The following is a 57234-nucleotide window of genomic DNA, read 5'->3' on the forward strand; positions in this document are numbered from 1 at the left end:
TTCAGGTTCTTCGCTCTCGCGTTTTCCCTTTCCGGCGGTTCCGACTCTATCAGATCCTTTCGGGCCTGATTTCCGGTCTCCCGGAGCCAAGTCGGCTTGTCTTCCCGGCTGTTGGGCCGTTCCGACGTCCCAGACTCTAGCGGATTTCCCGGGCGGCTCCTAATCGGGCCGGCAAGTCGATCCCACTCTCGTCGAATTGAAATTCGGCATGCCGAAATTCATCCCGGACGGGAGACCGTGCTGAGTTGGGTTGCCGCAAATCTGCGGCGGACGGCTGTCGCAGAAACCTTCCGGCCCCGCGACAACTCGAAGAACTCTACGGATCCGGGAGGGGGATGTCAACCCCCGTCAACCGGTTTACGGACGGGTCCCAGACCCCCAGCCCCCGGACCTCTCCAGGTCAGTCGGGGGTCAGTCCAGGTCCGTCAGACGCCCGCCCGCGTCCGGCTGGGCGTGCTCCACCCGGCGCAGCAGGCGGATCAGCATCTCGCCCAGGACGCCGCGCTCCTCGGAGGAGAGGTCCTGGAGCAGGTCGTCCTCGAAGTCGGTGGCCATCTCCATGGCCTCCAGCCACTTCGTACGCCCCTCGTCGGTCAGCTCGACGATGACCCGCACCCGGTTGTTCTCGTCGCGGTCGCGCGTGACCAGGCCCTCGCCCGCCATGCGGTCGATGCGGTGGGTCATGGCGGCGGGGGTGAGGCCGAGGCGCTTGGCCAGTTCGCCGGGGCCGAGCCGGTACGGCTTGCCCGCGAGCACGAGGGTCTTCAGGACCTCCCACTCGGCGTTGCTGATGCCGAGGGCCGCGACCTGGCGTCCGTACGCCACGTTCATACGGCGGTTCAGCCGGCCCAGGGCCGAGACGACCTTCTCCACCTGGGGGTCGAGGTCGCGGAACTCGCGCTGGTACGCCGCGATCTGCTCGTCGAGGGTCGGCTCCTCGGGGCCGGTGGGCCCGCCGGGCTCGGTGGTCTCAGCCATGCCGCGAGTATCGCACGGTACGCGTTGGCGTCTAAGTCCTTGAGTGTGTATTGTTGAGGTCCTAACTTTAGTATTGAAGTCTTCGGGCCTGAGAGCTTCAGGTTCAAGACCTCCGCTTCGAGGCTTCTGCTTCAGGGCCTCCGCTTCCAGACCTCAAGGTGGTGAGTGTGACCAAGGTGATGGGCGCCGCGATGCGCCGGATCCAGGCGGGGAACGCGCTGAGCGCGTTCGGGCTCGGGTTCACCGTTCCGTATCTGTACATCTATGTGGCGACGGTGCGAGGGCTCGGCTCCTTCTGGGCCGGGATCGTCCTCGGCGTCTTCGCTTTGGCCGCGCTCGTCGCACTGCTCTTCACCGGCCGGGTCATCGACCGGCGCGGGCCGCTGCCCGTCCTGGTCGGCGCCGCCGTGACGGCCGCCGTGGGCGCGCTCTTCCTCGGCATCGCCTCGAACCTGGTCGCGGTCCTCGCGTCCGCCGCGCTGCTCGGCGCGGGCACCGCGGTCATGCAGCCCGCGCTCGCCACCATGATCGTGTGGTGCTCGGGCCCGGAGTCCCGTACCCGTGCCTTCGCCATGCAGTTCTTCCTGGCGAACCTCGGGCTCGGCATCGGCGGGCTCGTCGGCGGGCAGATCGTCGACGAGAGCCGTCCGTCCTCCTTCACGCTGCTCTTCGCCATCGAGTCCGTGATGTTCCTGGTCCTGGCCGGGATCGCGCTGTCCGTGAAGCTGCCGCAGAACGCGTCCATCGGGGACGCCCGCCCCAAGGGCGAGCAGGGCGGCGGTTTCCGCGCGGTGCTCGGGCACGCTGCGATGGTGCGCCTGTGCGTCCTCGGCTTCGTGCTCTTCTTCGCCTGCTACGGGCAGTTCGAGTCGGGCCTGGCGGCGTACGGCACCGAGGCGGCCGGGATCGACCCGGCGACGCTGGGGATCGCGCTGGCCGCCAACACCGGAGCCATCGTCGTCGCCCAGTTCCTGGTGCTGAAGTTCGTCGAGCGCCGCCGCCGCAGCCGCGTCATCGCCGCCGTCGGCCTCATCTGGACCGTCGCCTGGGTCTTCGCCGGGTACGCGGGCCTCGGGCACGGCAGCCAGACGATGGCGACCGCCGCGTTCGTCTCCACGTACGCGCTCTTCGGGCTCGGTGAGGCGATGCTGTCGCCGACCGTGGCGCCGCTGGTCGCGGACCTGGCGCCGGAGTCGATGATCGGCCAGTACAACTCGGCGTTCGCGCTGGTCAAGCAGATGGCGCTGGCGCTCGGCCCGTTCGTGGGCGGGCCCATGGGCGCCACGCTGCACGGCCCGTACATCGTGACCTTCATCGTGTTCTCGCTCGGGATCACCGTCCTCGCGCTGCGGCTCGGCAAGCGGCTGACCCTCGCGCAGGACCACCCGATGCTCGCGGCGAAGTCGCGGGTGGTCGCGGTTCACAAGGCCGAGCCGGCCGAAGTCGCGGCCTGAGCCCAGAGCCGCAGCCGCCGTCTACGTAGTCGCTGTCAGCGTCTACGTAGGCAGCGCGAACTCGCACCACACCGCTTTGCCGCCGCCCGGTGTGCGGCGCGAACCCCAGGACGAGGCGATCGTCGCGACGATCGAGATGCCTCGTCCTGACTCGTCCCCGGGGTCGGCGCGGCGGCGGCGCGGCAGATGGTCGTCGCCGTCCGTCACCTCGATGATCAGGCGGCGGTCGGTGCGGCGCAGACGTAGCCGCATCGGCGGGGTGCCGTGCTGGAGCGAGTTCGCCACCAGCTCGCTCGCGGCCAGGACGCCCAGGTCGCGCAGCTCTACGGGGAAGCGCCAGGAGGCGAGGACCCCGGACGCGAAGGCACGCGCGCGTGGCGCGGCTTCGACGCCGCCGAGCAGGTCGAGCGCCGCGTTGTGGAAGAGCTCCGCGTTCGGGCCCGTACGGGCCGGGTGCTGGAGGACCAGGACCGCCACGTCGTCGTCGTGCTCGGCGGTCACCCCGAGCGAGCGGATCAGGCGGTCGCAGACGACCTGCGGGGTGCCGACCGCGCCGGAAAGGGCGCGCTCCAGGGCCGCGACGCCCTCGTCGATGTCCTCGCCCCTGCGCTCGACGAGACCGTCCGTATAGAGGACGGCGGTCGCACCGGGCGGCAGGGCGATGGTGCCGGAGGTGTGCAGCCAGCCGCCGGTGCCCAGCGGCGGGCCGTTCGGGTCCTCGGCCCGGTGCACGGTGCCGTCCTCGTGGCGTACGAGAACGGGCAGGTGGCCGGCGGACGCGTACACCAGACGGCCCTCGTTGGGGTCGTGCACCGCGTAGACGCAGGTGGCGATCTGGCTGGCGTCGATCTCGGCGGCCAGGCCGTCCAGGAGCTGGAGCACCTCGTGCGGCGGCAGGTCCAGACGCGCGTACGCCCGCACCGCCGTGCGCAGCTGGCCCATCACGGCGGCCGCCCGCACCCCACGGCCCATCACGTCCCCGATGACCAGCGCCGTGCGCCCGGCGCCGAGCGTGATCACGTCGTACCAGTCGCCGCCGACCGCCGCGTCCGTGCCGCCCGGCTGGTAGGTGGCGGCGACGCGCAGGTCGTCGGGCTGCTCCAGCTCCTGCGGGAGCAGGGAGCGCTGGAGCGTCACCGCGGTCTCGCGGTGGCGGCGCTCGCTGGCGCGCAGCCGCTCGGCGGCCTCGGCGTGGTCGGTGACGTCGGCCGCGTGGACGAGGACGCCTCCGCCGCCCTCCCCGCGCGCGGGGATGTCGACGGGCGTGCAGGTGACCGTGTACGAGCCGCCGCCCTGCGCCTTGCGGGACTTGACCGTACGGGGCTTGCCGCTGCGCAGCACCTGGTCCATCAGCGGCAGCAGGCCCAGCTCCTCCAGCTCGGGCAGCGCCTTGGCGGCGGGGGCACCGGCGGTGCGGGGGCCGAAGACCGTCGCGTACGCGTCGTTGACGTACGCCACGCGGTGCTCCGGGCCGTACACCAGCGCCACGAGGGCCGGGAGCTCGCCGAGGAGGCGGCGGACCGACAGCTCCTCCAGGGCGGGCGCGCCTGGGCCGTCCGTCCCGTCGTCGTCGGGCCAGGTGTCGGCCTCCGGGCCGTACTCACCGCGCGCGGCGGGCACGGAGCCCCGGTCGGTCCGTGCGGCGGCGCGGCGCTGCGTACCGGGGAGCCGGGCGCTCCAACGCGTGAAGTTCACGGATCTCTTGGCCTCGTGTGTCGCTGGCTGCTGGGTCACTCTGTGCAGGTGTGGGCCCGCCTATGGTCACACGTCCAGTGTGACGGACCGCACTGACAACCGTCAGTTCCCCGGGGGACCGGACGGCTTGGGACCGGATCCATGGCCGGGTCCGACGGGCCGCCCGCCCGCCGCGCTCTCGAATTCCGCGCGCGGGTGCTCCAGCGAGCCCAGCGAGACGATCTCCCGCTTGAACAGGCCCGCGAGCGTCCATTCGGCGAGCACGCGCGCCTTGCGGTTGAAGGTCGGCACCCGGCTCAGGTGGTAGGCGCGGTGCATGAACCAGGCCGGGTAGCCCTTGAGTTTGCGGCCGTAGACATGGGCGACGCCCTTGTGGAGGCCGAGGGAGGCGACCGAGCCGACGTACTTGTGCTCGTACTCCTTGAGCGGCCCGCCGTTGACGGAGGCGGCGATGTTCTCGGCGAGCGTCTTGGCCTGGCGCACCGCGTGCTGCGCGTTGGGCGCGCACTCCTTGCCCTTCTCGTCGGACGTGATGTCCGGAACGGCGGCCGCGTCCCCGGCCGCCCAGGCGTGCTCGACGCCCTCGATCCGCAGCTCGGCCGTGCACTTGAGGCGGCCGCGCTCGGTCAGCGGCAGATCGGTGGCGGCGAGGACGGGCGCCGGCTTGACCCCGGCCGTCCACACGACCGTACGGGTGGGGAAGCGGGAGCCGTCGCTGAGCACCGCGACCCGGTTCTCGCAGGAGTCGAGGCGGGTCTCCAGGCGTACGTCGATGTTGCGGCCGCGCAGCTCGCGGATGGCGTACTGGCCCATCTCCTCGCCGACCTCGGGCAGGATGCGGCCGCTGGCCTCCACGAGGATCCACTTCAGGTCATCGGGCTTGATGTTGTGGTAGTACCGCGCGGTGTAGCGGGCCATGTCCTCCAGCTCGCCGAGCGCCTCCACGCCCGCGTAGCCGCCGCCGACGAACACGAAGGTGAGGGCCGCGTCGCGGATCGCGGGGTCGCGGGTGGAGGAGGCGATGTCCATCTGCTCGATGACGTGGTTGCGCAGGCCGATGGCCTCCTCGACCGTCTTGAAGCCGATGGCGTAGTCGGCGAGGCCCGGGACCGGCAGCGTGCGCGAGATCGAGCCGGGCGCCAGGACGAGTTCGTCGTACGCGATCTCGACGGCTCCGGTGCCCTCCTCCTCGGTCGCGAGGGTGGTGACGGTCGCGGTCCGCCCGGCGTGGTCGATCTTCTGCACCTCACCGATGACCACATGGCACCGGTCCAGGACCCGGCGCAGCGGCACCACCACATGGCGCGGCGAGATGGATCCGGCCGCCGCCTCCGGCAGGAACGGCTGGTACGTCATATACGGCTCGGGAGTGATCACCGTGATCCGGACGGCACCCTCGCGCAGCCGGGCCTTCAGCTTCCGCTGGAGGCGCAGCGCCGTGTACATCCCGACGTAGCCGCCGCCGACCACGAGAATGTGCGTGCCGGGCGGTGGTTCGGGGCTCGTCCCCCGATTGATCGCAGCCTTCACCATCCCATGAGGCATCCCGCTCCGGGGTTTGTCCACAGGCCCGGCAAATTGTGTGACTGGCGGATGTGGCCGGAAGCGGTGCCGCGTTTTCCCGCAGGTTGGGATAAACATGCAGGTCAGAGCGGGGTAACGCGCTCAACGCACCGGTCCGAATCGGGAAGGTTCGCCTCGTTGCTCCGATCGGGGTGCACACCGTGCGGAACAACCCTCTTCTGAATTGACTCCGGCTCAACTATGTTCGTACCTCGTCGGGGTGTCGGGTCCGGCCACCCGACTGTCAGGGCGGGGAGTCTCCGGGGGGAGACGTCATTACCGGGGGAACGGTTATGCATATTCAGGACTCTCATTGGCAGGCTGCTGTCGTCGCGTCGGCGGACGGCATGGGACGTACGGGCGGTGGTGGGAGCGCTTCCCGCTCCGCACCGCTGCGCGTGGACGCCCAGCGGAATCTGGAGCATGTGCTCCGCGCCGCGCGCGAGGTCTTCGGTGAACTGGGGTACGGGGCGCCGATGGAGGACGTGGCGCGCCGCGCCCGCGTCGGCGTCGGCACGGTGTACCGCCGGTTCCCGAGCAAGGACGTGCTGGTCCGGCGGATAGCCGAGGAGGAGACCGCGCGCCTGACCGACCAGGCGCGCACCGCCCTCGGCCAGGAGGAGGAGCCGTGGTCGGCCCTCTCCCGCTTCCTGCGGACCTCCGTCGCCTCGGGCGCGGGCCGGCTGCTGCCGCCGCAGGTGCTGCGGGTCGGCGTGGACGTCGACGAGTCGACGGTGGTCGGCGGAGCACCGGCGCTGGAGCCGGTCGAGCCGCTGGAGGCGGTGACGTCGCTGCCCGCCGAGGCGCGGGTGCCGCAGCAGCGCCAGGCGGGTCTGCCGGGCACGCCCGACCTGCGGGTCGTCGAGCCGCGCACGACGTCCGCCGACGAGCTCGACGACGCGGGGGCGGCCGAGCTGCTCGCGGTCGTGGGCCAGCTGGTGGACCGCGCGCGCGAGGCGGGCGAGCTGCGACGTGACGTCACGGTGGCCGACGTACTGCTGGTGATAGCGACGGCGGCGCCCTCGCTGCCGGACGCGCACCAGCAGGCGGCGGCGTCCGCCCGGCTGCTCGACATCCTCCTTGAGGGGCTGCGGTCGCGGCCGGCGTCGTGAGGCGCTGATCGTCGGCCGACGGCTTCGGCGGTCCGCCGCCGGTCCGGGGCGGGCGGGCTCCGGCCTTCCGTGCTCGCGTCAGTCGATCCTTCCCCGTACGGGGAAGGAGTAGTGCCGCGGTGCGGGAAGTCTCCCCGGATGAGTGGTTGACGCTCCGGGGGCTCCGCCGGGCCGTGGACTCTGTGGCACGCTTGCCCGGTGGTCGGGTCTGAGCGCGCTTACGGGGGCTTCCGCGATGAACGTTGACGGGCGGGACGAGTCGCTCGGAGGCGGCAGCGGGACGGAGCCGGGCGGGCTGCCGGCCCGGCACGTGCCGAGCCAGGGCGGCCCCGGCGGACGTCCGGACGGCGACGGCGAGCCCGGCGGGACCGTACTGCCCGGCCCCTGGGGCTCCGCCCACCAGTCCGACGCCCCAACGTCCGGATCCGGCGCGTCCGGGTCCGGCGCGGAAGCCAGCGTTCCGCAGCAGCGCGAGCGCGGCACCGGTACCACCAAGCCGACCGCGCCCGAGCTCGCCACCGCCGACGCCGAGCTGATCCAGCGGATGCGGGCGGGCGACGACAGCGCGTACGAGGAGCTGTTCCGGCGGCACTCGGACGCGGTGCGCCGCTACGCGCGCACCTGCTGCCGGGACGCGCACACCGCCGACGACCTGACGGCCGAGGTGTTCGCCCGCACCCTCCAGGCGGTGCGCGGCGGGGCCGGGCCCGAGCAGGCCGTGCGGGCGTACCTCATGACGACCGTGCGCCGCGTCGCCGCGTCCTGGACCAAGACCGCCAAGCGCGAGCAACTGGTCGAGGACTTCGCGCTCTTCGCCGACCAGGCCGCCCGCACCTCGGACGGCCGGGACGGCGACACCGTCGACCTCGGCGCGGACGTACGGGCGATGCACGAGGCGGAGCAGTCGCTCGCCCTCCAGGCGTTCCGCTCGCTGCCCGAGCGGTGGCAGGCGGTGCTCTGGCACACCACGGTCGAGGAGGAGTCGCCCAGCGAGATCGCCCCGCTGTTCGGGCTGAGCGCCAACGCCACGGCTGTGCTCGCCTCCCGGGCCCGGGAGGGCCTGAAGCAGGCGTATCTCCAGGCGCATGTCTCCACCGCGCTCACCGAGGGCGGCGACTGCGCCCGTTACGCGGACCGGCTCGGGGCGTACGCGCGCGGGGGCCTGCGGATGCGGGCCGAGCGGGGCCTGAGCAAGCACCTGGAGGAGTGCGCCAAGTGCCGGCTCGCGGTCGTCGAGCTCAAAGACGTCAACGCCGGGATTCCCGCGCTGCTGCCGGTCGCGGTGGTCGGCTGGTTCGCCGCCGGGTACTCGCTCAAGGCCGCCGGGATCGTGGCGGGCGGCGCCGCCGGTGCGGCAGGCGCGGGTGCCGCCGCGGCCGCCGGGGGCGGAAGTTCGTCGGGGAGCACGGCCGGAGGTGCCGTCGCCTCGGAGGGGCTCGGCGCCCCGGCCAAGGCGGGCATCGCGGCGGCGGTCGCCGTCGCGGTGGCCGCAGGTGTGGTCTTCGCGCTCAGCGGCAACGACAGCAAGCCGCCCGCGAAGCCCGAGGCCAAGCCCCCGGCGGTGGTCCCGGTCGTCCCGCAGAAACAGCCGCCCTCCCCCACACCGGAGCCCCCGGCGCCGCCCGCGCCCGTGCCGCCGCCCCCGCCGCTGCCGCCGAAGAAGCCGTCCCCCCGGCCGACGCCCAAGCCCGTACCCCCGAAGCCCAAGCCGAAGCCGCCCGCCCCGGCGCCGAAGCCCACGCCGCCGAAGCCCAAGCCGACCCCTCCCCCGCCGCCCCCGGTGCAGACGGTCTACCAGGTCAACCGGCTCCAGTACGGCGTGTTCGGCGACCACACCAAGCCCGAGGTGCGGCTCGACGGGTCCAGCTGGCTCTGGCAGCGCTGGGGCCTGTCGATCGACGACCAGCCGTACAGCCATGGCGTGACCGTGCACGCGAGGTCGTCGGTGACCATCGACCTCAACCGCCAGTGCTCGTCCTACGACGCGTTCGCGGGGGTGGACGATCTGACGATGGGCCTGGGCGCGGTGCGGTTCTCGGTGTACGGGGACGGGACGCTGCTGTGGCGCTCGCCCGTGATGCACGGCGGCGACCCTGCGGTGGCGGTGCACGCCGATCTCTCGGGCCACCGGACGCTGCGTCTGGTGGTCGATCCGCACACGCCGTTCGGGTCGGTGGCGCTCGCGGACTGGGCGAAGTCGGTCATCAACTGCCGCTGAGGCGACGACGACCCGGCTACGAACCGCTGACCGCCGCTTCCAGCAGCGCCACGACCTCCGTGGTGGAGAGCGTGGACCCGGCCGCGCTCTCCTCCTCGTACACCTTCGGTCCCAGCTCCTCGCTCAGCCGGGCGCGCAGGGCGTCGAGAGCCGTGCGGTCCGGGACCCAGAGGGGGATTCCGGCGCGCCAGGTGGTGGCGGCGGCCAGGACGCGGGTGGCCGGGCGGAGTTCACCGAGGTCGGGCAGCATGCGGGCGGCGCCCTCGGCGCAGTGCGCGAGCAGGATCTCGGCGCAGTCGCTCGCCACGGCGGCGCGCAGGGCGGCCGCGAGCCCCCGTACTCCGGCGGCGGGCCCCGACTCGGCCCCCGCGACCCGGGCGCCCAGGCCGTCCAGGATCGCGGTGAAGTGCGGCGGCGGGATGGTGCGGGCGCACTCGGCGACGGCCCGGTCGTACTCGGCCCGGCCGACGGCCGCATCGCCCCGGTCCAGGGCCATGCAGGCGCGCAGATAGTGCACATAGGAGGCGGTCTCGAAGACGCTGTAGCGGACGGCGTCCGCCGAGGCCTCCTCAAGCAGCGCCTCGGCCCGGTCGAAGTCGCCGGAGCGGTAGGTGAGTTCGGCGATACGGGCCAGCAGGAACGGGGACTCGGCGTGCGCGCCGACCTCGCGGGCCAGACCGAGCGCCTCCTCGTACGCGGGTCGCGCATCCTCCGGGCGGCCGCGCATCATCGCCGCCTCGCCCACGGCGCTGGCCACCTGCGCGCGCATCCAGCGGTCGCCGACGCGGCGGCCGATCTCGCGCAGCTCGGCGAGGTCAGCGTCCACGTCCCAGACGCCGCCGGGCATGTCGATGACCATGTGCGTACGGAACATGAGACTGACGCCGATCTCCCATTCACCGCCGTACGCACGGCAGTTGGCGACCACGGCGTCGGCGCAGGCGCGCACCTCGGCGGGGGTGTCGAAGAGGAACGCGGCGAACGGCCAGAGCAGGGGGAAGGTCGCCGCCTGCGGCCCGCCCTGCCCGAAGGCGTCCCTCAGGCGGGCCATCTCCGCCAGGCCCTCGGGCGTACGCAGGGCGTCGGCGGGGCTGGACTCGGTCAGCAGGAACGTCCGCAGCAGCGAGAGCCGCATGCGCGGCCAGTAACCGGGATCGTCGGGGTCGTCCGTCGCCCTCGCGTCCAGGGCCAGGACGCGCTCGGCCCAGCCGGCGCCCTCGGCACGGTAGTTGCGCAGCCACCAGAACCAGCCCATGGCGAGGGCGAGTTCGCCGCCGCCGACCGGGTCGGGGTCGGTGACGGTGACCCGGTGGAGCACGGCCCGGATGTTGTCGAGCTCGCTCTCCAGGCGCCGGATCCAGGGCAGCTGCCCGTGCGAGCGAAGGAGCGGGTCGGCGGTGAGGACGAGGTCGCGGTAGTACGCGGTGTGGGCGCGGGCGGCCTCGGCGAGCGTGTCCGGCGCCTGGGCCGCGCGCTCGGTGGCGTACTCGTGGATGGTCTCCAGCATCCGGTAGCGCATACCGCCCGCGTCGGGGTCCGGGGCGGCCACGACCAGGGACTTGTCGACGAGGGCGGCGAGGTCGTCGGTGGAGTCTCTGGTCGATCCGCAGACGGCCTGGGCGGCGGACAGGTCCCAGCCGCCGGCGAAGACGGAGGCGCGGCAGAGCACCGCGCGCTCGTGCTCGTCGAGCAGGTCCCACGACCAGTCGACGACCGCACGCAGCGTCTGCTGCCTGGGGAGTACGGTCCGGCTTCCGCTGGTCAGCAGCCGGAACCGGTCGTCCAGGCGGTCCGCGATCTGGCGGGGCGTCAGCAACCGCAGCCGGGCGGCGGCCAGTTCGATCGCCAGCGGCAGACCGTCGAGCCGTCGGCAGATCTCGGCGATGGCCTCGGGGTCGTCGCGCGGATCGAAGTCCGGTCGTACGGTACGGGCGCGCTCGGCGAAGAGGCGGTGCGCGGGGTCGGGCGGCAGCGGCTCGACCGGGCGGACGCGTTCGCCGGGCACGCCGAGGGGTTCGCGGCTGGTGGCGAGGATCCGCAGGCCCGGGCAGTGCGTCAGGAGCGTCTCGGCGAGGCGGGCGGCGGCGCCGATGACGTGCTCGCAGTTGTCGAGCACGATCAGGGTGGCGGGGGCGGCGGACAGATGGTCGACGAGCCGTGCGACCGGGTCGTCGGCGTGCGGCTGCCCCTCGCGTCCCAGCAGCGTGGTCTCGCGCAGGCCGAGCGCGGAGACGACCGCGCCGGGGACGGCGTCGGGGTGCTCCAGCGGGGCGAGCTCGGCGAGCCAGGCCGGGGTGTGGGCGGCGGACTCCTCGGCGAGCCGGGTCTTGCCGGAGCCGCCGGGGCCGGTGAGCGTGACGAGCCGGTGATGCCTCAAGTCCGCGCGGATGGCGACGAGTTCGGGCTCGCGGCCGACGAAGGAGGTGAGGCGGGGGCGGAGGTTGCCGACGGGGGCGGCAGCCGGTGGGTTCAGCAACTCCTGGTGCAGCTGGGTGAGTTCCGGGCCCGGGTCGGCGCCGAGGGCGTCGGCGAGGGTGCGGCGGGCGCTCTCGTACGCGAGGAGGGCGTCGGCGGTACGGCCCTCGGCGCGCAGGGCGCGGATCAGCTGGGCGTGGAGGGGTTCGTCGTACGGGTTCGCCGCGAGCAGTGTGGTGAGCTCGGCGGGCAGCCGCGCGGTGGCGCCCCGGCGCAGGTCGGCCTCGATACGGTCGCGGAGCGCGGCGAAGTGGCGTGCCTCGGCGTGTACGGGGGCGCCGGTGCGGTCGGGGAGGTCGGCGAGGGCGGGGCCGCGCCACAGGTCGAGGGCGGTGCGCAGGGTGCGGGCTGCGGTGTCGGGGTCGCCGTCGGCGAGTTGGCGGGCGCCGGTGCGGGCCAGGTGCTCGAACGCGAACAGGTCCACGTCGTGGGGGCTGTCCACGACGAGGCGGTAGCCGTGCGGGGTGGATGCGACGGCGTCGCGCCCGATCGTTCGCCGCAGGCGGCCTACGAGGGCCTGGAGGGCGGCGGGGGCGTCGGTCGGCGGGGCGTCGGACCAGATGTCGTCGATGAGTGCGGTGTGCGGGACGGGGGTGTTCTGGTCCGCGCGGGCTGCGAGGGCGGTGAGCAGGGCGCGGAGGCGTTGGCCGCCGAGGGGGATGGGTGTGCCGTTGTCGTGGGCTTCGGCGGGGCCGAGGATGTTGTAGGTGTGCGGCACGGGGTCATTGTCGCGTGAGTTTTCCCCACCCCGCCCCTTCCCGAAAGCCTTGCGGGCGGCTGGGTTCTTTGGCTGACCGCCGGTGGGGGCTTGTCGCGCAGTTCCCCGCGCCCCTTGATGGGCCCTTCGGGCCCTCCTTAGGGGCGCGGGGAACTGCGCGACGGACTACGCCCGCAGCGTCGGTCTCCCCGGTCCCACCCCGCTCGCCACCGCCCGTTGTTTCGGGGCCGCCGTGCCCGTCCAGCATGTGCCGCGGCGGGAGAGGAGGCGGCGGAGCCAGAGTTCGGTGGAGATCAGGTCGGCCAGGCCATCGAGGGGCAGCGGGGTGCCCGAGGCCGCCGCGCGGAGGGCCTTGCGGACCGTTCGGGCCTCGATCAGGCCCGCGTCCGCCAGCAGCGGCGCCTCGAAGAGCGCGATCAGGGGGTCGATCGCGAGCCGCAGGCCCGTGCGGGCCGCCGCCGTCGAGGTGGCGTGGGACGTGGCGCCCCAGCCCGGCGGCAACTCCCGTACGCCGGAGCCCGCCAGCACCGTCCGCAGGATCGCCGCCCGCGCGCCCGGCTGGACCCGTAGCGCCTCGGGGAGGGCGCGGCAGGCCCGTACGACCTGGTTGTCCAGGAACGGGGCGTGCAGGCGCTGGCTGCGGATCTCGGCGGCCTGCTCCAGCACGCGGTGGTCGGCCGCGTAGCGGGCGAGCGCCGCGCGGGCCCGGGCCTCGCCGGGGCGCAGGACCGTGGCCGGGCGGGTCGCCGAGGCCATCAGCCGGATCGATACTTCTGCGAGCGCCTCGCCGGTGAGCCAGCGCGCCGCCGGACCCGGCCGCGTCCACGCGAGGGAGGCGAGGGAGGCGTCCAACGGGCTCTCGGCGTCGTCCACTTGAAGGTCCGCGTCGCGCCGCAGCCGCTCGGCCGCCGACTCGATGCCCGTCCGGTACGGCGTACGGGCCAGCTTGCGCGCGGCCCGGTAGACGGTGAGCGGGACGAAGAGCGAGTGGGCCGACGGGCCGCCCGCCTTCGCCAGCGCCGCCGCCGGGCGGAGCAGATGGCGGCGCTGGCGGTCCATCAGGAGGTCTGCCAGGCGGGCTGGGTGCGCGTCCAATACCTGGCGCGCGCCGCTGCCCGTGAAGTGGTCCGCGCTGCCCGACGCCAGCCTGCGGCGGTGGCGTTCGGCGGTGACCAGCGACGGTCCCGGCTCGTCGGTGAGCGGACCCGCCAACTCCGCGTACGGCAGGGTCTCCTCGCCGCCCGCGACCACCACATGGTGCAGCCGGGGATTGGCCGCGATCACCCCGGCCCGCTCCAGCTCGGCCTCGCCCCTGCGGCCGGGCACGGCCAGGTCGTTGAAGGTGACCGCGAGCAGGCGTTCGCCCGCCCCCGTGCCGTGGCCGAGCACCGTGCCGGGCACGCCGGGCAGCCCGGCGGCGAGCAGGGCGAGGGTGGCCGAGGCCGGGCCGCCGGAGAGGTCCGCGCCGATGCCGGGCGCCGGACCCCCGCGCGCGGCGCGCCGCTCGGCGGGGCCCATGCCGGGAACGGGCCCGGGGTCCGGCGGCAGTGTCTCGGGGGCGTGGCGCGGCGCGGTGAGTCTCGCGCGTACGGCCCCGACCAGGGCCTCCCGTACGCCGTTGACCGCGCTCTCCTCGTCGACCTGGGCCGCGGCCACGGCGAGCGAGGCGACCGGCTCGTAGCCGGTGATCTCCCGCGAGCCCTCCCGCAGCACCAGCGCGTGGCCGGGCGGAATGCGCCGCACCCCCGCGTACGGGGTCGAGTCGCCGAGCGCCTCCGGTACGTCCGGGCAGGCCAGCAGGGCCGCCAAGTGGCCGATGTCCAGCTGGGCCTCGATGAGGTCGGCGAGCGGCAGGGCGGCCGTGGCGTAGGCGGTGCCGGTCGCCCAGGGCGTGTAGAACACGGGGCGTGCGCCGGCCAGGTCGCCGACGACAGTGACCCGTCGGCCGACCTGCGCAACCGCCGTATAGCTGCCGGGCCACGCGGAAAGGTGCCGCAGTGCGCCCCCGCGTGCCGCGAAAAGGCCGACCCGCAGCTCCTCGTCACTGGCGGCGCAGCAGCCGAGGATCGCGAGCCGGGTGTCCGCCCCCACGCTGACCACCCGGATCTCGTCGGGCCGCCAGTCACCGACCGCCCAGAGCGGGTCGGGGTCGCCCCACAGCAGCTGGGAGCCGACGGGGTGCACGGTGCGCCCCTCCTCGGGCGCACCCACGGCACCGGCCGTCCCCGCGGCACCGAATCTCGCGGCGACACTGCTCCAGCCCACCAGCCACCGCATCGCCGCCTCCACAGCCTGTGGACAACTCGTCGCACGCGCCGCAGAACCAGCGGGAGCCGTACTTCCGCGTACTGGCGTGTGGTTCCGAGGTCGCTCGGGACCATGCTGCCATGACAATGGCGCGCGGGAGGGACCTCGGGGTAGCGCGCGCAAAAAGTGAACGCGCCCCCTGGGATGGCCGATTGACGGCCCCGAGTGCGCCCCCGGCATGAGAAGAAACGGTCTTCCCGGTCGGTAACCGACCATCGGTTTTCGGCCAACTTCGGCCCACGCGCGCGTGGCGCACGCCCTGGAGGGGGCATGAAACCGAGAGGAAAGCGGAGGCGGAACAAGCACAGTCCGGGAGGCGCTGTCCGCCTCCCGGACCGGTCCGCCGCCCGCGGGGATTGAGGCGGCGGTGTCCCCCAGCCCACTGGATCCAGTGCAGCGGGCCGACCCACGCACCTCACATGGAAGCGCTCCCCACGCGTTCGCGGCCAGAGCGCACGCACCGCGCACGGCCACACACCCGGAGCACACAGGAGGCGTCCCAAGTCGTCCGCCCGGTAAACAATCTCGCCATCCGGAACACCGCCTCTTAACGCTTGGGATGCGGCGAACTACGCTGGGTGTACTGCTGTTCTCCGCGGGCGGCATATTCCTGGGGGCTCGGCCACATGATTGTGCGGCCGGACGGGGCCTCGGGGCGCCGCCCCGGGGGACGCCGTCTGTGTCGAGGGGTGGCGCATGTCCAGGGAGCTACGCGGGCCGAACGAGAAGCTCGGCACCGTTCTCGCCCTCGCGGGAATAAGCAACGCCGGACTGGCACGGAGGGTCAACGACCTCGGCGCACAGCGCGGCCTGACGCTTCGTTACGACAAGACGTCGGTGGCCAGGTGGGTGTCCAAGGGCATGGTGCCGCAAGGGGCCGCGCCCCACCTGATCGCGGCGGCCATCGGCGCCAAGCTCGGCCGCCCGGTGCCGCTGCACGAGATCGGGCTCGCCGACGCCGACCCGGCGCCCGAGGTCGGTCTGGCGTTCCCGCGCGACGTGGGCGAGGCGGTGCGCTCGGCGACCGAGCTCTACCGGCTGGATCTGGCCGGGCGGCGGGCGGGCGGTGGCGGCATCTGGCAGTCGCTGGCCGGATCCTTCGCGGTCAGCGCGTACGCGACCCCCGCGTCCCGCTGGCTCATAACCCCCGCCGACTCGTCGGTGGCGCGGGAGCACGACGGGGCGGCCGGGACACCGCTGAAGGTCGGCCACAGCGATGTGGCCAAACTGCGCGAGGCGGCGGAGGACGCGCGCCGCTGGGACTCCAAGTACGGGGGCGGGGACTGGCGTTCGTCGATGGTTCCCGAGTGCTTACGGGTGGACGCGGCGCCGCTGCTGCTCGGCTCGTACTCCGACGAGGTCGGCCGGGGACTGTTCGGGGCGAGTGCCGAACTGACCAGGCTGGCCGGGTGGATGGCCTTCGACACCGGTCAGCAGGAGGCCGCCCAGCGCTACTACATCCAGGCGCTGCGCCTCGCGCGCGCCGCGGCCGACGTGCCGCTCGGCGGCTATGTCCTCGCCTCCATGTCGCTCCAGGCCACCTACCGCGGCTTCGCCGACGAGGGCGTGGACCTCGCGCAGGCCGCCGTCGAGCGCAACCGGGGCCTGGCGACCGCCCGCACCATGAGCTTCTTCCGTCTGGTGGAGGCACGCGCGCACGCGAAGGCGGGCGACGCGCTCGCGGCCGGCGCCGCCCTGAAGGCGGCCGAGTCCTGGCTGGAGCGCTCCCGGGACGGCGACGCGGACCCGTCCTGGCTGGGCTTCTACTCCTACGACCGGTTCGCGGCGGACGCGGCCGAGTGCTACCGCGATCTGAAGGCCCCTCGCCAGGTGCGCCGCTTCACCGAGCAAGCGCTGTCGAGGCCCACCGAGGAGTTCGTCCGCTCGCACGGCCTGCGGCTTGTGGTGAGCGCGGTGGCCGAGCTGGAGTCGGGCAATCTGGACGCGGCGTGCGCGGCGGGCACGCGCGCGGTGGAGGTCGCCGGGCGCATCTCGTCGGCCCGCACCACGGAGTACGTACGGGATCTGCTGCACCGCCTGGAGCCGTACGGGGACGAGCCCCGCGTCGTCGAGCTGCGCGAACGCGCGAGGCCGCTCCTGGTGGCCCCGGCGTAGATCACTTCCGCCACGGGTTTACGGGCGTTGTCAGTGGGCCAGTGCAGTATGTGATTGCCAGGGGTTCCGGCGGGCGGCGCGGCCGCCGTCGGGCCCGGTGTCTTCGAAGAGATGCGGCCGGGTGGGAGGTGCTGGGGTGAGCGCGTACGACTGTGACGTACTGGTGATCGGCGGCGGGATCGTCGGCCTGTCGACGGCGTACGCCCTGACGCAGGCCTCGCCCGGGACGCGCGTGACCGTCCTGGAGAAGGAGGACGGCCCGGCCCGCCACCAGACCGGCCGCAACAGCGGGGTGATCCACAGCGGGATCTACTACCGCCCCGGCTCCCTGAAAGCGCGCTACGCGGTGCGGGGCGCGGCCGAGATGGTCCGCTTCTGCGCCGAGCAGGGCATCGCGCACGAGGTGACCGGAAAACTCATCGTGGCGACCGAGCGCGCCGAGCTGCCGAGGCTGCACGCGCTGGCCCAGCGCGGCCGGGCCAACGACATCCCGGTGCGCGAGCTCGGCCCCGCCCAGATAGCCGAGTACGAACCGGAGGTCCGGGGCCTCGCCGCGATCCACGTCGGCACGACCGGGGTGTGCGACTACGGCGCGGTCGCGGCCCGCCTGGCCGAGCTGTCCGGCGCGCGGATCCTGTACGGGACGCAGGCGATACGGATATCCCGCCGCCCCGACGCAGGCGTCGCGGTGCGCACCTCGACCGGGGCGGTGCTGCGGGCCCGGGCGCTGGTGAACTGCGCAGGGCTGCACTGCGACAGCGTGGCGCGGCTGGCCGGGGACGACCCGGGGGTGCGGATCGTCCCGTTCCGGGGCGAGTACTACGAGCTGGCGCGGCCCGGACTGGTGAAAGGTCTCGTCTACCCGGTGCCGGACCCGGCGTTCCCGTTCCTCGGGGTGCATCTGACCCGGGGCATCGACGGTGGAGTCCACGTCGGGCCGAACGCGGTGCCGGCGACGGCCCGCGAGGGCTACGACTGGCGCACGATCCGCCCCGCCGAGCTCGCCACCACGCTGACCTGGCCGGGCTCCTGGCGGATGGCGGCCCGGCACTGGCGGTACGGGGCGGGCGAGATCCACCGCTCGCTGTCCCGCCGCGCCTTCACGGAGGCGGTGCGAAGGCTGCTCCCGGCGGTGACCGAGTCCGACCTGCACCCGGCGCCCGCCGGAGTCCGCGCCCAGGCGGTCCTGCGCGACGGCACCCTGGTCGACGACTTCCTCATCCGCGAGGCCCCCCGCACGATCCACGTCCTGAACGCCCCGTCCCCCGCCGCGACGGCCTCGCTCCCCATCGGCCGCGAGGTGGCGAGACGGGCGCTGGGGGTGCTGGGGGCGACGCGGGTGTAGCCGTGGCCTCTGGGGTGCGCGGGCCCGGGCACGTAGAATCGGTTCATTGTGTCTGAGCAGCCCCACACCTCCCCCGCCCGTCGCCCCAAGGGCGAGCCCCGGTTTCCCGGGGGTCCCGTCGCCGATCCCGCCGGGTCTCACCACGAGCGCCGGATCCGGAGTTTCCAGCCGCGCCGCAGTCGGGTGACCACCGGCCAGGGCGAGTACCTGGAGCGGCTGTGGCCGCTGTGGGGGCTCGACATCGACGGGCTGAGCAAGCTCGATCTGAAGGAGATGTTCGACGGGCTGCCCGTCGTCCTGGAGATCGGGTTCGGGATGGGCGAGGCGACGGCCGAGATGGCCGCCGAGGACCCCGGCACCGGAATCCTCGCCGTCGACGTCCACACCCCCGGCCAGGGCAACCTCCTGGGCCTCGCGGAGCGGGGCGGCCTCAGCAACATCCGGGTGGGCAACGGCGACGCGATCATCCTGCTGCGCGAGATGCTGGAGCCGGAGTCGCTGGACGGGCTGCGCGTCTACTTCCCGGACCCGTGGCCCAAGAAGCGCCACCACAAGCGCCGCATCATCCAGCCCGACTTCCTCACGCTCGTCGCACCCCGGCTCAAGCCCGGCGCCGTACTGCACTGCGCCACCGACTGGGAGCCGTACGCCGAGCAGATGCTGGAGGTGCTTAGCGCGCACCCCGCGTTCGAGAACACCCAGGCCGACGGCGGCTACGCGCCCCGCCCCGCGTTCCGCCCGCTGACCCGCTTCGAGGGCCAGGGCCTGGACAAGGGCCATGTCGTCCACGACCTGCTGTTCCGGCGCGTGGCCGACCTGCCGTCCGCCTGACGGGCGACCCCACGCGCCGCCCGCGAAGGACCCGGGCACCGTCGCGGATTGTCGGTGCGGGTCGTTAGGGTCGTCTGGTGTCGTCCGAATCGCTTCCGCACCGCTCTCCGCCGGGCCCGGTCCAGCCGGTCCCGGACTGTCGCGCGCAGCCGCGGTTCGACGCCGTCCCGGAGCGCGCGAAGTGGCGCTACCGGCCCCGGCGGGACTTCTGGCGCTCCAAGGCCCTGCGGGCCGGCGCGCTGATCACCCTGCTCGCCCTCTGCGGCCTGGTCATCCTCGCCATCGTGCGGGACCAGACGGGCACGGAGGGGTTCCTGGTGGGGCTCGGCCTCGCCGTGCTGCCGGTGCCGCTGCTCGGCACCGCGTTCCGCTGGCTCGACCGGGTCGACCCGGGCCCGTGGCGCAATCTGCTGTTCGCCTTCGCCTGGGGCGCGTGCGCCGCGGCCCTGGTGGCGATCATCGCGAACTCGTTCGCGACCAAGTGGATAGCCACCGCGACCGCCGACCCGTCCTCCGCCGACCACCTGGGCGCGACCGTGATCGCGCCAGTCGTGGAGGAGAGCGCCAAGGCTGCTGCCGTACTGCTGCTCTTCCTGTTCCGAAGACGGGATTTCAAGGGGATAGTCGACGGCGTCGTCTTCGCGGGCTTCACCGCGACCGGCTTCGCCTTCACCGAGAACATCCTCTATCTGGGCAACGCCTTCGGCGAGGACCAGGCCAGCCACACCGCCGGGCTCGCCTCGACGACGGCCGCGACCTTCTTCGTACGGATCGTGATGTCGCCGTTCGCGCATCCGCTGTTCACGGTGTGCACGGGCATAGGCTTCGGCGCCGCGGCCCTCGCCTCGGCCCGCTGCCGCTGGCGCCGCATCGGGCTGCCGATACTCGGCCTGCTGATGGCGATGGGCATGCACGCGCTGTGGAACGGCTCGTCGACGTTCGGGACGTACGGCTTCTACCTGGTGTACGCGGCGTTCATGGTGCCCGTCTTCGGCCTGCTCACCTGGCTCGCGATATGGAGCCGCCAGCGCGAGCTGCGCACGGTCGCCGCCGAGCTGCCCGCGTACGCGGCGGCGGGCTGGCTCGGCCCGGCCGAACCGCTGGCGCTCTCCTCGATGCGGGCCCGCTCGATGGCCCGCGACTTCGCGCACCGCACCTACGGCGGCCGCCGGGCGGCGCGCACGGTCGCAGAGTACGAGGCGTTCGCGACGGCCCTGGCGTTCCTGCGCCACCGGGCCCACCAGGGCTCGGCGGGAGCGGACTTCACGGCCCGCGAGCAGGAGCTGCTGCACCATCTGTGGGAGCGCAAGGCCGTCGCCGGTCCCGCGCTGCTGTACGCGGCGGGCGCGGCGGGCCGCATCTGGATCCCGCCCCAGCCGCACCCGTACGGCCCCCGCGCCCCGTACAACCCTCCGGCGTCCTACGCCCCCTACGGCTACGAGGCCCCGTACGGCACACAGGCACCGCACGGCACCGCCCCCGCCCCCGAGCAGTCCGCGCCGTACAACCCCTACCTGCGCTGACCCCCGTACAGCTGCCGCGCCTTACGCCGACGCGGTCTTCAGCTCGCTCAGCTCCGCGTCCGTGAGCTCGAAGTCGGCGATCGCGACGAGCGCGGGAAGCTGCTCGACCGTGCGGGCCGAGGCGATCGGGGCGACGACGGTGGGCTGGGCGGCGAGCCAGGCGAGCGCGACGGTGGCGTGCTCGACGCCGCGCTCGCGCGCGATCCGGTCGAGCGCGGCCAGCACCTTTATGCCCCGGTTGGTCTGGAGGTACTGGCCCGCCTTGCCGGCCCGCTCGCTGTCGATGGTCATGCCCGGGCGGTACTTGCCGGTCAGGAACCCGGAGGCGAGCGCGTAGTACGGGACGGCGGCCAGGCCCGAGCGGCCGGCGGTGTCCTGGAGCCGGCCCTCGTAGGTGCCGCGCGAGACCAGGTTGTACTCCGGCTGGAGGGCGACGTACTTGGCCAGGCCCTCGCGGTCCGCGAAGTCCAGCGAGTCCTGAAGGCGCGCCGGGGAGATGTTGGAGGCGGCGACCGCGCGGACCTTGCCGTCCTGCACCAGCTGGTCGAGGGCGGTGACGATCTCCTCGACGGGGACGGACTCGTCGTCGCGGTGCGTGTAGTAGAGGTCGATGTAGTCGGTGCCCAGGCGCCGCAGGGACGCGTCGACGCCGGCCTTGATCGTGGTGGGCGAGAGGCCCTTGTACTTGAGGTGGGCGCCGACCTTGGTGGCGACGACGACGTCCTCGCGGTTGCCGCGCGCGGCGAGCCAGCGGCCGATGATCCGCTCGGACTCACCGCCCTCGTTGCCCGGGGCCCACTGCGAGTACGCGTCGGCCGTGTCCACGAAGTTGCCACCGGCGGCGGTGTACGCGTCGAGCACGGCGAACGACGCCGCCTCGTCGGCGGTCCAGCCGAAGACGTTGCCGCCGAGGGCGAGCGGGAAGACGGAGAGGTCCGAGGCACCGAGCGGGCGCAGAGAGGTCATGAGGGGGCAACGGCGTTGTGGGGCACGGGTATTCCGGATACGACCGCCCGGCGGGAGCCCGGGGCGGAACTCGGCCCCGGGCCGCACCTGGCCCGGGGTCGGGCCCGGCCTACGGGTTGAGCCCCTTGGACTGCAGCCACGCCATCGGGTCGATGCCCGTCCCGTCCGGCGTGTGCACCTCCAGGTGCAGATGCGGGCCCGTGACGTTGCCGGTGGCGCCGACGCGGCCGATCGTGTCGCCCGTGCTGACCTGCTGGCCCGCGCTGACCGCGATCGACGACTGGTGGCAGAACCAGAGCTCGGAGCCGTCGTCCAGCTCGATGACCGTGCGGTAGCCGTACGAGCCGGACCAGCCCGCCGACTTGACCGTGCCGCTGTGGATCGCCTTCAGGGGCGTACCGGTCGGGGCGGCGAAGTCGAGGCCCGTGTGGTGGCCGGAGGCCCACATCGAACCGGCCTCGCCGAACGTCGAGGTGATCGTGTACGAGGCGACCGGCAGCGAGTAGCTCTTGGCGAGCTGCGCGAGGCGCTCCTCCTCCGCCTTCTTCGCGGCGGCCTCCTCGGCGGCCTTCTTCTCGGCCGCCGCCTTCTGCTGCGCGGCGGTCTGCGCGGCCTTCGCCTCGGCCGCGGCCTTGTCGGCCGCCGCCTTCTCGGCGCTCACCCTGGCCTCGGCCTCGGCGTTGTTCTGCTGCTGTTCGGCCTGCTGGAGGATGCGGGCGCGCAGGGCCTCGCCCGCGTCGGTGGCACCCTGTTCGGCCTCAGCACTGGAGACGCCCGCCATGGTGAGCGGGGCGCTCGCCACGGCCCTGTCGGCCTGGGCGGTCGGGGACGCGTCCGGGGTGTCGTCGCCCGCGATGTCCGATATCAACGTGCCCACGCCCGGCAGGGACTTGACGTCCGGAAGCTTGTCGGCGACCGAGTCGGGCAGGGATATGGAGACCGGCGGCTTCGTCTGCGCGCTGGCCATGCCGCCCGCGCCGACGGCCGCGATGACGCCTACGCCGAGGACGGTGGAGCTGCGGGCGAGCCCGCCGCGCTGCTTGGCGACGCGGTGCCGGCCGCGTACAGCACGCAGGGACTCCTCGGTGGGGTCCCACGGCTCCCACTCCTCGGTGTCACTGGGCGCGGGCCCGTACAGGGAGACGGGGGGAACCGGCGGGGTGCCGAGGGCAGGCTCGTTGGACGCCACGGGGGCGCACTCCTTTCCTTCCTTCTGGCCTACCGGGTTAGCTGACGGGTTCGGAGCAGGAAGGTCTCCTACGGGCACCTCAGAAGGGTGCGAAGGTGCCCGATTCACCCCAAGTTGATGGTTCCCCGGTTCCCTTGCGGGATTCGGCGCATGCGCACGGTGCCGCCTAGGCGACGGCTGGGACGACCGCGCTGCGTTATCGAACGTTAATAGACACCCGGACCTGTTTCCAAGCTGTTCCCGTTGATCCTTAATGACAGTGCGTCAAACAGCGTGCGCTGAGCGGCCGTTCGGACACGAAGGGTCACGAAGCAGCCGGATCAGGGTCACGGCACCACCGGCATCGTCCGGCGCCGCTCCGGCTGGCGCACCCCGGGGCGGCTCACCGCGAGCAGCGCCATGTCGTCGCTCGCGCCCCCGCCCGTATGTCTGCGTACGTCGTCGACGAGCGCGTCCAGCAGCTCCTCCGGCCCCGGGAAGATCCGGCCGCGCAGCCGCTCGTGCGGGTCGTAGAAGTCGCCCGGGGCCTCGGCCGCGCGGGCCTCGGAGAGGCCGTCGGTGTAGAGCAGCAGCGTCGCGCCGGGCGGGAACGGGTACGCGTCCGCCCGGTCCGGCCACACCCCGAGCTCCGCCATCCCCAGCGGCAGCGCGGGGTCGGCGGGGGTGAGCGCGTCGAGCCTGCCGTCCGCGTGCAGGAGCAGCGGCTCGGGGTGCCCCCGGTTCACCAGGCGTACGCACTCGCGGCCGGGCGGGATCTCGGCGAGCACGGCGGTGGTGAACCCCTCGAAGGCGTCCAGGCCGTCGCGCCGGGTGCCCTCCCGGGCCAGCGCCCGCTCCAGCCGCCCGGCCACGTCCTCCAGCGACGGCTCCTGCTCGGCGGCCTCCCGGAACGCCCCGATGACCACGGCCACCGCCTCGACCGCCCCGAGCCCCTTGCCGCGCACGTCCCCGACGACGAGCCGCACCCCGTACGGCGTGTCCTGGACGGCGAACAGGTCGCCCCCGATGAACGCGCCCGCCTGCGCCGCCTCGTACCGCGCGGCGACCTGGAGTCCGCCGATGCGTCCGCCGGGCTTGGGCAGCACCGCGCGCTGGGCGGTCTCCGCGATGACGCGCGCGGAGGCCAGGCGCTCGCCGCTGCGGCGCAGGGTGCGGTTGATGACCAGGGCGAGCAGGGCGACCGTGCACACGGTGAGCAGCTCGCTGACCGCCTCGGCGGTGCTGGGGACATCGTGGAGGTAGTTGGTGAGCAGCACCGACGCGACGGCGCCCGCGCCGGTGACGGCCGTACCGACCCGGCCGAAGAACGAGGCGGAGATCAGGGGCGCGGCCGAGTAGAGGGCGGCGGCGGTGAGATCGGGCGGCGTCGAGACGTCGAAGACGACGCCGACGACGAGGATCAGGGCGGGCAGGACGCGCACGAGGCCGAGGCGCCGCCTGGGGGCGTCATCCTCCACCGGGTCGAGGCGCCCGGGCCCCTCCCGGCCCTCGTCCTCTCCTAGCTGCCGCACCTGTCGTCTCCCTGCGCGTCCGCCGGGCTGCCGACCTGCCGTGCCCCACCCAGGCTGTCGGCCGGCGTGCGCGACGGCGACCGCACCTCGGCCAACCGGGTTAGCGGCGATCGGCTCCCGTCGCGATGAGCCGCGCCCGGCACCGTCGGGGCCCGGAGAGCCCCCGTACGCACGTCCCTCTGGCGTGCCGACGGGCCGCAGGGGGCCCGTGCACGGCCGGGACGCCGCCCTTGGTGTGCCCCGGCGCGGACAGCCAGGACACGGCGGCCGGTGGCAGCGAGACGCACATCAGCAGCGCGCACGCGGCGAGGAACAGCGGCACGACGGGCACTCTCCGCCGCGTCGCCGCCCCGATCCGGGCCATCGATTCCAGCAGCCCCGCCACGTGCTCGCGCATAGCAATCGGGAGACTACTTTACGTAAGTGTCGAGTTCCCGTGAAACGCCACAGGGCCCGGCACATGTCATATGTGCCGGGCCCTGTGGACTTCAGTAGCGGGGACAGGATTTGAACCTGCGACCTCTGGGTTATGAGCCCAGCGAGCTACCGAGCTGCTCCACCCCGCGTCGGTAAACACAACTGTACGGCATGCGGGGAGGTGCTCCGTACCGGATTGGCTCCGGCCGCCCCATCGGGCCGGATCAGGCCGACCAGTGGCCCCGGGAGGCGGCGAGCACGAACCCCGGGCCGAAGCCGATGATCAGGCCGTACTGGCGGTCGGCGGGGGCCTGCGCGAAGGTGCGGGCGAGGACGTCGAGGACGGCCGAGCCGCCGAGGTTGCCGTTGGCGGCCAGGCTCGCCCAGGCGTGCCGCAGGTCGCCGTGGTCGCGGTCGCCGTTGAGCCCGAAGCCGATGGCGGCGTCCTCCAGGACCCGGGGCCCGCCCGGGTGGACGACCGCGAACTCCAGCGCCCGGCCGCTGCCGCCGAGCCACTTGCGTACCGCCGGCAGGCTGTCGTTGAGGGCGGCGGTGGCGGCGGAGGTGGAGTCGAAGTGCAGCCCCGCGCCGGACAGGCGCCCCTGGTAGCGGTCGATGCTGTCGGGCAGCACGTACTCGAAGGTGTCCTCGATGACGAAGCTCGGCCCGGCCCAGGCGGGGGTGTCGGAGACGACGACCGCGCCCGAGCCGTCCCCGAAGAGCACCTTGTAGATCATCGACTCGCGGCTGGAGTCCGTGTGGTTGTAGGTGGCCGTGGAGAGGCATTCGGCGACGACCACGAGGACGTGGGAGCCGGGGTGCGCGGCGATGTCCTGGTGCGCCCGGACCAGCCCGTGCGCGCCGCCCGCGCAGCCGACGGTGGCCATCGGGATCCGCCGTACGTCGGGTCGCAGGCCCAGCTCCCGTACGAGCGCGACATCGAGGGACGGCACGGTCCACGAGGTGGTGTGGCTGGTGATGACGCAGTCGATGTCGTCCGGTTCCAGTCCGGCGTGCGCGAGGGCCTCCCGCCCCGCCTGCGCCGCAAGCCGCAGCGCGTCCTCGTACGCGGCCCGGTTCCGCTCCTCGATGGTGGCGTTTCCGGCCACGGTCGGAGCGTGCAGCGGGCGGGTGAAACGGCGGGTCCGGACGGTGGTCGCGCGGGCGATGCGCAGATGCGCCTCAAGGCGCGGCCGATCGGGGTGGGCCCGCCGTATGTCCGCACAGATCTCATCCGTGGCGACTATGTGCTCCGGCAGGACGACGGAGGGAAGGGCTATGTGTACGGGCACGACGGGGCTCCCCTTCGAGAGGCCAACGGGCGAAATATCAACCTAGTTGAGGCGGCTGGATTTCGTTCCTCTGAATTCGAACAGAGCCCAGGTTTCGGGGTCGCGGGGTGGTGCGGACGGCGCGTACGAGGGGGTTCAGCTGGTGAGCGGTGCGCTCAGCATCGGGTGACGGCTCACGAGCGAGGCGCCGGGTGTGTAGAGCAGCAGCATGACGCGGGCACCGGGCGAGGTGACCGGCTCGGCTACGCACGTGGTGACCCAGCCGGGCCCGTACAGGCTGTGCCGGATGGGACGTTCGGACCCGTCCGGGTAGGGGATCGCGCTCGCCCCGGTCTCCCGGTACAGCGGCCCGGCCACGGGGTCAGCCTGCACCTCGGCCTCCAGGCGGCGCAGTTGGGCGTCGTTGGGCCGCATCTCCACCCCGTGCTGCAACTGGGGCAGCACCATGGGCGCCCACCGGTACTCCCAGTCGGTCAGCACCTCCTCGCGGGCCTCGGCGTCCAGGGCCATCCAGCGCATGGTGTTGTCCGGCACCTCACGCCGCGGGAAGAGGTCCGCGAACTCCTCGTTGTACGCCAGCAGGTTCCAGGCGGCGTCGGTGATGTACGCCATCGCGCCCTCGATCTGCTCGACGACCCGCTGCCACACGCCCGGCACCGACATCCCCGAGTCCCGGTTCAGCGTGTACGGCGGGTACTCGCGCCGCGTGAGCCGCCACAGGAACGTCCACTCCTGCTCGTTGAGCCGCAATGTTCGCGCCACATTCGTCAGGAACTCGGCAGTGGGATTGAGTTGCCCGTTCTCGAACCGGTTGTAGGTACCCGGCGTGCGCTCAAGGAGGACGTCCATCTGCTCCTGGCTGAGCCCGGCGACCCGCCGCCCCGGCCCGGCCTGCCTGGGCGGAAACCCGGCCGACTCCGGATGAATGGCGGCACGCCGCTCCTGGAGAAGCGTCTTCAGGGACATGCGGTCACGAGCGGCGAGCGGCAAAACGGGACCTTCGTTCGGGGGACGGGTGGGTGGGCCTGGGCGGGCCCGCGGCGGGGATATGGGACTCTCGCTCAGGAGCTGGGGCCTCCGGGGGCTGGATGTTGATGGCTGGATCATTATCTGCAATTCAGCCCCCTGGAAAGGGGGCGGGGTATCCCTCCACACTGGTCCGCACGAAGCCCTCACGGGTCTCGTACGCGTCAACCCAGGTGGCAGCGGTTGCCAGGTGTCCGGCCGGACGGACGCCGACGCCCGCCGCCCCCGGGATACGGCGACTGTCCCCTGTGCCGCGGGCCGGTCGGCGTACGCACCCCAGACAGCGGCCGGTGTCGACAATCGCCAACACGTTGCGTCCTCGACACCGGCCGCCCGCGGCGCGCCGGAGAGCACTATTCCCCCGTCTCCGGCCAACCCCGGCATGCGGGCCGGGGTTCTTGAAACGGCCGGTGCCGTGGAGCGCGCCCCCCTTGGGCGACACCACGGCACCGGCCGTCTTCGTGAGCCGTCACTCCTCGCGCGCCCCTTGATCACCACCGCGCGCCTCCTCGTGGAGGCCCACAGAGGGAACGTTCAGTCCATGCTCGTAGCGGACGGCCTACCTCCGGTTGGCCGCCTCCGAGCAGAGGAAGTCCCCTCATGCGTCTTCGTCATGCGGTCGGCGCCGCTTTCGGCGCCCTGGTCCTCACCGTGACGATCCCCACCTCGGCCAACGCGGCCCTCGGCCGCCTCGACTACCACTACGGCCTCCCCGGAGCCACGACCACGTCGTTGCTGCAGGACCCGAGCTCCAACAAGTGCATCGACATCCCCGAGATCGTGGGGCATCCGCTCCAGAACGCCTTCAGCCCGAACAACCGCACCGATCAGGACGTGCTGCTCTACCTGGAGGAGGAGTGCTTTGGTCCGAGCACGACTCTGAAGGCGGGTTTTAAGGCCGGGCCCGCGCGGGTGTTCAAGTCGGTGGTCTTCCTCGCCCCGTAGCAAGACACGCAGCACACACCCGGGCTCACCCCGGTCGCCCACGCACGGGGCCGAGAACGCGTGAGCGCCCCGCCCGGAGAACCCGGGCGGGGCGCCAAAACGCAGGTCAGGCGGAATATCCACCGACCGGCGACCGGTAGGCCATGTCGGACTCGAACCGACAACCAATGGATTAAAAGTCCACTGCTCTGCCAATTGAGCTAATGGCCCTTGGCATACCGCACCCCCGCAGCATAGCCCGACAGGGCCCGGAGGCCGATCGGGTATCGGCCTCCGGGCCCGGCGGGGCTCAGCCGCCCATCACGAGCCCGCGCCCTTCGACGCGTCCCGCAGGAACCACCGCCGGGCCGACGCCACCCACCACACCGTCGCGAAGCCCAGCACCGCCAGGACCGCGACCGGGGCGTAGTTGAAGTTCTTCGAGGTCACCGGGGACACCTGGGGCAGCATGAACAGGACCGTGATCAGCGCCACCCAGGCGACCGACGCCAGGCCGATGGGGCGGGACCAGCGGCCCAGGTGCCAGGGGCCGCGTTCGAAGGCGTCGCCCTTGAGCAGACGCAGCAGCGTGGGGATCACGTACGCGATGTACAGGCCGATCACCGCGATCGAGGTCACCGCCGCGTACGCCGTCACGTTGATCAGATACGGCAGACCCAGTGCCAGCGCGCCCGCCGTCGCCAGCCACACCGCCGCGACCGGCGTGCGGGTGCGAGGGCTCACCGTGTGCCAGACGCGGGAGAACGGGAGCGCGCCGTCGCGCGAAAACGCGTAGATCATCCGGGAGTTGGCCGTCACCGACGCCATCCCGCAGAACAGCTGCGCCCCGATCACCACGAGCAGCAGCAGCTTGCCCGTCGTCGCGCCGAGCGCGTCCAGGAGGATCTGCGCGGGCGGCGCGCCGGTCGGCGAGACCAGTTCGTCGTCGTACGACTGGATGGCGTACGTGAAGCCCAGGAGCAGGACGAAACCCGCGATCCACGACGTCCAGATCGAGCGGACGATTCCCTTCGGGCCGGCCGTCGACGCGTCGTGCGTCTCCTCCGTCATGTGCGCGGAGGCGTCATAGCCCGTGAACGTGTACTGGGCCATCAGCAGGCCGATCAGGACCACATAGAACCCGCTGCTCCAGCCCGTGTTGTTCACGTAGTGGGTGAAGACGAACGTCGTCGACCGGTGGTGGTCCGGCGCGATGGCGAGCGCGCCCACGATCACCGCCACGCCCAGCACGTGCCACCACACGCTCACGCCGTTCAGGATCGCCACGATCCTTACGCCGAAGGTGTTCAGGAGGCCGTGCAGGACCAGGATCGCCGCGAAGAGCAGGATCGTGCGGCCCGGCGTGACCTTGAAGTCCCACTGGAGGTTCAGGTACGCGCCCAGGAACGACGCCGCGCCGAAGTCGATCCCGGCGGTCACCGCGACCTGGCCCAGGACGTTGAACCAGCCCGTGAACCAGGCCCAGGCCGCCGCGCTGCGCGGCGGGGCCAGTCGGTGCGCCCAGAAGTACAGGCCCGCCGACGTCGGGTACGCCGAGCAGATCTCGGCCATCGACAGGCCGACCAGCAGCGTCATCAGGCCCACCCCGACCCAGCCCCAGGTGATCAGGGCCGGGCCGCCGGTGCTCATGCCGAACGCGTACATCGTCAGGCAGCCGGAGAGGACCGAGATGATGGTGAACGAGACGGCGTAGTTGGCGAAGCCGGACATCCGGCGGGCCAGCACCTGGGTGTAGCCGAGCTGCGCCAGCCGCTCTTCGTCGGACGTCGCGCCGCGCACGCTCACCGCGCCGCCGTCCGCCGGACCGAGACCGTCCGGAGCCCCGTGGGCGTCCGGATTCGTACTCGCGTCACTTGTCATGCCCCCAGCGATTCCCTCACCGGGGGCATGCCATGCGCCAGTTGTTGGCCGAAACCGTTCCCACGCGTCTCGGGAGCGTCAGGCGATGTACTTGTACATCTGCCAGCCGCCGCCGATCCGCACCCGGCCCGCGAAGTTGCCCTTGCCGTCGCCCGCGTAGGACCACAGGACACCGGTGGTGTCGCGGGCGAGCAGGTCCGGACGGCCGTCGCCGGTGAAGTCGCCCGTCGACGTCAGGGAGTCGTAGATGTTCCAGCCGCCGCCGATCCTCGCGTACGGAGTGGAGGGGGTCAGGGCCTTGCCCGCCGGCTTGTACGCGCGCAGCTCGCCACTGGTCAGGCGGACCAGGACGTCGTTCGACCCGTCGACGTCGACGTCCCCGAACGGGACCGCCGCCGTGACCGTGTTCGCACCGGTCCAACCGCCGCCGGACACCTTCGCGTCGACCTTGCCGTCCTTGCCGCCACGGAAGTCGGCGACACCGGACGGCGTGAATCCGAGCAGGTCGCCGTACGCGTCGTCACCGATGAAGTCGCGCGGGGCCGGGGCGGCGCCGGTCAGGGTGAAGGAGGACTTGGCGAACACCATCGGGCTCTTCTTGTCCGCGGAGTCGGAGGACAGCTCCCAGGTGTACCTGCCGTTGGTCGCGAGGCGGCCCTTGCTGTCCTTGCCGTCCCACTCCACGCTGATCAGACCGCGCGCCGGACTGCCGACCTCGAAGTCGCGGACCACCCCGGCGTCGCCGTCCTGGCGCAGGATCAGGAGCCAGTTGGTCGCGGGCCTCGGCAGCCACCAACGGAACGTCGCCGGGCCCGGGGCGGGCGCCGGCGGGCTTGCCGACGGTGTGGGTGCCGGTCGTGCCGCGTACGTCCGTCACGCTCAGCACGCCGTCCCGCTTCCCAGGCGACATAGCCCTCGCCGAGCAGCGCGCCAGACAAAGCGGAAGGGCCCGCACCGCACCCTTTGGGTGCCGTACGGGCCCTTCCGTCGTTCAGTTCAGCGTGCGTCAGCCGTTGCGCTTCCAGCGCGGCTTGTCGTCACGACGGGCACCGAAGGAGCCGGTGTTGGTGCCGGTGCCACGGTGGTCGTCACGACGGCCGTACGGGCGGTCGCCGCTGCCGCCGCCGGAGCGGAAGCCGCTCGACGGACGGTCGTTGCGGTCACGGTTGAACGGGCGGTCGCCGCCACCGGAGCGGAAGCCACCGGAGGGACGCTCGTTGCGGTCGCGGTTGAAGCCACCGCCACGGTTGTCGTCACGACGCTCGAAGCCGCGGTCGTTACGGTCGCGGTTGAAACCGCCCGACGGACGGTCGTTGCGGTCGCGGTTGAAGCCGCCACCACGGTTGTCGTCACGACGGTCGTCGCGGCGGAAACCGCCACCACGGTTGTCGTCACGGCGCTCGAAGCCGCGGTCGCCCCGGTCGCGGTTGAAGCCACCGCCACGGTTGTCGTCACGACGCTCGAAGCCGCGGTCGTTACGGTCGCGGTTGAAACCGCCCGACGGACGGTCGTTGCGGTCGCGGTTGAAGCCGCCACCACGGTTGTCGTCACGACGGTCGTCGCGGCGGAAGCCGCCACGGTCGCCACCACGGTTGTCGCGGTCGTCGCGGCGGAAGCCACCACGGTCGCCACCGCGGTCGTCACGACGGGCGAAGTTGCCCCGCTCGTCACGGCGCTCGTACGCCGGACGCTCCTGGGCGACCGGCTCGGCGGCCACGACGGCGGCCGCGACCTCGGCCTCGGCGGCCTCGGCCACCTCGGCGACAGCGGCCTCCGGGTCCTCGCCGCGCTCACGGGCGGAACGCGCGACCAGACGGTCGGCCTCCTCGCGCAGCTCACCGGCGCGGCGCGTCAGACGCTCCAGCTGCTTGGTGAGCTCGGCGACCTCGCGCTCGGCCTGCTTGGCGGCGTTGTTCGCGGAGTCGGCCTGGACCTCGGTCAGCGAACGGGCACCGGTGATCTCGGCGACCTCGGGGTCGAACGCGCCGGCGCTCTGGATGATGTGGCGCGAGGCGTCGACGCCCGCGTCCTCCATCAGCCGGAAGATCTGGCGGCGCTGGTGCGGCAGCGAGAGCGACACGACGACACCGGACTTGCCGGCGCGGGCGGTACGGCCCGAACGGTGCAGGTAGTCCTTGTGGTCACCGGCCGGGTCCACGTTGAGGACCAGGTCGATGCCGTCGACGTGGATGCCGCGCGCGGCGACGTCGGTGGCGACGAGCGCGTTGACGTAGCCCTTCTTGAAGTCCTCAAGAACTCGGGTACGCGCGCCCTGGGTCATGCCGCCGTGCAGCGCGTCGGCCTTGACGCCCGACTCGCACAGCTGCTCGGCGATGCGGTCCGCGCCCAGCTGGGTGCGGACGAAGATGATCGTGCGGCCCTTGCGGGCGGCGATCGCGGCCGTGACCGGCGCCTTGTCCTTCGGCTTCACGACGAGCACGTGGTGCGTCATCGTCGTGACGTTGCCCTGGGCGCTGTCGACCTCGTGGCTGACCGGGTCGACCAGGTAGCGCTTGACGAGCGTGCCGATCTCGTTCTCCATCGTGGCGGAGAAGAGCATGCGCTGGCCGCCGGCCGGCACCTGGTCGAGCAGCTCGGTGACCTCGGGCAGGAAGCCCAGGTCGGACATCTGGTCGGCCTCGTCGAGGACGGCGATCTGGGTGTTCTCCAGCGAGCAGGCGCCGCGGTTGATGATGTCGCGCAGACGGCCCGGGGTGGCGACGAGGATGTCGACGCCGCGCTCCAGGGCGTAGATCTGGTTGCCCATCGACGTACCGCCGCAGACGACCTTGATCTTCAGGCCGAGCACGTCGCCGTACGGCTGGAGGGCGTCCGCGACCTGCATCGCGAGCTCGCGGGTCGGGGTCAGGATGACCGCGCGGGGCTTCTTCTTCTCGGTGTGGCCACCGGCGAGCTGCGCCAGGGTCGGCAGACCGAAGGAGAGGGTCTTGCCGGAGCCGGTGCGGCCACGGCCGAGGATGTCCTTGCCGGCCAGGGCGTCCGGGATGGTCGCGGCCTGGATCGGGAAGGGGGCGGTCACACCGTTCTGCGCGAGCTTGCGCACGACGCCCTCGGGCAGACCGAGGTCCGCGAAGGTGAGGGTCGGCTCGGCGTCGGCCTCGGCGGCCTCGTCGGTGGGCTCCTCGACCTCGACGACAGCCTCGACGGCGTCGGAGATCTCGGGGGTCTCGGTGATTACGGTCTCGACAGCCTCGGCGACGACGATCTCGTCGTTCTCGGGCATGACGGTGTGATCAGTACTGGAAATGGACATGCGAAATGCGAAACCTTCCGGAGTCTCGGCACGCGCCCGTCAACTCCGTGATTCGCAATTCGACCGCCTCAATGCGGTCAGCCACGGCTAGGGAGAGTACGCGCCACACGGCGCGCTTCTGTTTCGGCGCCGGGCAATGGGATCAAACGATCTACCACCATACGCACTCACCCCACAGGAGCGCAAACCGCTCCTGTGCGATCCACCTCACACCGGCCCGCCCGCAACCCTCTAGGGCCTGTCCGGTGGATCTGGCCGCCTGCGGTTCCGGATGCCCTTTCGGTGCTGGTGAGCGGGGGTCTGGTGCGTGCAGCTGCAAGGCGGAGGAGGGCGGCGACGCGGAGCGTCGGCAACCGACGACAACGCGGCAGATGTGCGTGCCAGAGCCGCGCGTCCCAGGCAAGATCCACCGGACAGGCCCTATACCGGTCCCACCTGCGGCGATGCCGCCGGCTCGGTCTTGGTGGCAGGCCCTTCGCTCATGTCCCGGAGCGCGGTGTTCCGGGTGTCCGCCGCCGGGGAGGCGGACGGCGAGCTGTCACTCGTGGGCTTCGGGCTGGCCGGCGGAGTGGGGGGCGTGGGGCTGGCCGGCGGGGTCGGCTGGGGCGGCGGCACCTGGGGCTGCGAGGGCTGCTGCGCCGGCGCGGAGTGGGCGCCCGCCGGGGCGCCCGGAGGCACCGGGTTCTGCGGCTTCCCCGGCCGGCCGCCCGGGGAGGCCTCTGACGCCCCCGACACCGACCCGCTCGGCCGCGGGGACGCCGACGACCCACCGGACGGCTTCTCGCCGTGCTTGCCCGGCCGCCCACGTCCGGCCCCGCCGGACACCCCCGCGACCCCGCGCGTCCCGGCGCCCGCCTCCTCGCGCCCGGCCGAGGCCGAGGGCTTCGGGGCCTTCCCGTCGTCGCTCACACTCATGCAGCCCGCCGACGCCGCGACCACCAGCGCGGTCACGGCCAAACGGACGGGGGCGGACAACTGGCGCACGGGTGGCCTCCACAGGCGCGGGCGGGGCAGGGTCGCCCTGCCCAACTCCCTTTTCCCCGCCGGGGACACGCCCGGGACCTTGCCCGTACGAACGGGATTCCGACGGGTAGCACCCGCCACGGCGCTGACCGGCGACGCACTTCACCGGCCGAACACAAGTTCACCCGACAGTCCGTCAGGCACCGTGAACAGGACCGGCCCACTCAGCCGTACGCGAGAGATCTCAGCCGTACGCCGGAGGTCTCAGCCGTAGCCCAGCGCGTGCAGCCGGTCGTCGTCGATGCCGAAGTGGTGGGCGATCTCGTGCACCACGGTCACCTCGGTCTCCGCGACCACGTCCTCCCGCGACTCGCACATCCGCAGGGTGGGGCCCCGGTAGATGGTGATCCGGTCGGGGAGCACACCCGCGTACCACTCGCCGCGGTCGGTGAGCGGGGTCCCCTCGTAGAGCCCGAGGAGGTCGGGGTGGTCGGCGGCGGGCTCGTCCTCGACGAACACGGCGACGTTGTCCATCAGCCGCGTCAGCTCCGGCGGGATGCGGTCCAGCGCCTCGGCGACCAGTTCCTCGAACTCCTCGCGCGTCATCTCCAGCACGCCGCCATTGTCACGCATGGGGCGCGCAGGGGCAGGGACGGAACGTGCGGGGCGGCGCGGGCGGGGTGCGCGGCAGCCCTCGTACCGGCCTCCACAGGCCCCCGGGAAACCGTTTTGGCGATGGCGCCTCCCATCCCATATGCTTCTCACGTCCCCGACGCGCTGTGAAGCGCGCAGGTGGGCCCTTAGCCCTCATCGTCTAGTGGCCCAGGACGCCGCCCTTTCAAGGCGGTAGCACGGGTTCGAATCCCGTTGGGGGCACGCATTACTGTGTGCGAGACTAGTGCTCGCACATTGCTTGGTCCTGTGGAGCAGTTTGGAGTGCTCGCCACCCTGTCAAGGTGGAGGCCGCGGGTTCAAATCCCGTCAGGACCGCTGCAGTTCACTTGTGAACTGCGTGGCTGGGTAGCTCAGTTGGTACGAGCGATCGCCTGAAAAGCGATAGGTCGCCGGTTCGACCCCGGCCCCAGCCACAAACGGAAGGCCCCGTCCATCGGACGGGGCCTTCCTCGTTCTCACTCGCTCTCCGTCTCCTGCTCCCGCGCGCGCCAGCCGCGTACGCCGAGGACCAGCGCGACCACCGCCACCACGGCCACCAGCAGCGCCCAGTCCGGGACCGCGTCGCCGAACGAGCGGGCCCACTTCTCGGCCGCGTACGAGTCGTCCACGTTCAGCAGCCCGGGCAGCGCCGTCGCCCCGTCGTACGCGAGGAACAGGCCGCCCAGGGCGATGAAGAACAGACCCGAGAGCAGCGAGGTGGTGTGCAGCTCGAAGCGGCCGAGCCTGATCACCTTCCCGCGCAGCCAGCGCCGCCTGCCGAGCCCGAACCGCTCCCAGAGCAGCGCGAGCAGGAACAGCGGAGCCGCCATGCCGAGCGCGTACACCGCGAGCAGCAGACCGCCGTACGCCGGGCTGCCGCTCACCGCCGCCACCGTCAGGACGCTGCCGAGGATGGGCCCGGCGCAGAAGCCGGCCAGGCCGTAGACCGCGCCCAGCGCGTACACCGAGACGGCCGTCGTCGGGCGGATGCGGCCCGACAGCTCCGTCATCTTGCGGCTGGCGAAGCCCATGCCGAGGATCTGGGCGACGCCGAGCGCGATGATCAGCCAGCCGCCGAAGAGGACCAGCTGGTCGCGGTGGCCGTAGAAGAGCCGACCCGCGTACGAGCCCGCCGCGCCCAGCGGGACCAGGGTGGTCGCCAGGCCCGCGTAGAAGATGCCGGTGCGGGCCAGCAGGCGGGACGTCGAGTTGATCGAGTACGCGAAGAACGCCGGGAGCAGCAGGGCGCTGCACGGGCTGAGCAGGGCGAGCAGCCCGCCCAGGAACGCCGCCAGATAGCCGATGTCCGGGGTCACTTCCCCGCCGCCTTCGGCCCGGCGGTCTGCGCGGCCTTGTACTTCGCGGCCTCGTCAATGGCCTGCGCGAACGTGTCCAGCGGCTGCGCGCCCGCCAGCGGGCGTCCGTTGATCACGAAGGACGGGGTCGAGCTCGCGCCCAGCGCGTACGCCTCGTCCTGGTCCTTCTTCACCGAGGCCTTCGCCGCGTCGCTGTCCGCGTCCCGTACGAAACGGTCCAGGTCGGCGACGCCCGCCTCCTTCGCCAGCTCGCGCAGCCGGTCGGCGCCGAAGCCCTTCTCCTTGGCGCCCTTGGCGTACGCGGCCGCGTGGAACTGCCAGAACCTGCCCTGCTGCCCGGCCGCCCAGGCCGCGCGCGCCGCCGCCTCCGACTGGGCACCGAAGATCGGCATGTTGCGCCACTCCACGCGCAGGGTGCCGTCCCCGACGTATTTCTTCACCAGCTCCGGCTCGGTGTCCCGGGCGAACTTCCCGCAGTACGAGCACTTGAAGTCGGCGTACTCGATCATCACGACCGGGGCGTCGGCCCGGCCCTGGGCGAGCGGGTCCTTGGCGTCCCGCCGGGCCAGCTTCTCCAGCTCGGGGAAGGTGCCCTCGGGGGCCTCGGCGGCGGTGGCCGAGGCGTCGTTCTTCTTCGCCGAGCCGGAGTCCGACGCCCGGTACGAGGCGACACCGAGGACGACGGCGGCCGCCACCACGACCGCCCCGATCACGAACGGCTTGCGCGACGGCTTCTTGGACTTCTGGGCGGTCTTGGACTTCTGAGACGGCTTGGACGTGGACTTGGGCGCAGGGGTGCCCTGGGACTTGGACATACGGGTCTCCGTGTACGTACTGCGAGAGGGAAGCGGAAAGGGACGGCCGGTCGTGGTGACCGGCCGCCTAGACCCTCAGTACGGAGAGCTCGACGGGTGTGGGCGCGGCGAGCGTGGGGCCGCGCACCGGCGGAATCCGGTGCTCCGCGGCCTGCGCGGCGAAGGCGGCCGGGGCGAACCGCTCCCCCAGCGCCGGGGCCTGGTCGTACGCGGTCCGGGCCCGCACCGGGGCGGCGGGCTCGCCGCCGTCGTGCTTGCCACTCTGCTTGCAACCGGGCGAGCTGTCGCTGGGCTGCGCCGCCTGCGCCATCGGCGCATGGGTGCGCGGCGCGTCGGCGACCGCCGCCGGGGACGGCCCGCACAGCAGCACCGCCACCACCCCGAGCACCATCAGCAGCACGGCCGCGAGGCGGCGACGTGGGGCGTGGGTGCGGGGCATGCCCGAAATGGTACGGGCGTGGCGGGCACCTTCCGAAATGCGTTCGCCACTGCCGCGCGCCGGGTGAGATCCTGAATCAGGTATGTCTACTTCCTTCGCCGATCTCCAGACCCTGCTGGCCGAGATCTCGCTGCGCGACGCCCACCGGCTCGGCCGCCGTCTGGACGGCGCCCGCCGTATCAAGAAGCCCGAGGCCCGGCAGGCCGTCCTCGACGAGATCGGGGCCGAGGCCGCCAAGTCCGCCGAGCGCGTCGCCCGGCGGGCCTCCCGCATGCCCGAGGTCACGTACCCGGAACAGCTCCCGGTCAGCCAGAAGAAGGACGACATCCTTCAGGCGATACGGGACCACCAGGTCGTGATCGTCGCGGGCGAGACCGGGTCCGGCAAGACCACGCAGATCCCCAAGATCTGTATGGAGCTGGGCCGGGGTGTGCGCGGGATGATCGGGCACACCCAGCCCCGCCGGATCGCGGCCCGCACGGTGGCCGACCGGATCGCGGAGGAGCTGAAGACCCCGCTGGGCGAGGCGGTCGGCTGGAAGGTCCGGTTCACCGACCAGGTCGACCAGGACGCGACCTTCGTGAAGCTGATGACGGACGGCATCCTGCTCGCCGAGATCCAGACGGACCGCGAGCTGCGCGCGTACGACACGATCATCATCGACGAGGCCCACGAGCGGTCCCTCAACATCGACTTCCTGCTCGGCTATCTGGCCCAGCTGCTGCCGAAGCGGCCGGACCTGAAGGTCGTCATCACCTCGGCGACCATCGACCCCGAGCGCTTCTCGCGCCACTTCGGGGACGCGCCGATCGTCGAGGTCAGCGGCCGTACGTATCCGGTCGAGGTCCGCTACCGCCCGCTGCTCGAAGACGACAGTCAGGACGCCGACCGGGACCAGATCACCGCGATCTGCGACGCCGTCGACGAGCTCCAGTCCGAGGGCCCCGGCGACATCCTGGTCTTCCTCTCCGGCGAGCGCGAGATCCGCGACACGGCGGACGCGCTCAACAAGAAGAACCTCCGGTTCACGGAAGTACTCCCCCTGTACGCGCGTCTGTCGCACGCCGAGCAGCACCGCGTGTTCCAGCAGCACACGGGCCGCAGGATCGTTCTCGCGACCAACGTCGCCGAGACCTCGCTGACCGTGCCGGGCATCAAGTACGTGATCGACCCGGGCACCGCCCGGATCTCCCGCTACAGCCATCGCACCAAGGTGCAGCGCCTGCCGATCGAGGCCATCTCGCAGGCCAGCGCCAACCAGCGCAAGGGCCGCTGCGGTCGTACGAGCGACGGTGTCTGCATCCGGCTCTACTCCGAGGACGACTTCGTCACCCGGCCGGAGTTCACGGACGCGGAGATCCTGCGGACGAACCTGGCCTCCGTCATCCTCCAGATGACCGCCGCCGGGCTCGGCGACATCGAGAAGTTCCCCTTCATCGACCCGCCGGACCACCGCAACATCCGCGACGGCGTGCAGCTGCTCCAGGAGCTGGGCGCGCTCGACCCGGCGGAGAAGGATCCGAAGAAGCGGCTGACGCAGATGGGCCGCAAGCTCGCCCAGCTGCCCGTCGACCCGCGCCTGGCCCGGATGGTCATCGAGGCCGACAAGAACGGCTGCGTACGCGAGGTCATGGTGATCGCGGCCGCGCTCTCCATCCAGGACCCGCGCGAGCGGCCCTCCGACAAGCAGACGCAGGCCGACCAGCAGCACGCCCGCTTCAAGGACGAGACCAGCGACTTCCTCGCCTTCCTCAACCTGTGGCGCTACGTCCGCGAGCAGCAGAAGGAGCGCGGCTCCTCCAGCTTCCGCCGGATGTGCAAGCAGGAGTACCTGAACTTCCTGCGCATCCGCGAGTGGCAGGACATCTACTCCCAGCTGCGCACGGTCGCGAAGACCATGGGCATCCACCTGAACGAGGACGACGCCCCCGAGCAGCACGTCCATGTCTCGCTGCTCGCCGGTCTGCTCTCGCACATCGGCCTGAAGGACACCGACAAGAACGAGTACCTGGGCGCCCGCAGCGCCAAGTTCGCGATCTTCCCGGGCTCGGCGCTCTTCAAGAAGCAGCCCAAGGTCGTCATGTCGGCCGAGCTGGTGGAGACGTCCCGGCTGTGGGCGCGGGTGAACGCGAAGATCGAGCCCGAGTGGATCGAGCCCATCGCGCAGCATCTGCTCAAGCGCACCTACAGCGAGCCGCACTGGGAGAAGGACCAGGCCGCGGTGATGGCGTACGAGAGGGTCACGCTCTACGGCGTGCCGATCGTCGCCAACCGCAAGGTCAACTACGGCCGTATCGACCCGGAGGCCTCGCGCGAGCTGTTCATCCGCAACGCGCTGGTCGAGGGCGACTGGCGTACGCACCACAAGTTCTTCGCCGACAACCGCAAACTCCTCACCGAGGTCGAGGAGTTGGAGCACCGGGCGCGCCGCCGCGACATCCTGGTCGACGACGAGACGCTGTTCGACTTCTACGACCAGCGCGTGCCCGAACACGTCGTCTCCGGCGCCCACTTCGACTCCTGGTGGAAGCACAAGCGCCATGAGGAGCCCGAACTCCTGGACTTCGAGCGGGAGATGCTCATCCGGGAGTCGGCGCTCACCGTCACCAAGGACGACTACCCCGACTCCTGGCGCCAGGACCGGCTCAAGTTCCGGGTGACGTACCAGTTCGAGCCGGGCGCGGACGCGGACGGTGTGACCGTCCACATCCCGCTCCAGGTGCTCAACCAGGTCACGGACGAGGGCTTCGACTGGCAGATCCCCGGCCTGCGCCAGGAAGTGGTGACCGAGCTGATCCGCTCGCTGCCCAAGCCGATCCGCCGCCACTACGTCCCCGCGCCGAACTTCGCGACGAAGTTCCTGGAGCGGGCGGTGCCGTTGCAGGAGCCGCTGCCGACGACGCTGGCGCGCGAGCTCCAGCGGATGGTCGGGGTCCCGGTCACGGCCGACGACTTCGATCTGACGCGCGTCCCCGACCACTTGAAGATCACCTTCCGGATCGTCGACGAGCGCCGCCGCAAGCTGGCCGAGGACAAGGACCTGGAGGCCCTCAAGCTCCAGCTGCGCCCCAAGGCCCGTCAGGCCCTCTCCCAGGCCGCCGCGGCCGCCGCCCCGTCCGGCGGGGTCTCCATCGAGCGCACGGGCCTCACGGACTGGACGATCGGCACCCTGACGAAGGTCTTCGAGACCAAGCGCGCGGGCCAGCCGGTGAAGGCGTACCCGGCGCTCGTCGACTCCGGCGAGACCGTTTCCGTACGCCTCTTCGACACCGAGGCCGAGCAGCGCCAGGCGATGTGGCGCGGCACCCGGAAGCTGATCATGCTGAACATCCCGGTGAACCCGGCGAAGTTCGCCTCGGACAAGCTGACCAACCAGCAGAAGCTCGCCCTGTCCCGCAATCCGCACGGCTCGATCCAGGCGCTCTTCGACGACTGCGCGATGGCCGCGGCCGACCGGCTGATCGCCGAGCACGGCGGGCCGGTGTGGGACGAGGAGTCGTTCCGCAAGCTCTTCGACAAGGTGCGCGCCGACCTCGTCGACACGACCGTGCGCACGGTCGGGCAGGTGCAGCAGATCCTGGCCGCCTGGCAGGCCTGTGAGCGCCGCTTGAAGGCCACGAACAGCCTGGTCCTGATCAACAACCTCCAGGACGTACGGGAGCAGCTGGCGGCCCTGATGCCGGCCGGCTTCGTCACCGCGACGGGGCTGCGCCGACTGCCGGACCTGATGCGCTATCTGGTCGCGGTGGACCGGCGCCTCCAGCAGATGCCGACCTCTGTGCAGCGCGACACCACGCGCATGGAGAAGGTCCACGAGATGCAGGACGAGTACGCGTGGCTGCTTGAGCAGATGCCGCAGGGGCGGCCCGTTCCGCAGGAGGTCCTGGACATCCGCTGGATGATCGAGGAGCTGCGGGTGAGCTACTTCGCGCACGCGCTCGGCACCGCGTTCCCGGTCTCCGACAAGCGGATCGTGAAGGCGATCGACGCGGCGGCGCCGTGACGTCCGCCGTGAGGTCCGTATCGCTGTGAGTGAGTTCGACCGGACCCTCTGACCTGCTGTACAGTCTCTCTCGCAGCCAACGAAGAAAAACGGCCGCGAAACCTGGTCCTGTGGAGCAGTTTGGAGTGCTCGCCACCCTGTCAAGGTGGAGGCCGCGGGTTCAAATCCCGTCAGGACCGCAGTGAAGTCGGAGCCCGCATCCTCACCGGATGCGGGCTCCGGTGCTATGGGCCGCCGAGGCCGCGCCCTGCGGCGGAGCCGCAAAAAAGACACAGCAAATCCCGTCAGGACCGCAGTAGGAAGTAGGCCCGGATCCCCTGGATCCGGGCCTACTTCGTGTTCGGGTCCAGGTCTGCTTCCCTCCCGCCGTCTTGACGGCGTCACCTGCCACCGGTACCCAGAGAAGAAGCTGCGGGCCCAGTCCGGAGGTGGCGCATGACGGCGTCGTCCGCGAGGCACGAGACCAGGGCGCTGCTGCGCGCCCATCTGTCGGCCGCGAGCGGCTATCGGCACCACACGGGCCGCTGCCCGGTCTGCCGCAAGCTGCTGCGGCTCGCGATGGAGCCCTCCGCTCTGGAGTCGGCCCTGGAGGCCTCCTTGGAGGCCGCCCTGGAGCCCCCCGCACCCGATCCCGCACCCGTGCGCCCCGAGGACGAAAGTCCCGCCGAGCGGTGACCATTGGCGGGTTGGCGACGCCCTCGGCGGTGGCAGGCTCTCTACAAGGGAGACGTACGGCGGGGCAGATGAGGCTCGCGGTGCGAAGGCGGGGCCCCGGGCGGCGGCTCCGGCGAGGTTCCAGCGGCGCTCCGGCAGTGTGACGGGAGTCACCGAACAAGTTTTGGGAACCGGGGAACTTACGCCGCACCTACAACCCCCCAATTTAATATGTGCAATTGCACCACCCATTGAGAGGTGCGCCGGGGACCCCGGCGAGTACCCCCGCAAGCCCCCGCGTACCACCCGGATCGGGCCGGATCAGGGCATAAAAAAGATCGCGCTGGACCCGGCGGAGTCCAGCGCGATCAATGACGGTGAGCCCGTTGGGGCAGGCCTGCGTCAGTGGAGCTAAAGGTGGGCTGCCGGGGTGGGGGCCCCGGAATGCCCGTTATCGGGGTGTTGTTCAGGCCTCGCTACGCTGCTGCGGAATACCCGCGAGCAGCGCACGGACCTCTGCTTCGCGGTACCGGCGGTGTCCACCCAGCGTGCGGATGGACGTGAGCTTGCCCGCCTTCGCCCAGCGGGTGACCGTCTTCGGGTCCACGCGGAACATCGTGGCAACCTCAGCCGGGGTCAGCAGCGGCTCGGCATCAGGGGTGCGAGCGGTCATGAGCGGCCTCCTCGGGAGAACCGAACCTTCTCGGTTCTTTCCTCTAAATTCTGCACCTTGACCCGCGTTGCCCGAAATGGCGGACGCGAGCCGAGTCGGTTATAGGACGAACGGCTTGTCCTCGGCACTACAACTACACCATCTGTCCAGCCACGTCGGCCAAACCGATGGAATTGCCCTCCCAGGTGTTCATCAGCGACGGAAGCCGATGGACCATGCCATAGCGGACAGTCACGCCACAGTGACGATCAGTCACAGAGCGATCAGGAGTCATCAGACCCCCCATAGCGTGCAATACCAAGCAATCCGCCCGTAGTTGGACGGAAGGAGCCCTCCCCGGACTCCTTGTCCTATTTTGGCACGAGGGTGGGGGATGGACGCAAGGGCCCAGTAAGTGCGGTCCGTCACGCTTGGGGCAAAGGCCCGGATCAGGACCTACGTCCCGGCGCATACGTACGAAAGACTCACCCGGACGGGGACAACACCCGCCGCGCACGGCGCACGTTCGCCCTCAGTTCGCGAGCCGGCGGTCCCTGACGGCCCGCCAGCGCTCCGTGAAGCGCTCGTACGCCTCGGCCGCCCCCGCCCCGTCCCCGGCCCGCAGCGCGGCGATCCCCTCGGCCACGTCGGCCGCCGAGCGGTCCGCCGCGAGCCGGTCCGCCGACAGCGCGTGCACCAGGCCGCCGTAGTCGAGCTCGACCAGCGAGCGCGGATGGAACTCCTCCAGCCAGCGGCCCACCTCGACCAGGCCCTCGATCAGGGGCCCCTCGTCGATGTGGTCGCGCAGCGTGCGGAGCGCCCGCGCGAGGCGGCGGCGGGCCTGGACCATCGGAGTGCGGTAGCGCAGCACCGGGGGTGCGCCGCTCTCCGCCCGGACATACTCCCGCTCTTCGTCCGAAAACACTGTGAACCAGCTCACAGGCACATGCCAGACCGCCGTCAGGATCCACGGCCGCGCGTCCGGGTTCCGCTCACGCCACCGCTCGTAGTCGGCCGCGGCCTGCCGGCGCACCACCGGCGGCAGCAACGCGTCCAGGACCGGCGCCGGGTACTGCCCCGGCAGCTCCTCCAGGGCCCGCCACCCGCGCAGCCGGGTCCGCCACGGGCAGACGCACACCACCCCGTCGACCTCGGCCACGAACGCGTCCGCGCTCTCGTGGACCGGGACCGCGACCGGCGGCGTCGGCACCAGATCCGCCAGCGCGCGCCGGAGTTCGTCCTGGGCACTGGGGGTGCGCCCGCTCTCGGCGTACCGGGCCCAGTGGCCGCGCTCGGGTTCGGGGAAGGCCGCCAGCGGCTCGTACACCCGCAGATAGGACGCGTACGGGACGATCACCGAGGACACCACCGCCATGGGTCGAATCGTCCCACGCGCACAGCGGACGGGAGGGTGATCCTCGGCACTGCGCCTGATCTACGCGCGCGTAGGACTTACTCTGCTCCCAGCGCGGCCCCGGGCGGGCCGCGACGACGGCCCGCCCCACCCGCACGCGGGCCGCCAACCGCCGCTTCGTACTTGGGAGTCACCACCGTGACCGATGTGACCGACGGCGTCCTGCACACCCTGTTCCGCTCGGACCAGGGAGGCCACGAACAAGTCGTGCTGTGCCAGGACCGCGCCTCGGGCCTCAAGGCCGTCATCGCCATCCACTCCACCGCTCTGGGCCCGGCCCTCGGCGGTACGCGCTTCTACCCGTACGCGAGCGAGGAAGAGGCCGTCGCCGACGCGCTCAACCTCTCCCGCGGCATGTCGTACAAGAACGCCATGGCCGGACTCGACCACGGTGGCGGCAAGGCCGTCATCATCGGCGACCCGGACACCATCAAGACGGAGGAGCTGCTGCTCGCCTACGGGCGCTGCGTGGCCTCGCTGGGCGGGCGTTATGTGACGGCGTGCGACGTCGGCACCTATGTGGCGGACATGGACGTCGTGGCGCGCGAGTGCCAGTGGGTGACCGGCCGCTCCCCCGAGAACGGCGGCGCGGGCGACTCCTCCGTGCTCACCGCCTTCGGTGTCTTCCAGGGCATGCGGGCCAGCGCCCAGCACCTGTGGGGCGACCCGACGCTGCGCGGCCGCAAGGTCGGCGTCGCGGGCGTCGGCAAGGTGGGCCACTACCTGGTGGAGCACCTGGTGGCGGACGGCGCCGAGGTCGTCATCACGGATGTACGTGAGGAATCGGTACGCCGGATCCTCGACAAGCACCCGGGCAAGGTCACCTCGGTCGCCGACACCGACGCGCTGATCCGTGTGGAGGGCCTGGACATCTACGCCCCCTGCGCGCTCGGCGGCGCCCTGAACGACGAGAGCGTCCCCGTGCTCACCGCGAGGATCGTGTGCGGCGCGGCCAACAACCAGCTCGCCCACCCGGGCGTCGAGAAGGACCTCGCGGACCGCGCGATCCTCTACGCGCCCGACTACGTGGTGAACGCCGGTGGCGTGATCCAGGTCGCGGACGAACTGCACGGCTTCGACTTCGACCGCTGCAAGGCGAAGGCCGCGAAGATCTTCGACACCACGCTGGCCATATTCGCACGTGCGAAGGAAGACGGTATTCCGCCGGCCGCCGCGGCCGACCGGATCGCCGAGCAGCGCATGGCCGAGGCGCGCGGTCTCTGACCCCTTGGGGCAGCCGATTCGCCGACCGGCGAGACAAGACTCACGCCGGTCGGCGGGTCGGACGCCAAGAAGAGGTTAAAATCGCGGTTGACCAGCTAGGAAAGGGCTCCTTGCGGGTCCTGCGAAGTGGCACGTCATGCGGGCGGCGTACCGTATGGCCGCGGAAGCAGGTACCGTTGAAGCCCTACGGACACGGTCTCTCCACGGAGAGCCCGTTCCGACTCATGAACGCGTGTCAAGACTCTGGGGTCATTGAGCCCCGTCACCGAGGGGGTCGAGCCATGGGGCGCGGCCGGGCAAAGGCCAAGCAGACCAAGGTCGCCCGCCAGCTGAAGTACAGCAGCGGCGGGACTGACCTGTCGCGTCTGGCCAACGAGCTGGGCGCATCGACTTCGAATCCGACAGTGAGCCAACCGCCTAACGCGGAGCCGCTGGAGGACGACGAAGACGACCCGTATGCCCGCTATGCGGACATGTACGGGAACGACGACGAGGACGAGGACGAAGAGTCCGGTCCGTCGTCGCAGCGCCGCGGCGCTTGACTTCGCTGAATCCCTCTTTGGCAGCAGCTCTCGTTGTGGCTGCTCCGAGAACACATCAACCCGGTTCGGGGCCTTCGCCTCGGACCGGGTTCTGTGCTGCCCGGAAAGGGCCCCGTTCATGCTGAAGGGGAGGAGCCTCGCGGCCCCTCCCCTTATCGCTTTACTTCGCGTAGTCGCCGGTCAGCGCGGCGCCCGTGGTGTGCGCGCCCCGCTCCGTGATCGCACCGGCGACCCAGGCGTCCACGCCCCGGTCCGCCAGCGTCGTCAGGGCCACGTCCACCGAGTGCTCGGGCACGATCGCGATCATGCCGACGCCCATGTTCAGCGTCTTCTCCAGCTCCAGGCGCTCGACCTGCCCGGCCTTGCCCACCAGGTCGAACACCGCACCCGGCGCCCAGGTCGAGCGGTCGACCGTGGCGTGCAGGTGGTCCGGGACGACCCGGGCCAGGTTGTTGGCGAGGCCGCCGCCGGTGACGTGGCTGAAGGCGTGCACCTCGGCGGTGCGCGTCAGGGCCAGACAGTCCAGCGAGTAGATCTTGGTCGGCTCCAGGAGCTCCTCGCCCAGGGTCCGCCCGAACTCCTCGACCTGCTGGTCGAGCGACATCTTCGCCCGGTCGAAGACCACGTGCCGCACGAGTGAGTACCCGTTCGAGTGAAGTCCGGACGAGGCCATGGCGATGACGACGTCACCCGTGCGGATACGATCCGCGCCGAGCAGCCGGTCCGCCTCGACCACGCCCGTACCGGCGCCGGCCACATCGAAGTCGTCCGGGCCCAGCAGGCCCGGGTGTTCGGCGGTCTCGCCGCCGATGAGGGCGCAGCCCGCGAGGACACAGCCCTCGGCGATGCCCTTGACGATGGCGGCGACCCGCTCGGGGTGCACCTTGCCGACGCAGATGTAGTCGGTCATGAACAGCGGCTCGGCACCGCACACGACCAGGTCGTCGACGACCATGCCGACGAGGTCGTGGCCGATCGTGTCGTACACGCCCATCTTGCGGGCGAGGTCGACCTTCGTGCCGACGCCGTCGGTGGCGGAGGCGAGCAGCGGGCGCTCGTAGCGCTTGAGGGCGGAGGCGTCGAAGAGGCCGGCGAAGCCGCCGATGCCGCCCAGGACCTCGGGCCGCCTCGTCTTCTTCACCCACTCCTTCATCAACTCGACGGCGCGGTCGCCCGCTTCGATGTCGACGCCCGCGGCTGCGTAGCTGGCACCAGTGGTCTCAGGCATGGCTCTGAAGAACTTTCGTGTCGTACTGCAGGGTTCGTGCGGGCGCTACGGGCGACGCAGGGCGTCGGCCGCCGCCGTCGCGGCGGGGCCCGCCGCGAGCTCGGTCTCCAGAAGCTGCTTGCCGAGCAGCTCCGGGTCCGGCAGCTCCATCGGGTAGACCCCGTCGAAGCAGGCGCGGCAGAGGTTGTCCTTGGGGATGGTCGTCGCCTCGATCATCGCGTCCGTGGAGATGTACGAGAGCGAGTCGGCCCCCAGCGACGTGCCGATCTCCTCGATCGTCATGCCGTTGGCGATGAGCTCCGCGCGGGTCGCGAAGTCGATGCCGAAGAAGCACGGCCACTTGACCGGCGGCGAGGAGATCCGGATGTGGACCTCGGCGGCGCCCGCCTCGCGGAGCATCTTCACCAGCGCGCGCTGGGTGTTGCCGCGCACGATCGAGTCGTCCACGACCACCAGGCGCTTGCCCCGGATGACTTCCTTCAGCGGGTTCAGCTTGAGCCGGATACCGAGCTGACGGATGGTCTGCGAGGGCTGGATGAAGGTGCGTCCGACATAGGCGTTCTTCACCAGACCGGACCCGTACGGAATGCCGCTGGCCTCCGCGTAGCCGATCGCGGCGGGGGTGCCGGACTCCGGAGTCGCTATCACCAGGTCGGCGTCGACCGGCGCTTCCTTCGCGAGTTTCCGGCCCATCTCGACGCGCGAGAGGTAGACGTTCCGCCCGGCGATGTCGGTGTCGGGGCGGGCCAGGTAGACGTACTCGAAGACACAGCCCTTGGGCTTCGCTTCAGCAAATCGGGAGGTCCTGAGCCCGTTCTCGTCGATGGCGACGAGCTCGCCCGGCTCGATCTCGCGGACGAAGCTGGCACCGCAGATGTCGAGGGCGGCGGTCTCGGAGGCCACCACCCAGCCGCGCTCCAGGCGGCCGATGACCAGCGGGCGGATGCCCTGCGGGTCACGGGCGCAGTAGAGCGTCTGCTCGTCCATGAAGACCAGCGAGAAGGCGCCCTGGACCTGGGGAAGGACCTTGGCGGCCGCCTCCTCCACGGTCAGCGGCTTGCCGTCGTCGTCGGTCTGCCCCGCGAGCAGGGCGGTGACGAGGTCGGTGTCGTTGGTGGCGGCGACCTGGGTCGCGCGACCGTTCTCCTTGGGCAGCTCGGCGACCATCTCGGCCAGCTGCGCCGTGTTCACCAGGTTGCCGTTGTGGCCGAGCGCGATCGAGCCGTGGGCGGTCGCCCGGAACGTCGGCTGCGCGTTCTCCCACACGGAGGCACCGGTGGTCGAGTAGCGGGCGTGACCGACCGCGATATGGCCTTGGAGGGAACCGAGAGAGGTCTCGTCGAAGACCTGGGAAACAAGCCCCATGTCCTTGAAGACGAGGATCTGGGAGCCGTTGCTGACCGCGATTCCCGCGGATTCCTGGCCCCGATGCTGGAGGGCGTAAAGCCCGAAGTAAGTGAGCTTGGCGACCTCTTCACCCGGAGCCCAGACGCCGAAGACGCCGCAAGCGTCCTGGGGGCCCTTCTCGCCGGGGAGCAGGTCGTGGTTGAGTCGTCCGTCACCACGTGGCACGCCACCGAGTGTAGGCGAGATCGATCGCTGGTCCGAATTGGGGATACGGACGAGAAGGCGATGACGGGTGGTTTGTGGCTTCTGCCCAACCGGCCGGAGGGCCGTTTTCCTGGCATTTTCCTGCCGGTTTCCCGTCGGGGCCGGATTCTGCCCCCCTTCGGAATGTGACGGAGCTCGCTCGGGGGTGCGAATTCGACCATGGGGGCGGGTGGGACGGGGTCACTTGCCGTAGTCGTATGAATTCGGGGGTACGGGGGTGACGGCGGCCCGCGCTTCCGTTGGAGCCACGCGCTCAGGACATCAGCGGAAGCAGTCCCGAAAGGTCCGCGCGCTCGCCGCTCGCCGACACCTGGGCCGCATCCAGAGCCGCCGCCCATTCCGTACGGCCGGTGGCGAGCCGGAGCCAGGTGAGCGGGTCGGTCTCGACGACATTCGGCGGCGTGCCCCGGGTGTGTTTCGGCCCCTCGACGCACTGGACCACCGCGTACGGCGGCACCCTGACCTCGACCGAGCCGCCCGGGGCCTTCGCCGCGAGCGCGTCGGCGAGGAGCCGGGTGCAGGCGGCGAGCGCCTGGCGGTCGTACGGGATGTCGAGCCCGGGCACGGCGTCGTTCAAGTCGTCGGTGCGGACGCAGAGTTCCACGGTCCGGGTGACCATGGCGTCGCCGAGGGTCATGACGGCACCCGGCCGCGGAAGGACCGGGACCAGCCGGCTGTCCGGCGCGGCCGGGAGCCGCGCCTCGATCCGCTCGGCCACGTCGGCGTACAACGCGTCCAGATCCGGCAGCTCGGCGGCGTACTCCCGAGGGCCTGTCAGATCCGCGAACGGCCAGTCCAGCAGGGCGAGTTCACGCTTGGCGGGCTCGTCCTCGGCGAGGGCGCGTACGACGGTGTCCAGGGTCAGGGCGGCGTGCGCGGCGAGGTCGCGGACCGTCCTGCCGTCGATCCGGGTGGGCCGGGCCAGCTGGTCGGGGGTGAGGGTGCGGACCGCGTCCCGTACGTGGGCGAACTGGGCGAGCACCGCCGCGCGGGTCTTCGCCGGGTCGTAGCTGCGGGTGCGCTTCTTGGCCGGAGGCATGATCGAGAGCTTAAGCGGGCGCCTCGGCCTTGGTCGCGTAGTCGCCGAGGCCGTGCTCGACGAGGTCGAAGGCCTCGATCGCGAGGCGGACGGCGTCCGGGGCGATCGCGTCGGCCGGGTCGCCGAGGAGCAGCCGTCGGTAGTTCTCGCTGATCAGCGTCGCGCGTACAGCCATCAGCTGGGCCGCCGCGACCCGGGCCATGACCTGGTCGCCGGTCTCCTCGGCCAGCACTTCCGCCACCAGGTCGGAGCTGCGGACGAGGGCGGCGTGGGCGCGGGTGAGCAGGACGGGCGTCTCCATGATCAGCCGCAGCAGCTGGAGCACCAGCGGTGTGTCGCTCATCCCGATGGAGGGGTCGCGCTCGTCCACGGACCGCAGATAGTGGCGGCGCATGGCCTGGACGGCGGACTCGCCCGGGGCGCGGTCGCGCACCGTACGGGCGGCGTCGTGGATGTGCTCCTCCACCGGCCGGAGCGCCAAGTCCTCTTTGTTCCCGAAGTGGTTGAAGACGGTCATCTTCGACACCTCGGCCGCCTCGGCGATCTCGGCGACGGAGACCTTGTCGTATCCGCGTTCCGTGAAGAGCTCGATGGCGACGCCCATCAGCCGCAGCTGGGTCTGGAGCTTCTTGCGCTCGCGCAGCCCCATGCCCGTGCCGTTGCCGCCGCCGGTCTGCTCGTTCGTCTCCACCATGAGGCCAATGTACCAGGATGAATATTTGGTCAGGCATAAAAGTTGACTCGGTACAGATCGATGAGTCATCGTTGAGCCACGACGACGGCAGGACCCGCTGCCCCGGAGGGGGAATCACCATGTCCAGAACCTTGAGCACACCCATGCCAAAAGTGGCTGAAGCGCCCGTAGTTGAGGCTCCGGCACCGGCCATGTCGGAGGGGCGGACGCGGATCGCCTTCGGCCTCTGCCTGGTGACGATCCTGCTGGCCGTGCTCGATATGAACATCGTGTCGGCGGCGACCGTGCCGATCGTCCGCGACCTCGACCCGGTTCACGGCATGGACAGGATCCCGTGGCTGATCAGCTCGTTCGCGCTCGCCTCGGCGGCCGTACTGCCGCTGTACGGGAAGCTGTGCGACACGATCGGCGCGAAGAAGGTCTTCGTGGGCGCGCTGAGCGCGTTCCTGCTCGGCTCGGCGCTGTGCGGGGCCGCCCAGTCCATGGGCGAGCTGATCGCGGCGCGGGCGCTGCAAGGCGTCGGCGGCGGTGGCCTGATGAGCGTGACGATGGTCGTACTCGCCCAGCTCAACGGCTCGGGCGGCGGCTCCGGCCGGGGCAAGGGCGGCAGCATCGGCGGGATCGTGGCCGGTGCGGGCATGGCGCTCGGCCCATGGCTCGGCGGCACGCTCGCCGACCATGCGAGCTGGCGCTGGATCTTCTACGTGAACCTGCCGGTCGGGCTCGCGGTGCTGGCCGGGGCAGTGGTGGTGCTCCGCCTCCCGGTCACACCCGTACGCCACCGGATCGACTTCCTCGGCGCGGTGCTCGCGGCGGCCTTCTCGACGTCGTTGCTGCTGGTCACGGAGTGGGGCGGCAAGGACTACGCGTGGACCTCGCCCATGATTGTTGGGCTTGCGGTGGCGAGCATGGCGACGCTGGCGCTGTTCCTGCGCCGCCAGGCCACGGCGGCCGAACCGATCCTGCCGCTCTCGATGTTCAAGGTCCCGGCGCTCCGGCTCGGCTTCGTGATCCAGGGGCTCGTGGGCGCGGCGATGATGGGCACGCTGGTGTACGTGATGATCTACCTCCAGGTCGTCCGGGGCGTCGAGGCCACGTCGGCCGGGCTGTATCTGATCCCCATGGCGCTCGGTATGACCGCGGTCGGCTTCGGGTCGGAGCGGCTGGCGGGGCGGGGTTGGTCGCAGAAGACGTTCGTGCAGACCGGAACGGTGCTGTCGGCCGTCGCCCTCGGCCTGCTCGCCACGACGGGCGTGTCCACGTCACTGTGGGCCGTGCGGGGTGAACTCCTGCTCATGGGCGCGGGGTTCGGCCTGCTCATCGGCCAGCTGATCCAGATCGTGCAGTCGGCTGCGCCGGCGCGGCAGTTGGGTGTGGCGACGACCGGTGTCCGCTTCTTCCAGACGCTGGGGAACGCGTTGGGGGCGGCGGTGTTCGGGACGGTGCTGAGCCGGGTGTACGCGTCGGAAGGTCCCGGCGGCTCGACGTCGACGATCCGCACGCTGACCGGTGCGGCCCACTCGTCGGGCCTGCAGGCCCTGACGACGGGGATGGATGTGGTGTTCGTCGGGGCGGCGGGGGTGATGGTGGTGGCGGCGATCCTGTCAACGCGCCTGCCGTCCCGGACACCGGGGGTTTGATCCCCCACCCCGCCCCTTCCCGGCTGTGACATTTGCGGCTCCGCCGCGTGGCCTGGGCGGGCGGCCGGGCGCTTCGTCTGCGGATCGTGCTGGGTTGCTCACGCAGTTCCCCGCGCCCCTAAGGAGGGCCCGAAGGGCCCATTTAAGGGGCGCGGGGAACTGCGCGACCAGCCCCCACCGGCGGCCAGGCGAACGTTTCAGCCCCCGGCAGGGTTTAGGGAAGGGGCGGGGTGGGGGCAACACCCCGCCGGGCGCCTACGCCAGCAGCGACGGGATCGTGGCCTCGTGGGCCGACCGCAGCTCGTCCAGCGGCACGTCGAACTCGCCCTGGACCTCCACCGACGTACCGTCCACCACACCGATCCGCGCAGCCGGCAGGCCCCGCGCACCGCACATGTCCGTGAACCGGAGCTCCTCGCTGCGCGGGACAGCCACGACCGCCCGGCCCGCCGACTCGGAGAAGAGGAAGGTGAAGGCGGAGAGGCCATCCGGCACAACAAGACGCGCGCCGTGTCCGCCGCGCAGGCAGGACTCGACCACGGCCTGCACCAACCCACCGTCCGACAGGTCGTGCGCCGCGTCGATCATCCCGTCCCGCGACGCCGAGATCAGGATCTCGCCGAGCAGCTTCTCCCGGTCCAGGTCGACCCGGGGCGGCAGACCGCCGAGGTGGTCGTGGATCACCTGGGACCACGCCGAGCCGCCGAACTCCTCACGCGTGTCGCCCAGGAGGTACAGCAGCTGCCCCTCCTTCGCGAACGCGATCGGCGTACGACGCGTGACGTCGTCGATCACACCGAGGACCGCGACGACCGGCGTCGGGTGGATGGCGGTGTCACCGGTCTGGTTGTAGAGCGACACGTTGCCGCCGGTCACCGGGGTGCCGAGCTGGAGGCAGCCGTCCGCCAGACCACGCGTGGCCTCCGCGAACTGCCACATCACGTCCGGGTCCTCGGGCGAACCGAAGTTCAGGCAGTCCGAGATCGCCAGGGGCTTCGCGCCCGACGCGGCCACGTTCCGGTACGCCTCCGCCAGCGCCAACTGCGCACCCGCGTACGGGTCGAGCTTCGCGTACCGGCCGTTGCCGTCCGTCGCCATCGCGACCCCGAGGTTCGACTCCTCGTCGATGCGGACCATGCCCGCGTCCTCGGGCTGCGCGAGCACCGTGTTGCCCTGCACGAACCGGTCGTACTGGTCCGTGATCCAGGACTTGGACGCCTGGTTCGGGGAGCTGACCAGGCGAAGGACCTGCGCCCGGAGCTCCTCCGGCGTCGACGGCCGCGGCAGCCTGCCCGCGTCGTCGGCCTGGAGCGCGTCCTGCCAGGACGGACGGGCGTACGGACGCTCGTACACCGGACCCTCGTGGGCCACGGTCCGCGGCGGTACGTCCACGATCTGCTCGCCGTGCCAGAAGATCTCCAGCCGCTCGCCGTCGGTCACCTCACCGATGACGGTGGCGATGACGTCCCACTTCTCGCAGATCTCCATGAACCGCTCGACGTACTGCGGCTCGACGACCGCGCACATCCGCTCCTGCGACTCGCTCATGAGGATTTCCTCGGGCGAGAGCGTCGCGTCGCGCAGCGGGACCGTGTCCAGCTCCACGCGCATGCCGCCCGAGCCCGCCGACGCCAGCTCCGAGGTCGCGCAGGACAGGCCAGCGCCACCCAGGTCCTGGATGCCCGCGACCAGCTTCTCCTTGAAGATCTCCAGGGTGCACTCGATGAGGAGCTTCTCCTGGAAGGGGTCGCCGACCTGGACCGCGGGCCGCTTGGCCGGACCCGTCGACTCGAAGGTCTCCGAGGCCAGGACCGAGACACCGCCGATGCCGTCGCCGCCCGTGCGGGCGCCGTACAGGATCACCTTGTTGCCGGGGCCGGACGCCTTCGCGAGGTGGATGTCCTCGTGCTTCATCACGCCGATGCAGCCGGCGTTGACCAGCGGGTTGCCCTGGTAGCACTCGTCGAAGACGACCTCGCCGCCGATGTTCGGCAGGCCGAGGCAGTTGCCGTAGCCGCCGATGCCCGCGACCACGCCCGGCAGGACGCGCTTGGTGTCGGGGTGCTCGGCCGCGCCGAAGCGCAGCGGGTCGACGACCGCGACCGGGCGCGCGCCCATCGCCAGGATGTCGCGGACGATGCCGCCGACACCGGTGGCCGCGCCCTGGTAGGGCTCGATGTACGAGGGGTGGTTGTGCGACTCGACCTTGAAGGTGACCGCGTAACCCTGGCCGACATCGACGACGCCCGCGTTCTCGCCGATCCCGACGAGCATCGCGTCGTTCTCGGGGACCTTCTCGCCGAACTGCCGCAGATGGACCTTGCTGCTCTTGTACGAGCAGTGCTCGGACCACATCACGGAGTACATGGCGAGCTCGGCGCCGGTGGGGCGGCGGCCCAGGATCTCGCGGATCCGGGCGTACTCGTCCTCCTTGAGGCCGAGCTCCTTCCAGGGCTGCTCGACGTCGGGCGACTCGGCGGCGTGCTTGACGGTGTCGAGGCTCATGCGTTGACCAGCTTCTTCAGGATCGAGGTGAAGAATCCGAGGCCGTCGGTACGGCCCGTACCGATCAGCGGCTCCACGGCGTGCTCGGGGTGCGGCATCAGGCCGACGACGTTGCCGGCGGCGTTGGTGATGCCCGCGATGTCGCGCAGCGAGCCGTTCGGGTTGTAGTCGAGGTAGCGGAAGGCGACGCGGCCCTCCGCCTCCAGCTCGTCGAGCGTGCGCTCGTCGGCCACGTACCGGCCGTCCATGTTCTTGAGCGGGATCTCGATCTCCTGCCCGGCCGTGTAGTCGGCCGTCCAGGCGGTCCCGTTCGTCTCCACCCGCAGCTTCTGCTCGCGGCAGATGAAGTGCAGATGGTTGTTGCGGAGCATGGCGCCCGGCAGCAGGTGCGACTCGGTGAGGATCTGGAAGCCGTTGCAGATGCCGAGGACCGGCATGCCGGCCTTCGCCTGCTCGATGATCGTCTCCATCACCGGCGAGAAGCGGGAGATGGCTCCGGCCCGCAGGTAGTCGCCGTAGGAGAAGCCCCCGGCCAGGACCACCGCGTCGACCTGCTTGAGGTCCTTGTCGCGGTGCCAGAGCGAGACCGGCTCGGCGCCGGCGATCCGCACGGCGCGCAGGCTGTCCCGGTCGTCCAGCGTCCCGGGGAAGGTGACAACGCCGATACGAGCAGTCACTTGGACTCCTCGACCTTCACGGTGAAGTCCTCGATGACGGTGTTGGCGAGAAACGTTTCAGCCATCTCGTGGATGCGGGCGAGGGCGGCCTCGTCGAGGGGCCCTTCCACATCGAGCTCGAAACGCTTCCCCTGGCGGACGTCCGCGATCCCCTCGAAGCCGAGACGGGGCAGTGCACGCTGCACCGCCTGTCCCTGCGGGTCGAGGATCTCCGGCTTGAGCATGACGTCGACTACGACGCGTGCCACTGGCACTCCCGTGGTGGTGTGGTGCGAAGGCGGTTCCCTCAGAGTACCCGGCCGGAAAATCTACGCGAGTAGATATCGAGTGCGTCCGATCACGTTCCGGTTTCGGCCCCGACAACACGTGGGAAAAATCCCGGGAAAAACGGTCCACGCACATTGCGATCGGACACGCTGGTGCAATTGGCTGGGCTTCACAATGCAATGCCTGCGGCTGTACAAAGGTTTCTCGGGGGAAACCCGAGAGAAACAGCGTTGCTCCAAAACCGCCGGAAGGCCGGGATCGCCGCACGTCAGACACGTGGGGAACGGTGAACCGTAGGAAGGAACCGATATCCGTGGCTCAGCGCGTAGTGGTCACGCTCTCCGACGACATCGACGGCGGAGAAGCGGCGGAAACAGTCACGTTCGGCCTGGACGGGAAGGCCTACGAGATCGATCTCAATCTCGCCAATGCGAAGAAACTGCGTAAGGAACTTGCGCCGTACGTGAAGGCCGGACGCAAGCAGTCCAGGTCCGGCAAGGCGTTCAAGCACACCTTCGTCGCCCCCGATCCGGCGGCGGTCCGCGCCTGGGCCCGGTCGAACAGCATGGAGGTGCCGGCCCGGGGACGCATCCCCAAGAAGGTCTACGAGGCGTTCAGCGCGGCCGGCTGAGGCTGACCGAGGGGTCCGGCACGACCGGCCGGGCCCCGGGCGGCGTCCGGGGCCGGGGCCCCGGACTGGTGGCCCCGGCAGCCGAGTTGCATTGCACCCGGGGTGATCAGCTAGAGTCTGGAACACGCCGAGGGGCAAGGCCGAGAGGCCCGGTCCACCGGAGCGTGCGGGTGTAGTTCAGTAGCAGAACATCCCCCTTCCAGGGGGAAGGCGCAGTGTGCAATTCCTGTCACCCGCTCTGCATCGCTTACCGACCACTGTTGTGGATCAGGTACAGTGGTGTTCGCAACCGCAGGTGAGAGCCGAGCGGCAGCAATGCGGACGTGGCTCAGTTGGTAGAGCATCACCTTGCCAAGGTGAGGGTCGCGAGTTCGAATCTCGTCGTCCGCTCAGTGAAAGAAGCCCCTGGTCTTGTGACCAGGGGCTTCTTCGTGTGCGCGGCAGATGGAACCCCTTCTGACATTTGTCATGAGGAGCGGTGACAGCCCGCACTGCCCGCCGCCCCGATCCGGCGGAACGCTGGACGCATGGCAGATGTGATCGAGGTCGAGGAGCTGCGGCGTACCTACGCCGGGGGCTTCGAGGCCGTTTGCGGAATCTCCTTCTCGGTGGCGCCCGGCGAGCTCTTCGCGCTGCTCGGCACGAACGGCGCGGGCAAGACCTCCACCGTCGAACTCCTCGAAGGGCTCGCCGCCCCGAGCGCCGGCACCGTACGGGTGCTCGGCCACGACCCGTACACCGAGCGCGCCTCCGTGCGCCCCCGCACCGGCGTCATGCTCCAGGAGGGCGGCTTCCCGTCGGAGCTGACGGTGGCCGAGACGGCACGGATGTGGGCGGGATGCACCACCGGCGCCCGGCCGGTCGGGGAAGCGCTGGAGCTCGTCGGGCTGACCCGGCGGGCCGACGTACGTGTGAAGCAGTTGTCCGGCGGTGAGAAGCGGCGGCTCGATCTCGCGCTCGCCCTGCTGGCCCGGCCCGAGGTGCTGTTCCTCGACGAGCCGACCACCGGCCTGGACGCGGAGGGGCGCCACGACACCTGGGAACTCGTCCGCGACCTGCGCGACTCGGGGACCACGGTCCTGCTGACCACCCACTATCTGGAAGAGGCCGAGGCGCTGGCCGAGCGGCTCGCGATCCTGCACGAGGGGCGCATCGCGGCCGCCGGGCGCGTCGACGAGGTGGTCGCCGCCCAGCCGTCCCACATCTCCTTCGAGCTGCCCGACGGCTACCACCTCGGCGACCTCCCGCCGCTCGCCCGGCTCGGGGTGAGCAGCCACGAGTGCGAGGGCCGGACCGTACGGCTGAAGACCACCGAACTCCAGCACGCCGCCACCGGGCTGCTGCTGTGGGCCCGGGACAGCCGGGTCGAGCTGCGCGGCCTCGATGTGCGCTCGGCCTCCCTGGAGGAAGCCTTCCTGCACATCGCCCGGGAACAGGAGTCGAGCCGATGAC

At 71.4% G+C, this 57234-nt stretch carries 44 protein-coding genes, 8 tRNA genes, 1 pseudogene and 1 riboswitch (1 of these 54 only partly in view); of the genes and pseudogenes, 22 read left to right on the forward strand and 31 right to left on the reverse strand.

The window, feature by feature from the left end; translation table 11 throughout:
• Positions 1-411: 411 nt before the first annotated feature.
• Positions 412-978, reverse strand: coding sequence for a MarR family winged helix-turn-helix transcriptional regulator (locus BG418_RS17775; RefSeq protein ID WP_188274895.1), 567 nt, complete (start codon positions 976-978; stop codon positions 412-414).
• Positions 979-1157: 179 nt separating this feature from the next.
• Between BG418_RS17775 and BG418_RS17780 the strand changes: the two genes are divergently transcribed.
• Positions 1158-2432 (forward strand): MFS transporter, encoded by a 1275-nt coding sequence (locus BG418_RS17780; RefSeq protein ID WP_188275003.1) that lies wholly within the window; start codon positions 1158-1160, stop codon positions 2430-2432.
• Positions 2433-2474: 42 nt separating this feature from the next.
• Here BG418_RS17780 and BG418_RS17785 read toward each other — a convergent pair whose 3' ends face one another.
• Both BG418_RS17785 and BG418_RS17790 read right to left on the reverse strand, forming a co-directional pair.
• Positions 2475-4127, reverse strand: a complete 1653-nt coding sequence (locus tag BG418_RS17785) for an ATP-binding SpoIIE family protein phosphatase (RefSeq protein WP_188274896.1) — start codon at positions 4125-4127, stop codon at positions 2475-2477.
• A 102-nt stretch (positions 4128-4229) separates the two neighbouring features.
• Complete coding sequence (locus BG418_RS17790) at positions 4230-5660, reverse strand: NAD(P)/FAD-dependent oxidoreductase (RefSeq protein WP_188274897.1); 1431 nt, start codon at positions 5658-5660, stop codon at positions 4230-4232.
• A 323-nt stretch (positions 5661-5983) separates the two neighbouring features.
• On the opposite strand from BG418_RS17790, the gene BG418_RS17795 reads away from it, so the two are divergent.
• A complete protein-coding gene (locus BG418_RS17795; RefSeq protein ID WP_188274898.1) occupies positions 5984-6802 on the forward strand; it encodes a TetR/AcrR family transcriptional regulator in 819 nt (272 codons plus the stop codon).
• A 235-nt stretch (positions 6803-7037) separates the two neighbouring features.
• Positions 7038-9020: a sigma-70 family RNA polymerase sigma factor gene (locus BG418_RS17800; protein WP_188274899.1), complete on the forward strand. Its 1983-nt coding sequence runs from the start codon at positions 7038-7040 to the stop codon at positions 9018-9020.
• 16 nt (positions 9021-9036) lie between these two features.
• On the opposite strand, the gene BG418_RS17805 is transcribed toward BG418_RS17800, so the two are convergent.
• Positions 9037-12213: a BTAD domain-containing putative transcriptional regulator gene (locus BG418_RS17805; RefSeq protein ID WP_188274900.1), complete on the reverse strand. Its 3177-nt coding sequence runs from the start codon at positions 12211-12213 to the stop codon at positions 9037-9039.
• 165 nt (positions 12214-12378) lie between these two features.
• Positions 12379-14490 carry an asparagine synthase-related protein gene (locus BG418_RS17810; RefSeq protein ID WP_188274901.1) on the reverse strand — a complete coding sequence of 704 codons (2112 nt, stop codon included), beginning with the start codon at positions 14488-14490 and terminating at the stop codon, positions 12379-12381.
• Between the two features lie 726 nt (positions 14491-15216).
• Between BG418_RS17810 and BG418_RS17815 the strand changes: the two genes are divergently transcribed.
• From BG418_RS17815 to BG418_RS17830, 4 genes are all read left to right on the forward strand, one after another.
• Positions 15217-16635, forward strand: coding sequence for an MFS transporter (locus BG418_RS17815; RefSeq protein WP_188274902.1), 1419 nt, complete (start codon positions 15217-15219; stop codon positions 16633-16635).
• 136 nt (positions 16636-16771) lie between these two features.
• Positions 16772-17980 carry an L-2-hydroxyglutarate oxidase gene (gene lhgO, locus BG418_RS17820; RefSeq protein WP_317453687.1) on the forward strand — a complete coding sequence of 403 codons (1209 nt, stop codon included), beginning with the start codon at positions 16772-16774 and terminating at the stop codon, positions 17978-17980.
• Between the two features lie 48 nt (positions 17981-18028).
• The gene (gene trmB / locus BG418_RS17825; protein WP_188274904.1) at positions 18029-18811 is read left to right on the forward strand and encodes a tRNA (guanosine(46)-N7)-methyltransferase TrmB; all 783 of its coding nucleotides are present in this window, start codon (positions 18029-18031) and stop codon (positions 18809-18811) included.
• A gap of 77 nt (positions 18812-18888) precedes the next feature.
• The gene (locus BG418_RS17830) at positions 18889-20334 is read left to right on the forward strand and encodes a PrsW family glutamic-type intramembrane protease (RefSeq protein ID WP_188274905.1); all 1446 of its coding nucleotides are present in this window, start codon (positions 18889-18891) and stop codon (positions 20332-20334) included.
• Positions 20335-20355: 21 nt separating this feature from the next.
• Here the strand turns inward: BG418_RS17830 and BG418_RS17835 are convergent, their stop codons facing one another.
• The 7 genes from BG418_RS17835 to BG418_RS17865 all read right to left on the reverse strand — a co-directional run bounded on the left by BG418_RS17835 (position 20356) and on the right by BG418_RS17865 (position 26675).
• Positions 20356-21300, reverse strand: coding sequence for an aldo/keto reductase (locus BG418_RS17835; RefSeq protein ID WP_188274906.1), 945 nt, complete (start codon positions 21298-21300; stop codon positions 20356-20358).
• Positions 21301-21409: 109 nt separating this feature from the next.
• Positions 21410-22489 (reverse strand): M23 family metallopeptidase, encoded by a 1080-nt coding sequence (locus tag BG418_RS17840; RefSeq protein ID WP_188274907.1) that lies wholly within the window; start codon positions 22487-22489, stop codon positions 21410-21412.
• An 11-nt stretch (positions 22490-22500) separates the two neighbouring features.
• Positions 22501-22648: riboswitch (cyclic di-AMP (ydaO/yuaA leader) on the reverse strand.
• A 167-nt stretch (positions 22649-22815) separates the two neighbouring features.
• Positions 22816-24000 (reverse strand): PP2C family protein-serine/threonine phosphatase, encoded by a 1185-nt coding sequence (locus tag BG418_RS17845; RefSeq protein WP_188274908.1) that lies wholly within the window; start codon positions 23998-24000, stop codon positions 22816-22818.
• Positions 24001-24100: 100 nt separating this feature from the next.
• The gene (locus BG418_RS17850) at positions 24101-24397 is read right to left on the reverse strand and encodes a hypothetical protein (RefSeq protein ID WP_188274909.1); all 297 of its coding nucleotides are present in this window, start codon (positions 24395-24397) and stop codon (positions 24101-24103) included.
• A gap of 95 nt (positions 24398-24492) precedes the next feature.
• Positions 24493-24566 (reverse strand) — tRNA-Met (locus tag BG418_RS17855).
• Between the two features lie 75 nt (positions 24567-24641).
• Positions 24642-25709, reverse strand: coding sequence for a PhlD (locus BG418_RS17860; protein WP_188274910.1), 1068 nt, complete (start codon positions 25707-25709; stop codon positions 24642-24644).
• 135 nt (positions 25710-25844) lie between these two features.
• Positions 25845-26675, reverse strand: coding sequence for a helix-turn-helix domain-containing protein (locus BG418_RS17865; protein ID WP_188274911.1), 831 nt, complete (start codon positions 26673-26675; stop codon positions 25845-25847).
• Positions 26676-27335: 660 nt separating this feature from the next.
• On the opposite strand from BG418_RS17865, the gene BG418_RS17870 reads away from it, so the two are divergent.
• Entirely contained in the window at positions 27336-27680 is a 345-nt protein-coding gene (locus BG418_RS17870; RefSeq protein WP_188274912.1) for a hypothetical protein, read from the forward strand.
• A gap of 137 nt (positions 27681-27817) precedes the next feature.
• On the opposite strand, the gene BG418_RS17875 is transcribed toward BG418_RS17870, so the two are convergent.
• The 7 genes and pseudogenes from BG418_RS17875 to BG418_RS17900 form a co-directional block, all read right to left on the reverse strand.
• Positions 27818-27890: transfer RNA gene (locus BG418_RS17875), tRNA-Lys, on the reverse strand.
• Positions 27891-27980: 90 nt separating this feature from the next.
• Positions 27981-29540, reverse strand: coding sequence for an amino acid permease (locus BG418_RS17880; protein WP_188274913.1), 1560 nt, complete (start codon positions 29538-29540; stop codon positions 27981-27983).
• Between the two features lie 78 nt (positions 29541-29618).
• Positions 29619-30128 carry an FG-GAP-like repeat-containing protein gene (locus BG418_RS17885; protein WP_262928597.1) on the reverse strand — a complete coding sequence of 170 codons (510 nt, stop codon included), beginning with the start codon at positions 30126-30128 and terminating at the stop codon, positions 29619-29621.
• A 27-nt stretch (positions 30129-30155) separates the two neighbouring features.
• Positions 30156-30338 (reverse strand): annotated as a pseudogene (locus tag BG418_RS40560) (FlgD immunoglobulin-like domain containing protein); the annotation flags it as partial.
• A 208-nt stretch (positions 30339-30546) separates the two neighbouring features.
• On the reverse strand, positions 30547-32814 hold the full coding sequence (locus tag BG418_RS17890; protein ID WP_188274914.1) for a DEAD/DEAH box helicase: 2268 nt from the start codon (positions 32812-32814) through the stop codon (positions 30547-30549).
• A gap of 420 nt (positions 32815-33234) precedes the next feature.
• The gene (locus tag BG418_RS17895; protein WP_188274915.1) at positions 33235-33798 is read right to left on the reverse strand and encodes a hypothetical protein; all 564 of its coding nucleotides are present in this window, start codon (positions 33796-33798) and stop codon (positions 33235-33237) included.
• A 243-nt stretch (positions 33799-34041) separates the two neighbouring features.
• Complete coding sequence (locus tag BG418_RS17900; protein WP_188274916.1) at positions 34042-34392, reverse strand: metallopeptidase family protein; 351 nt, start codon at positions 34390-34392, stop codon at positions 34042-34044.
• 188 nt (positions 34393-34580) lie between these two features.
• Between BG418_RS17900 and BG418_RS17905 the strand changes: the two genes are divergently transcribed.
• The 3 genes from BG418_RS17905 (at position 34581) to BG418_RS17915 (ending at position 34865) form a co-directional block, all read left to right on the forward strand.
• Positions 34581-34653, forward strand: a tRNA-Glu gene (locus BG418_RS17905).
• 39 nt (positions 34654-34692) lie between these two features.
• Positions 34693-34767, forward strand: a tRNA-Asp gene (locus BG418_RS17910).
• Positions 34768-34791: 24 nt separating this feature from the next.
• Positions 34792-34865: transfer RNA gene (locus BG418_RS17915), tRNA-Phe, on the forward strand.
• Between the two features lie 42 nt (positions 34866-34907).
• On the opposite strand, the gene BG418_RS17920 is transcribed toward BG418_RS17915, so the two are convergent.
• From BG418_RS17920 to BG418_RS17930, 3 genes are all read right to left on the reverse strand, one after another.
• Complete coding sequence (locus BG418_RS17920; protein ID WP_188274917.1) at positions 34908-35747, reverse strand: cytochrome c biogenesis CcdA family protein; 840 nt, start codon at positions 35745-35747, stop codon at positions 34908-34910.
• A complete protein-coding gene (locus tag BG418_RS17925) occupies positions 35744-36562 on the reverse strand; it encodes a thioredoxin domain-containing protein (RefSeq protein ID WP_188274918.1) in 819 nt (272 codons plus the stop codon). Before BG418_RS17925 ends, BG418_RS17920 begins: the two co-directional genes overlap by 4 nt.
• Before the next feature lie 67 nt (positions 36563-36629).
• Complete coding sequence (locus tag BG418_RS17930) at positions 36630-37001, reverse strand: hypothetical protein (RefSeq protein WP_223185024.1); 372 nt, start codon at positions 36999-37001, stop codon at positions 36630-36632.
• Between the two features lie 82 nt (positions 37002-37083).
• On the opposite strand from BG418_RS17930, the gene hrpA reads away from it, so the two are divergent.
• The 3 genes from hrpA (at position 37084) to BG418_RS17945 (ending at position 41679) form a co-directional block, all read left to right on the forward strand.
• On the forward strand, positions 37084-41004 hold the full coding sequence (hrpA, locus tag BG418_RS17935; RefSeq protein WP_188274919.1) for an ATP-dependent RNA helicase HrpA: 3921 nt from the start codon (positions 37084-37086) through the stop codon (positions 41002-41004).
• Positions 41005-41108: 104 nt separating this feature from the next.
• Positions 41109-41183 (forward strand) — tRNA-Asp (locus tag BG418_RS17940).
• Positions 41184-41439: 256 nt separating this feature from the next.
• Positions 41440-41679: a DUF6274 family protein gene (locus BG418_RS17945; protein ID WP_188274920.1), complete on the forward strand. Its 240-nt coding sequence runs from the start codon at positions 41440-41442 to the stop codon at positions 41677-41679.
• 445 nt (positions 41680-42124) lie between these two features.
• On the opposite strand, the gene bldC is transcribed toward BG418_RS17945, so the two are convergent.
• On the reverse strand, positions 42125-42331 hold the full coding sequence (bldC, locus tag BG418_RS17950) for a developmental transcriptional regulator BldC (protein ID WP_003949541.1): 207 nt from the start codon (positions 42329-42331) through the stop codon (positions 42125-42127).
• Between the two features lie 511 nt (positions 42332-42842).
• On the reverse strand, positions 42843-43685 hold the full coding sequence (locus BG418_RS17955) for a hypothetical protein (RefSeq protein WP_188274921.1): 843 nt from the start codon (positions 43683-43685) through the stop codon (positions 42843-42845).
• Positions 43686-43862: 177 nt separating this feature from the next.
• Between BG418_RS17955 and BG418_RS17960 the strand changes: the two genes are divergently transcribed.
• Together BG418_RS17960 and BG418_RS17965 are read left to right on the forward strand one after the other, a co-directional pair.
• Complete coding sequence (locus tag BG418_RS17960) at positions 43863-44948, forward strand: amino acid dehydrogenase (RefSeq protein WP_188274922.1); 1086 nt, start codon at positions 43863-43865, stop codon at positions 44946-44948.
• 281 nt (positions 44949-45229) lie between these two features.
• On the forward strand, positions 45230-45490 hold the full coding sequence (locus BG418_RS17965) for a DUF3073 domain-containing protein (RefSeq protein WP_188274923.1): 261 nt from the start codon (positions 45230-45232) through the stop codon (positions 45488-45490).
• Positions 45491-45650: 160 nt separating this feature from the next.
• On the opposite strand, the gene purM is transcribed toward BG418_RS17965, so the two are convergent.
• From purM to BG418_RS17985, 4 genes are all read right to left on the reverse strand, one after another.
• On the reverse strand, positions 45651-46718 hold the full coding sequence (purM, locus tag BG418_RS17970) for a phosphoribosylformylglycinamidine cyclo-ligase (RefSeq protein ID WP_188274924.1): 1068 nt from the start codon (positions 46716-46718) through the stop codon (positions 45651-45653).
• Between the two features lie 45 nt (positions 46719-46763).
• The gene (gene purF, locus BG418_RS17975) at positions 46764-48290 is read right to left on the reverse strand and encodes an amidophosphoribosyltransferase (RefSeq protein ID WP_188274925.1); all 1527 of its coding nucleotides are present in this window, start codon (positions 48288-48290) and stop codon (positions 46764-46766) included.
• Between the two features lie 292 nt (positions 48291-48582).
• The gene (locus BG418_RS17980) at positions 48583-49368 is read right to left on the reverse strand and encodes a maleylpyruvate isomerase family mycothiol-dependent enzyme (protein ID WP_188274926.1); all 786 of its coding nucleotides are present in this window, start codon (positions 49366-49368) and stop codon (positions 48583-48585) included.
• A gap of 10 nt (positions 49369-49378) precedes the next feature.
• A complete protein-coding gene (locus BG418_RS17985; RefSeq protein ID WP_188274927.1) occupies positions 49379-50062 on the reverse strand; it encodes a TetR/AcrR family transcriptional regulator in 684 nt (227 codons plus the stop codon).
• A gap of 191 nt (positions 50063-50253) precedes the next feature.
• Here BG418_RS17985 and BG418_RS17990 point away from each other — a divergent pair, with 191 nt between their 5' ends.
• Positions 50254-51702, forward strand: a complete 1449-nt coding sequence (locus BG418_RS17990) for an MFS transporter (RefSeq protein WP_188274928.1) — start codon at positions 50254-50256, stop codon at positions 51700-51702.
• Between the two features lie 255 nt (positions 51703-51957).
• Here BG418_RS17990 and purL read toward each other — a convergent pair whose 3' ends face one another.
• Genes purL through purS form a run of 3 tightly spaced genes read right to left on the reverse strand, consistent with a single transcriptional unit; the run spans position 51958 to position 55132 of the window.
• Positions 51958-54207 (reverse strand): phosphoribosylformylglycinamidine synthase subunit PurL, encoded by a 2250-nt coding sequence (gene purL, locus BG418_RS17995; RefSeq protein WP_188274929.1) that lies wholly within the window; start codon positions 54205-54207, stop codon positions 51958-51960.
• Positions 54204-54884: a phosphoribosylformylglycinamidine synthase subunit PurQ gene (purQ, locus tag BG418_RS18000; protein ID WP_188274930.1), complete on the reverse strand. Its 681-nt coding sequence runs from the start codon at positions 54882-54884 to the stop codon at positions 54204-54206. The genes purL and purQ overlap by 4 nt, the downstream gene beginning before the upstream one ends.
• The gene (purS, locus tag BG418_RS18005; RefSeq protein WP_067162360.1) at positions 54881-55132 is read right to left on the reverse strand and encodes a phosphoribosylformylglycinamidine synthase subunit PurS; all 252 of its coding nucleotides are present in this window, start codon (positions 55130-55132) and stop codon (positions 54881-54883) included. The genes purQ and purS overlap by 4 nt, the downstream gene beginning before the upstream one ends.
• A 332-nt stretch (positions 55133-55464) precedes the next feature.
• Between purS and BG418_RS18010 the strand changes: the two genes are divergently transcribed.
• From BG418_RS18010 to BG418_RS18030, 5 genes are all read left to right on the forward strand, one after another.
• A complete protein-coding gene (locus BG418_RS18010) occupies positions 55465-55782 on the forward strand; it encodes an Lsr2 family protein (protein WP_188274931.1) in 318 nt (105 codons plus the stop codon).
• A gap of 166 nt (positions 55783-55948) precedes the next feature.
• Positions 55949-56020: transfer RNA gene (locus tag BG418_RS18015), tRNA-Gly, on the forward strand.
• A gap of 79 nt (positions 56021-56099) precedes the next feature.
• A tRNA-Gly gene (locus BG418_RS18020) sits at positions 56100-56172 on the forward strand.
• A gap of 137 nt (positions 56173-56309) precedes the next feature.
• Positions 56310-57233, forward strand: a complete 924-nt coding sequence (locus BG418_RS18025) for an ABC transporter ATP-binding protein (protein WP_188274932.1) — start codon at positions 56310-56312, stop codon at positions 57231-57233.
• A protein-coding gene (locus BG418_RS18030) for an ABC transporter permease (protein WP_188274933.1) crosses the window boundary here: on the forward strand, positions 57230-57234 show its start. The gene runs 814 nt beyond the window's last position; the window shows 5 of its 819 coding nt (coding positions 1-5); the start codon lies at positions 57230-57232; its stop codon lies beyond the right edge, outside the window. The genes BG418_RS18025 and BG418_RS18030 overlap by 4 nt, the downstream gene beginning before the upstream one ends.

Origin of the sequence: Streptomyces sp. CBMA152, from assembly GCF_014596475.1 — a bacterium.
Taxonomy (GTDB): Bacteria; Actinomycetota; Actinomycetes; order Streptomycetales; family Streptomycetaceae; genus Streptomyces.

Excerpts from the sequence above, each read along its gene's own strand:
- BG418_RS17945 (WP_188274920.1), top strand. The coding sequence starts at position 41,440 with ATGACGGCGTCGTCCGCGAGGCACGAGACCAGGGCGCTGCTGCGCGCC.
- BG418_RS17930 (WP_223185024.1), bottom strand. The coding sequence starts at position 37,001 with ATGCCCCGCACCCACGCCCCACGTCGCCGCCTCGCGGCCGTGCTGCTG.
- hrpA (WP_188274919.1), top strand. The coding sequence starts at position 37,084 with ATGTCTACTTCCTTCGCCGATCTCCAGACCCTGCTGGCCGAGATCTCG.
- BG418_RS17835 (WP_188274906.1), bottom strand. The coding sequence starts at position 21,300 with ATGACCTCTCTGCGCCCGCTCGGTGCCTCGGACCTCTCCGTCTTCCCG.
- purM (WP_188274924.1), bottom strand. The coding sequence starts at position 46,718 with ATGCCTGAGACCACTGGTGCCAGCTACGCAGCCGCGGGCGTCGACATC.
- BG418_RS17885 (WP_262928597.1), bottom strand. The coding sequence starts at position 30,128 with ATGGTGTTCGCCAAGTCCTCCTTCACCCTGACCGGCGCCGCCCCGGCC.
- BG418_RS17955 (WP_188274921.1), bottom strand. The coding sequence starts at position 43,685 with ATGGCGGTGGTGTCCTCGGTGATCGTCCCGTACGCGTCCTATCTGCGG.
- BG418_RS17775 (WP_188274895.1), bottom strand. The coding sequence starts at position 978 with ATGGCTGAGACCACCGAGCCCGGCGGGCCCACCGGCCCCGAGGAGCCG.
- BG418_RS17850 (WP_188274909.1), bottom strand. The coding sequence starts at position 24,397 with ATGCGCGAGCACGTGGCGGGGCTGCTGGAATCGATGGCCCGGATCGGG.
- BG418_RS17870 (WP_188274912.1), top strand. The coding sequence starts at position 27,336 with ATGCGTCTTCGTCATGCGGTCGGCGCCGCTTTCGGCGCCCTGGTCCTC.
- BG418_RS17795 (WP_188274898.1), top strand. The coding sequence starts at position 5,984 with ATGCATATTCAGGACTCTCATTGGCAGGCTGCTGTCGTCGCGTCGGCG.
- BG418_RS17815 (WP_188274902.1), top strand. The coding sequence starts at position 15,217 with ATGTCCAGGGAGCTACGCGGGCCGAACGAGAAGCTCGGCACCGTTCTC.
- BG418_RS17990 (WP_188274928.1), top strand. The coding sequence starts at position 50,254 with ATGTCGGAGGGGCGGACGCGGATCGCCTTCGGCCTCTGCCTGGTGACG.
- BG418_RS17985 (WP_188274927.1), bottom strand. The coding sequence starts at position 50,062 with ATGGTGGAGACGAACGAGCAGACCGGCGGCGGCAACGGCACGGGCATG.
- BG418_RS17880 (WP_188274913.1), bottom strand. The coding sequence starts at position 29,540 with ATGACAAGTGACGCGAGTACGAATCCGGACGCCCACGGGGCTCCGGAC.
- BG418_RS17810 (WP_188274901.1), bottom strand. The coding sequence starts at position 14,490 with ATGCGGTGGCTGGTGGGCTGGAGCAGTGTCGCCGCGAGATTCGGTGCC.
- BG418_RS17890 (WP_188274914.1), bottom strand. The coding sequence starts at position 32,814 with ATGTCCATTTCCAGTACTGATCACACCGTCATGCCCGAGAACGACGAG.
- BG418_RS17800 (WP_188274899.1), top strand. The coding sequence starts at position 7,038 with ATGAACGTTGACGGGCGGGACGAGTCGCTCGGAGGCGGCAGCGGGACG.
- BG418_RS17780 (WP_188275003.1), top strand. The coding sequence starts at position 1,158 with ATGGGCGCCGCGATGCGCCGGATCCAGGCGGGGAACGCGCTGAGCGCG.
- BG418_RS17965 (WP_188274923.1), top strand. The coding sequence starts at position 45,230 with ATGGGGCGCGGCCGGGCAAAGGCCAAGCAGACCAAGGTCGCCCGCCAG.
- BG418_RS18025 (WP_188274932.1), top strand. The coding sequence starts at position 56,310 with ATGGCAGATGTGATCGAGGTCGAGGAGCTGCGGCGTACCTACGCCGGG.
- BG418_RS17980 (WP_188274926.1), bottom strand. The coding sequence starts at position 49,368 with ATGCCTCCGGCCAAGAAGCGCACCCGCAGCTACGACCCGGCGAAGACC.
- bldC (WP_003949541.1), bottom strand. The coding sequence starts at position 42,331 with ATGACCGCTCGCACCCCTGATGCCGAGCCGCTGCTGACCCCGGCTGAG.
- BG418_RS17790 (WP_188274897.1), bottom strand. The coding sequence starts at position 5,660 with ATGGTGAAGGCTGCGATCAATCGGGGGACGAGCCCCGAACCACCGCCC.
- BG418_RS17925 (WP_188274918.1), bottom strand. The coding sequence starts at position 36,562 with ATGTCCAAGTCCCAGGGCACCCCTGCGCCCAAGTCCACGTCCAAGCCG.
- BG418_RS17865 (WP_188274911.1), bottom strand. The coding sequence starts at position 26,675 with ATGTCCCTGAAGACGCTTCTCCAGGAGCGGCGTGCCGCCATTCATCCG.
- purL (WP_188274929.1), bottom strand. The coding sequence starts at position 54,207 with ATGAGCCTCGACACCGTCAAGCACGCCGCCGAGTCGCCCGACGTCGAG.